At 62.8% G+C, this 54,554-nt stretch carries 57 protein-coding genes (2 of these 57 cut by a window edge); 25 read left to right on the forward strand and 32 right to left on the reverse strand.

Annotation, left to right across the window (positions count from 1 at the left end; translation table 11 throughout):
* The 3 genes in view from leuS to holA are tightly spaced (at most 4 nt apart) and all read left to right on the forward strand, a layout consistent with a single transcriptional unit that may run on beyond the window.
* Window positions 1-1,213: the 3' portion of a leucine--tRNA ligase gene (leuS, locus tag ACN0YL_RS04805; RefSeq protein ID WP_417497218.1), read on the forward strand. The gene continues 1,385 nt to the left of window position 1, outside the view; 1,213 of the gene's 2,598 nt are visible here — the last part of the coding sequence; its start codon lies off the left edge, out of view; its stop codon occupies window positions 1,211-1,213.
* A 4-nt stretch (window positions 1,214-1,217) separates the two neighbouring features.
* Window positions 1,218-1,718: an LPS assembly lipoprotein LptE gene (gene lptE / locus ACN0YL_RS04810; RefSeq protein ID WP_417497219.1), complete on the forward strand. Its 501-nt coding sequence runs from the start codon at window positions 1,218-1,220 to the stop codon at window positions 1,716-1,718.
* The gene (holA, locus tag ACN0YL_RS04815) at window positions 1,712-2,767 is read left to right on the forward strand and encodes a DNA polymerase III subunit delta (RefSeq protein ID WP_417497220.1); all 1,056 of its coding nucleotides are present in this window, start codon (window positions 1,712-1,714) and stop codon (window positions 2,765-2,767) included. The genes lptE and holA overlap by 7 nt, the downstream gene beginning before the upstream one ends.
* A 5-nt stretch (window positions 2,768-2,772) precedes the next feature.
* Here holA and ACN0YL_RS04820 read toward each other — a convergent pair whose 3' ends face one another.
* The 6 genes from ACN0YL_RS04820 to ACN0YL_RS04845 all read right to left on the reverse strand — a co-directional run bounded on the left by ACN0YL_RS04820 (window position 2,773) and on the right by ACN0YL_RS04845 (window position 8,690).
* On the reverse strand, window positions 2,773-3,693 hold the full coding sequence (locus ACN0YL_RS04820; protein WP_417490184.1) for a ParB/RepB/Spo0J family partition protein: 921 nt from the start codon (window positions 3,691-3,693) through the stop codon (window positions 2,773-2,775).
* Window positions 3,690-4,520, reverse strand: a complete 831-nt coding sequence (locus tag ACN0YL_RS04825) for a ParA family protein (protein WP_417497456.1) — start codon at window positions 4,518-4,520, stop codon at window positions 3,690-3,692. The genes ACN0YL_RS04820 and ACN0YL_RS04825 overlap by 4 nt, the downstream gene beginning before the upstream one ends.
* A 4-nt stretch (window positions 4,521-4,524) precedes the next feature.
* Window positions 4,525-5,148 carry a 16S rRNA (guanine(527)-N(7))-methyltransferase RsmG gene (gene rsmG / locus ACN0YL_RS04830; RefSeq protein ID WP_417497221.1) on the reverse strand — a complete coding sequence of 208 codons (624 nt, stop codon included), beginning with the start codon at window positions 5,146-5,148 and terminating at the stop codon, window positions 4,525-4,527.
* Window positions 5,149-7,008 carry a tRNA uridine-5-carboxymethylaminomethyl(34) synthesis enzyme MnmG gene (gene mnmG / locus ACN0YL_RS04835; RefSeq protein ID WP_417497222.1) on the reverse strand — a complete coding sequence of 620 codons (1,860 nt, stop codon included), beginning with the start codon at window positions 7,006-7,008 and terminating at the stop codon, window positions 5,149-5,151.
* A gap of 112 nt (window positions 7,009-7,120) precedes the next feature.
* Window positions 7,121-8,437 (reverse strand): tRNA uridine-5-carboxymethylaminomethyl(34) synthesis GTPase MnmE, encoded by a 1,317-nt coding sequence (gene mnmE / locus ACN0YL_RS04840; RefSeq protein ID WP_417497223.1) that lies wholly within the window; start codon window positions 8,435-8,437, stop codon window positions 7,121-7,123.
* A 4-nt stretch (window positions 8,438-8,441) separates the two neighbouring features.
* Window positions 8,442-8,690: a DUF6489 family protein gene (locus ACN0YL_RS04845; protein ID WP_417490188.1), complete on the reverse strand. Its 249-nt coding sequence runs from the start codon at window positions 8,688-8,690 to the stop codon at window positions 8,442-8,444.
* Window positions 8,691-8,743: 53 nt separating this feature from the next.
* Between ACN0YL_RS04845 and ACN0YL_RS04850 the strand changes: the two genes are divergently transcribed.
* A complete protein-coding gene (locus ACN0YL_RS04850) occupies window positions 8,744-9,442 on the forward strand; it encodes a dienelactone hydrolase family protein (protein WP_417497224.1) in 699 nt (232 codons plus the stop codon).
* Window positions 9,443-9,462: 20 nt separating this feature from the next.
* Here the strand turns inward: ACN0YL_RS04850 and ACN0YL_RS04855 are convergent, their stop codons facing one another.
* The 5 genes from ACN0YL_RS04855 to hemE form a co-directional block, all read right to left on the reverse strand.
* Window positions 9,463-10,095, reverse strand: a complete 633-nt coding sequence (locus ACN0YL_RS04855) for a glutathione S-transferase family protein (RefSeq protein WP_417497225.1) — start codon at window positions 10,093-10,095, stop codon at window positions 9,463-9,465.
* A 171-nt stretch (window positions 10,096-10,266) separates the two neighbouring features.
* A complete protein-coding gene (gene rho / locus ACN0YL_RS04860) occupies window positions 10,267-11,571 on the reverse strand; it encodes a transcription termination factor Rho (RefSeq protein WP_417469290.1) in 1,305 nt (434 codons plus the stop codon).
* A 223-nt stretch (window positions 11,572-11,794) separates the two neighbouring features.
* Window positions 11,795-12,250, reverse strand: a complete 456-nt coding sequence (locus ACN0YL_RS04865; RefSeq protein ID WP_417490511.1) for a CopD family protein — start codon at window positions 12,248-12,250, stop codon at window positions 11,795-11,797.
* A 6-nt stretch (window positions 12,251-12,256) separates the two neighbouring features.
* Window positions 12,257-13,300, reverse strand: coding sequence for a ferrochelatase (gene hemH / locus ACN0YL_RS04870; RefSeq protein WP_417497226.1), 1,044 nt, complete (start codon window positions 13,298-13,300; stop codon window positions 12,257-12,259).
* A gap of 14 nt (window positions 13,301-13,314) precedes the next feature.
* Window positions 13,315-14,352, reverse strand: coding sequence for a uroporphyrinogen decarboxylase (hemE, locus tag ACN0YL_RS04875; protein WP_417497227.1), 1,038 nt, complete (start codon window positions 14,350-14,352; stop codon window positions 13,315-13,317).
* Window positions 14,353-14,792: 440 nt separating this feature from the next.
* Between hemE and ACN0YL_RS04880 the strand changes: the two genes are divergently transcribed.
* The 5 genes from ACN0YL_RS04880 to dnaQ are packed head-to-tail and all read left to right on the forward strand — an operon-like array spanning window position 14,793 to window position 18,364.
* Complete coding sequence (locus ACN0YL_RS04880) at window positions 14,793-15,632, forward strand: pyruvate, water dikinase regulatory protein (protein ID WP_417469285.1); 840 nt, start codon at window positions 14,793-14,795, stop codon at window positions 15,630-15,632.
* The gene (locus tag ACN0YL_RS04885; protein WP_417490193.1) at window positions 15,629-16,219 is read left to right on the forward strand and encodes a Maf family protein; all 591 of its coding nucleotides are present in this window, start codon (window positions 15,629-15,631) and stop codon (window positions 16,217-16,219) included. Before ACN0YL_RS04880 ends, ACN0YL_RS04885 begins: the two co-directional genes overlap by 4 nt.
* A complete protein-coding gene (gene aroE, locus ACN0YL_RS04890; protein ID WP_417490194.1) occupies window positions 16,216-17,061 on the forward strand; it encodes a shikimate dehydrogenase in 846 nt (281 codons plus the stop codon). The genes ACN0YL_RS04885 and aroE overlap by 4 nt, the downstream gene beginning before the upstream one ends.
* Window positions 17,058-17,666 carry a dephospho-CoA kinase gene (coaE, locus tag ACN0YL_RS04895; RefSeq protein WP_417490195.1) on the forward strand — a complete coding sequence of 203 codons (609 nt, stop codon included), beginning with the start codon at window positions 17,058-17,060 and terminating at the stop codon, window positions 17,664-17,666. The genes aroE and coaE overlap by 4 nt, the downstream gene beginning before the upstream one ends.
* Window positions 17,663-18,364 (forward strand): DNA polymerase III subunit epsilon, encoded by a 702-nt coding sequence (gene dnaQ, locus ACN0YL_RS04900; protein ID WP_417497228.1) that lies wholly within the window; start codon window positions 17,663-17,665, stop codon window positions 18,362-18,364. The genes coaE and dnaQ overlap by 4 nt, the downstream gene beginning before the upstream one ends.
* 10 nt (window positions 18,365-18,374) lie before the next feature.
* On the opposite strand, the gene secB is transcribed toward dnaQ, so the two are convergent.
* Window positions 18,375-18,893, reverse strand: a complete 519-nt coding sequence (secB, locus tag ACN0YL_RS04905) for a protein-export chaperone SecB (RefSeq protein WP_417490197.1) — start codon at window positions 18,891-18,893, stop codon at window positions 18,375-18,377.
* A 194-nt stretch (window positions 18,894-19,087) separates the two neighbouring features.
* On the opposite strand from secB, the gene ACN0YL_RS04910 reads away from it, so the two are divergent.
* From ACN0YL_RS04910 to ACN0YL_RS04920, 3 genes are all read left to right on the forward strand, one after another.
* A complete protein-coding gene (locus tag ACN0YL_RS04910; protein WP_417497229.1) occupies window positions 19,088-19,717 on the forward strand; it encodes a Tim44/TimA family putative adaptor protein in 630 nt (209 codons plus the stop codon).
* Between the two features lie 139 nt (window positions 19,718-19,856).
* Window positions 19,857-20,948: a murein transglycosylase A gene (locus tag ACN0YL_RS04915; RefSeq protein WP_417497230.1), complete on the forward strand. Its 1,092-nt coding sequence runs from the start codon at window positions 19,857-19,859 to the stop codon at window positions 20,946-20,948.
* A gap of 3 nt (window positions 20,949-20,951) precedes the next feature.
* Window positions 20,952-21,530 carry a Smr/MutS family protein gene (locus ACN0YL_RS04920; RefSeq protein WP_417497231.1) on the forward strand — a complete coding sequence of 193 codons (579 nt, stop codon included), beginning with the start codon at window positions 20,952-20,954 and terminating at the stop codon, window positions 21,528-21,530.
* A 104-nt stretch (window positions 21,531-21,634) separates the two neighbouring features.
* Here ACN0YL_RS04920 and hslU read toward each other — a convergent pair whose 3' ends face one another.
* Window positions 21,635-22,939 carry an ATP-dependent protease ATPase subunit HslU gene (gene hslU, locus ACN0YL_RS04925; protein ID WP_417497232.1) on the reverse strand — a complete coding sequence of 435 codons (1,305 nt, stop codon included), beginning with the start codon at window positions 22,937-22,939 and terminating at the stop codon, window positions 21,635-21,637.
* Between the two features lie 101 nt (window positions 22,940-23,040).
* On the opposite strand from hslU, the gene ACN0YL_RS04930 reads away from it, so the two are divergent.
* Window positions 23,041-23,484 (forward strand): VOC family protein, encoded by a 444-nt coding sequence (locus tag ACN0YL_RS04930; RefSeq protein WP_417497233.1) that lies wholly within the window; start codon window positions 23,041-23,043, stop codon window positions 23,482-23,484.
* Window positions 23,485-23,544: 60 nt separating this feature from the next.
* Here ACN0YL_RS04930 and ACN0YL_RS04935 read toward each other — a convergent pair whose 3' ends face one another.
* The 5 genes from ACN0YL_RS04935 to ACN0YL_RS04955 form a co-directional block, all read right to left on the reverse strand.
* Window positions 23,545-24,948 carry a UvrD-helicase domain-containing protein gene (locus ACN0YL_RS04935; RefSeq protein WP_417497234.1) on the reverse strand — a complete coding sequence of 468 codons (1,404 nt, stop codon included), beginning with the start codon at window positions 24,946-24,948 and terminating at the stop codon, window positions 23,545-23,547.
* Window positions 24,941-26,659, reverse strand: coding sequence for an ATP-dependent nuclease (locus ACN0YL_RS04940; RefSeq protein ID WP_417497235.1), 1,719 nt, complete (start codon window positions 26,657-26,659; stop codon window positions 24,941-24,943). The genes ACN0YL_RS04935 and ACN0YL_RS04940 overlap by 8 nt, the downstream gene beginning before the upstream one ends.
* A gap of 337 nt (window positions 26,660-26,996) precedes the next feature.
* Window positions 26,997-27,422 carry a hypothetical protein gene (locus ACN0YL_RS04945; protein ID WP_417469266.1) on the reverse strand — a complete coding sequence of 142 codons (426 nt, stop codon included), beginning with the start codon at window positions 27,420-27,422 and terminating at the stop codon, window positions 26,997-26,999.
* 225 nt (window positions 27,423-27,647) lie between these two features.
* Entirely contained in the window at window positions 27,648-28,247 is a 600-nt protein-coding gene (locus ACN0YL_RS04950; RefSeq protein WP_417497236.1) for an SRPBCC family protein, read from the reverse strand.
* 105 nt (window positions 28,248-28,352) lie between these two features.
* A complete protein-coding gene (locus ACN0YL_RS04955; protein ID WP_417497237.1) occupies window positions 28,353-28,946 on the reverse strand; it encodes a TetR/AcrR family transcriptional regulator in 594 nt (197 codons plus the stop codon).
* A 104-nt stretch (window positions 28,947-29,050) separates the two neighbouring features.
* On the opposite strand from ACN0YL_RS04955, the gene ACN0YL_RS04960 reads away from it, so the two are divergent.
* Together ACN0YL_RS04960 and ACN0YL_RS04965 are read left to right on the forward strand one after the other, a co-directional pair.
* Window positions 29,051-29,929 (forward strand): NAD(P)H-binding protein, encoded by an 879-nt coding sequence (locus ACN0YL_RS04960; protein ID WP_417497238.1) that lies wholly within the window; start codon window positions 29,051-29,053, stop codon window positions 29,927-29,929.
* Between the two features lie 28 nt (window positions 29,930-29,957).
* Window positions 29,958-30,446, forward strand: a complete 489-nt coding sequence (locus tag ACN0YL_RS04965; RefSeq protein ID WP_339741591.1) for a DUF1772 domain-containing protein — start codon at window positions 29,958-29,960, stop codon at window positions 30,444-30,446.
* 7 nt (window positions 30,447-30,453) lie between these two features.
* Here ACN0YL_RS04965 and hslV read toward each other — a convergent pair whose 3' ends face one another.
* From hslV to ACN0YL_RS04980, 3 genes are all read right to left on the reverse strand, one after another.
* Entirely contained in the window at window positions 30,454-31,017 is a 564-nt protein-coding gene (gene hslV, locus ACN0YL_RS04970) for an ATP-dependent protease subunit HslV (RefSeq protein WP_417497239.1), read from the reverse strand.
* A 74-nt stretch (window positions 31,018-31,091) separates the two neighbouring features.
* Window positions 31,092-33,137, reverse strand: coding sequence for a putative bifunctional diguanylate cyclase/phosphodiesterase (locus ACN0YL_RS04975; protein WP_417497240.1), 2,046 nt, complete (start codon window positions 33,135-33,137; stop codon window positions 31,092-31,094).
* A 216-nt stretch (window positions 33,138-33,353) separates the two neighbouring features.
* Window positions 33,354-34,361 carry an adenosine kinase gene (locus tag ACN0YL_RS04980; protein ID WP_417497241.1) on the reverse strand — a complete coding sequence of 336 codons (1,008 nt, stop codon included), beginning with the start codon at window positions 34,359-34,361 and terminating at the stop codon, window positions 33,354-33,356.
* Window positions 34,362-34,545: 184 nt separating this feature from the next.
* Between ACN0YL_RS04980 and ACN0YL_RS04985 the strand changes: the two genes are divergently transcribed.
* Both ACN0YL_RS04985 and ACN0YL_RS04990 read left to right on the forward strand, forming a co-directional pair.
* A complete protein-coding gene (locus ACN0YL_RS04985; protein WP_417497242.1) occupies window positions 34,546-35,427 on the forward strand; it encodes an ATP-grasp domain-containing protein in 882 nt (293 codons plus the stop codon).
* Between the two features lie 68 nt (window positions 35,428-35,495).
* Window positions 35,496-35,996: a DUF6438 domain-containing protein gene (locus ACN0YL_RS04990; protein WP_417497243.1), complete on the forward strand. Its 501-nt coding sequence runs from the start codon at window positions 35,496-35,498 to the stop codon at window positions 35,994-35,996.
* Here ACN0YL_RS04990 and nth read toward each other — a convergent pair.
* Together nth and ACN0YL_RS05000 are read right to left on the reverse strand one after the other, a co-directional pair.
* Entirely contained in the window at window positions 35,993-36,700 is a 708-nt protein-coding gene (gene nth, locus ACN0YL_RS04995) for an endonuclease III (RefSeq protein ID WP_417497244.1), read from the reverse strand. The genes ACN0YL_RS04990 and nth overlap by 4 nt on opposite strands.
* Window positions 36,701-36,749: 49 nt before the next feature.
* Window positions 36,750-37,367, reverse strand: coding sequence for a LysE family translocator (locus ACN0YL_RS05000; protein ID WP_417497245.1), 618 nt, complete (start codon window positions 37,365-37,367; stop codon window positions 36,750-36,752).
* 258 nt (window positions 37,368-37,625) lie between these two features.
* On the opposite strand from ACN0YL_RS05000, the gene katG reads away from it, so the two are divergent.
* The 5 genes from katG (at window position 37,626) to ACN0YL_RS05025 (ending at window position 42,423) form a co-directional block, all read left to right on the forward strand.
* On the forward strand, window positions 37,626-39,806 hold the full coding sequence (gene katG / locus ACN0YL_RS05005; RefSeq protein WP_417497246.1) for a catalase/peroxidase HPI: 2,181 nt from the start codon (window positions 37,626-37,628) through the stop codon (window positions 39,804-39,806).
* 139 nt (window positions 39,807-39,945) lie between these two features.
* Window positions 39,946-40,527, forward strand: coding sequence for a DUF2244 domain-containing protein (locus tag ACN0YL_RS05010; protein WP_417497247.1), 582 nt, complete (start codon window positions 39,946-39,948; stop codon window positions 40,525-40,527).
* A 9-nt stretch (window positions 40,528-40,536) separates the two neighbouring features.
* Window positions 40,537-41,385, forward strand: coding sequence for a methylated-DNA--[protein]-cysteine S-methyltransferase (locus ACN0YL_RS05015; protein WP_417497248.1), 849 nt, complete (start codon window positions 40,537-40,539; stop codon window positions 41,383-41,385).
* 9 nt (window positions 41,386-41,394) lie between these two features.
* A complete protein-coding gene (locus ACN0YL_RS05020) occupies window positions 41,395-41,964 on the forward strand; it encodes a hypothetical protein (protein ID WP_417490220.1) in 570 nt (189 codons plus the stop codon).
* Window positions 41,965-42,423: a VOC family protein gene (locus tag ACN0YL_RS05025; RefSeq protein WP_417497249.1), complete on the forward strand. Its 459-nt coding sequence runs from the start codon at window positions 41,965-41,967 to the stop codon at window positions 42,421-42,423.
* On the opposite strand, the gene ACN0YL_RS05030 is transcribed toward ACN0YL_RS05025, so the two are convergent.
* Window positions 42,424-43,104, reverse strand: a complete 681-nt coding sequence (locus ACN0YL_RS05030) for a helix-turn-helix transcriptional regulator (RefSeq protein ID WP_417497250.1) — start codon at window positions 43,102-43,104, stop codon at window positions 42,424-42,426.
* 168 nt (window positions 43,105-43,272) lie between these two features.
* Here ACN0YL_RS05030 and ACN0YL_RS05035 point away from each other — a divergent pair, with 168 nt between their 5' ends.
* Complete coding sequence (locus ACN0YL_RS05035) at window positions 43,273-43,557, forward strand: hypothetical protein (protein WP_417497251.1); 285 nt, start codon at window positions 43,273-43,275, stop codon at window positions 43,555-43,557.
* Here ACN0YL_RS05035 and dapB read toward each other — a convergent pair.
* From dapB to dnaK, 5 genes are all read right to left on the reverse strand, one after another.
* A complete protein-coding gene (gene dapB / locus ACN0YL_RS05040; protein ID WP_417490224.1) occupies window positions 43,554-44,363 on the reverse strand; it encodes a 4-hydroxy-tetrahydrodipicolinate reductase in 810 nt (269 codons plus the stop codon). The genes ACN0YL_RS05035 and dapB overlap by 4 nt on opposite strands.
* 14 nt (window positions 44,364-44,377) lie before the next feature.
* Window positions 44,378-45,463, reverse strand: coding sequence for a hypothetical protein (locus tag ACN0YL_RS05045; RefSeq protein WP_417497252.1), 1,086 nt, complete (start codon window positions 45,461-45,463; stop codon window positions 44,378-44,380).
* Between the two features lie 60 nt (window positions 45,464-45,523).
* Entirely contained in the window at window positions 45,524-46,699 is a 1,176-nt protein-coding gene (gene dnaJ, locus ACN0YL_RS05050; RefSeq protein WP_417497253.1) for a molecular chaperone DnaJ, read from the reverse strand.
* The gene (locus ACN0YL_RS05055; RefSeq protein WP_417497254.1) at window positions 46,699-47,562 is read right to left on the reverse strand and encodes an FkbM family methyltransferase; all 864 of its coding nucleotides are present in this window, start codon (window positions 47,560-47,562) and stop codon (window positions 46,699-46,701) included. The genes dnaJ and ACN0YL_RS05055 overlap by 1 nt, the downstream gene beginning before the upstream one ends.
* A gap of 68 nt (window positions 47,563-47,630) precedes the next feature.
* Window positions 47,631-49,577 (reverse strand): molecular chaperone DnaK, encoded by a 1,947-nt coding sequence (gene dnaK, locus ACN0YL_RS05060; RefSeq protein ID WP_417490228.1) that lies wholly within the window; start codon window positions 49,575-49,577, stop codon window positions 47,631-47,633.
* 627 nt (window positions 49,578-50,204) lie between these two features.
* Between dnaK and ACN0YL_RS05065 the strand changes: the two genes are divergently transcribed.
* On the forward strand, window positions 50,205-50,843 hold the full coding sequence (locus ACN0YL_RS05065; RefSeq protein ID WP_417490229.1) for an alpha-ketoglutarate-dependent dioxygenase AlkB: 639 nt from the start codon (window positions 50,205-50,207) through the stop codon (window positions 50,841-50,843).
* A 184-nt stretch (window positions 50,844-51,027) separates the two neighbouring features.
* Window positions 51,028-51,375, forward strand: a complete 348-nt coding sequence (locus ACN0YL_RS05070) for a hypothetical protein (protein WP_417490230.1) — start codon at window positions 51,028-51,030, stop codon at window positions 51,373-51,375.
* 97 nt (window positions 51,376-51,472) lie between these two features.
* Here the strand turns inward: ACN0YL_RS05070 and ACN0YL_RS05075 are convergent, their stop codons facing one another.
* The 3 genes from ACN0YL_RS05075 to grpE all read right to left on the reverse strand — a co-directional run.
* The gene (locus ACN0YL_RS05075) at window positions 51,473-52,999 is read right to left on the reverse strand and encodes an FMN-binding glutamate synthase family protein (protein ID WP_417490231.1); all 1,527 of its coding nucleotides are present in this window, start codon (window positions 52,997-52,999) and stop codon (window positions 51,473-51,475) included.
* Window positions 53,000-53,105: 106 nt separating this feature from the next.
* Window positions 53,106-54,404 (reverse strand): M48 family metallopeptidase, encoded by a 1,299-nt coding sequence (locus ACN0YL_RS05080; protein WP_417497255.1) that lies wholly within the window; start codon window positions 54,402-54,404, stop codon window positions 53,106-53,108.
* A gap of 100 nt (window positions 54,405-54,504) precedes the next feature.
* Window positions 54,505-54,554: the final stretch of a nucleotide exchange factor GrpE gene (gene grpE / locus ACN0YL_RS05085; RefSeq protein WP_417490233.1), read on the reverse strand. Its footprint extends 586 nt past the window's final position; the window shows 50 of its 636 coding nt (coding positions 587-636); its start codon lies beyond the right edge, outside the window — the gene reads right to left on this strand; the stop codon is at window positions 54,505-54,507.

Genomic DNA, 54,554 nt, shown 5'->3' on the forward strand with positions numbered 1-54,554 from the left:
GGTCGAATTGCCCGAAGACGTCACCTTCGACGAACCGAGCAACCCGCTCGAGCGCCATCCGACCTGGAAGCACACAACCTGCCCGTCCTGCGGCAAGCCGGCGCGCCGGGAGACCGACACACTCGACACCTTTGTCTGCTCGTCCTGGTATTTCCTGCGCTTCACCTCGCCCTGGAGCGAGAACAAGCCGTTTGATGCCGCCGAAGCGGCCCACTGGATGCCGGTCGACCAGTATGTCGGCGGGATCGAGCACGCGATTCTCCACCTGCTCTATGCGCGCTTCTTCACCCGGGCCCTCAATGATACCGATCTGCTGAACATGGACAGCGGCGAGCCCTTCGCCGGCCTGTTTACCCAGGGCATGGTCACGCATGAAACCTTCAAATCCGGTGATGGCCGCTGGCTCTCGCCCGAAGAAGTCGATCGCAAGCATGACAGCGCCACGGAAATCGCCACCGGCAAGCCGGTCACGATTGGCGGTATCGAGAAGATGTCGAAGTCCAAGAAGAATGTCGTCGATCTCGACGCCTTCGTGGAGGATTTTGGCGCCGATGCGGTGCGCTGGTTCGTCCTGTCCGACTCGCCGCCTGAACGCGATGTCGAATACACCGATAGCGGTGTCGAGGGCGTCTGGCGCTTTATCCAGCGTCTGTGGACGGTCATGACCTCATTGCCCGAAGGCGCACCGGGGCCGCTAGCTGTGGCATCCGGCGCTGAAGGCGATGCCCTGGCGCTGCGCAAAAGCGCTCACAAGACCCTGAAGGGCGTTACCGAGGCGATCGAAGGTTTCCGCTTCAATTCCGCGGTCGCGCAGATCCACGACCTCGTCAATGCGCTGCGCAAGGCCGAAGACGGCGGGGACGGCATGGTCGCGGCGCGCGCCGAAAGCCTTGGTATCCTTGCCCGACTGATTTCGCCCTTCATTCCGCATCTGGCGGAAGAATGCTGGCAAGGCCTGGGTGGCGAAGGTCTGATCATCGACGCACCATGGCCGGTGGCCGACCTTACCCTGCTGGTGGAAAACGAGCTGGTGCTGCCGGTCCAGGTCAATGGCAAGCGCCGCGGCGAGATCCGTGTGAGCAAGGGCCTCGATCAGGAGAAGGTCAGGGAAATCGCGATTTCCGAAGAAGGGGTGGCGCGCTCGCTGGAAGGGCTTACGATACGCAAAGTCATCGTGGTGCCTGATCGCATCGTGAACATCGTCGCTGGATAGAGATATGCGCCCTTTGCGTCTTGCTGCCACTGCCCTCGCCTTCCTGCTGACCGCCGGGCTCTCAGCCTGCGGCTTCACACCGATGTATGCCACGGGTGGTGTTGCCGCCGGCCTTGCGGACATCCGGGTCGAGACAGGACGCGAACGCGTTGACTATTATCTCCAGGAAGCGCTGCTCGACGGCATGGGCGCGCGCGCGGCCGACGGCCCATATACGCTGCGCGCCACCACCACCGTGAGGTCTACCCCGTTTGGCGTCGGCGCCGACGCGATTGCAAGCCGTTATGCAGTGAGCGTCCGCGTCAACTGGCAATTATACCGCGAAGGCGGAATTGACCCGGTCGCGACAGGCCGGGCCAGCAGCAGCGCCTCCTATGATGTACCAGCGGGAGTTTACGGCGCGCTGTCGTCGGAGACCGATGCCGAGGACCGGGCGCTTGATCTGGCAGCGGACCGCATCATCACCCAGCTCGCCCGCGCGATGCAGGACAGGGACACGTGGTAAAACCATCGCCACGCGATGTGGATGCGCGACTTGCGCGTCCTGACCCGGCTCTCAAGGCCTATCTGATCTTCGGCCCCGATCGCGGCCTGGTGCATGAACGCGCCGATACGCTGGCCGCTGCCCTGGTTCCCGATCCCGACGACCCCTTCGCGGTTACCCAGTTAACCGAGGAAGATCTCCGGGCCGACCCGGCGTCACTCGCCGATGCAATGGCCGCGATGTCCCTGACCGGAGGCGCCCGTCTGGTGCGGGTTCGTCTGAGCGGCGAAACCGGCAGTGGGCCGATTCTGGAACTGGTGACAGCGCTGGAGAAGGGTCAGGCCCAGGCCGAAGCCTGCCTGATGGTTGAATCCGGCGATCTCACGCCGCGTGGCAAGCTTCGAAAGCTGTTTGAGCCCGCCAAAACCGCAATGGCCGTAGCCTGTTACGCCGATTCAGCTCAGTCACTCGCCGATCTTGCAGCCAAAATGCTCGCCGATGAGGGGCTGAGCCTGACGGCCGCAGCGAGAATGGCCTGGCTGCCTCGGCTGGAAGGGGATCGCGCCTTTGCCCGCAGCGAAATTGAAAAGCTCATCCTGTTCAAAGGCTTGAAGTCGCAGCGGCCCGAGGGCGATGATGTCGTCGATATCGGTGATGTCGAAATGATCGCGGCGGATCAGGGCGATGCCGCGCTCGACGCGATTATCGGGCCGGTGCTCGACGGCAATATGGCTGTCGCCGACAGCGCCTATGTCCGCGCCCTAGCTGGCGGCACCAGCGCCGTCGGTGTCCTGCGCGCCTTGCAGCGCCGGCTCGACCAGCTTGGATCGGTGGCCGCGGCGGGCGGCGACGACTTGGCCATTACCCGCAGCGGTGCGCCGCGCTACGGTCCACAGGCGGCCCAGTTCCGCGGGCAGATGAAGATGTGGCGCGGACGCCGGCTCGATGCGGCGCGGCAATTGGCGTTTGATGCCGAACGCGCGGTCAAACGTGCCGCCAGCCCGGTCGATACCTTGGTCGGTGATCTCCTGCTGCGCCTGGCGCGGGGCGCGGCGCGAATGCGGGCCTGATGGCGTTAGTGCTCGGCGGAGCTGAGCCGCCGGCAGACATCGTCGAGCTGTTCCAGCGTTTTATAGTGCACGCGGATCTCCCCGCCATCACTGCCATGCCGGATATCAACATCCAGACCCAGACGCGCCGAGATGTCAGCTTCAAGCGACCGTGTGTCAGCATCTTTGTCAGCGGTTGCCGAAGCTGGAGCGGGACGGCGCCCACCGGGCTCATGCTCCGGTTTGGGGCGTGCCAAACGCTCGGCATCGCGCACAGAAAGCCCTTGATCAACAATCAGTTGGGCCAGTTTTTCCGGCTCTGGTGCAGCAGCAATGGCGCGGGCATGGCCGGCCGATATCCGGCCATCAGCCAAAAATGTCAGGACCGTGGCGGGAAGCGAGAGCAGGCGCACCGTATTGGCAACATGGCTGCGGCTCTTGGAGACGGCGCGTGCTACATCTTCCTGGGTGTGACCATAGCGATCAATCAATTGGCGGTAGGCTTGGGCCTCTTCGACCGGATTGAGATCGGCACGCTGCACGTTTTCGACGATGCCGATTTCCAGCGTTTCCTGGTCCGAAAGCTCACGGACGAGCGCCGGGACCTCATGCAGACGCGCCCGTTGCGCCGCGCGCCAGCGCCGCTCTCCGGCAACAATCTCATAGCTTTCAGACGCGCCCGCGACCGGCCGCACCAGGATGGGTTGAACAATGCCCTTCTCGGCGATAGAGGCGGAAAGCGCTTCTAGCTCTGCCTCACCCATTGCCTTGCGGGGCTGGTCGGGATTGGCACGGATCAGTTCGATCGGCAGCATGCGAACGCCATCGCGCGATGGCCGCGCCTGGTCGGCCGCGGCTGGCGCGGCTTCATAGGCCTCACCTTCGGTCTCGCCGAGCAGGGCTGAAAGCCCGCGGCCGAGACGGCGATTCTTGTCGGGTCCACTCATGCGACTTCACCCTGTTTCTGGCGGCTGCGACTGCGTTCCTGCCGGACGATTTCACGGGCAAGCCCGAGATAGGCCTGCGAGCCGGAACAGGCGAGATCATAGAGCAGGACAGGCTTGCCTACGGAGGGGGCTTCCGAAACCCGCACATTGCGGGGAATGACCGTTTTGTAGACCTTGTCGCCAAAATGCCCGCGGACATCGGCCGCCACCTCGGCAGAGAGATTATTCCGGGAATCATACATTGTCAGGACAATGCCCTGGATCTCGAGCTTGGCATTGAGATGGCCGCGAACACGCTCCACCGTACGAATAAGCTGGGTCAGCCCTTCAAGCGCGAAGAATTCACATTGCAGTGGCACCAAGATGGAATCAGCCGCCGTCATGGCATTGACTGTCAGGACGTTCAGCGAGGGCGGGCAATCGATCAGGATATAGTCGAAGCCGTCTGAATCATGCCGCAAGGCCTGAAAATACTGGTCGACAGCTCGTTTGAGCCGGTAGGAGCGGCCCTGGTCCGTTGCGAGCTCCAGCTCTGCTCCTGACAGGAGGACATCCGACGGCAGAATCGACAATCCGGGCACCAGGGTCGACACCAAGGCATCGCGTAAGGGCACATTTCCGACCAGAACATCGAAGGAGGTGGTGGTGCGGCGCGCCGGCGGCACGCCCAGTCCGGTGGAAGCATTGCCCTGGGGATCGAGATCGATGATCAGGACCTTCTGCTTCACTGCTGCGAGTGCCGTGCCCAGATTGATAGCGGTTGTCGTCTTGCCGACTCCGCCCTTCTGATTGGCGATCGCGACTACCCGGGGCGCGCCTTGGCGCAGGACATCATCGGACACGTTGTACCTCACTGATGCGCAGGATCACACCATCGCCGGTCTGACTGGGTATGACTTCGCATTCGAATGTCCAGTGTTTACGCGCTTCGGTCAATTCATCACGGTAGTGCCGACCCTTGAAAAACAGGCCGACAACCCCGTTTTTCAACAAGGGGGCAGCAAAACCCAATAATTTATTCAGCGGTGCGAACGCGCGCGCCGTGACGACCTGGAACCCCTCAGCGGGATCCATCTTCTCGACCCGGGTTGCGCGCGCCTCGGCGTCAACGCCGAGTTCGGCGATGACGCGGTTGAGGAAAGCCGTCTTCTTGGCGACCGAATCGATCATCACCACGTGGACACCCATACCCCGGTCGCGGAAGGCCAGGGCCAGGGCCAGACCGGGAAAGCCGGCGCCGGCGCCCAGATCGGCAATCCGCTTCGTATCGGACGGGATCAGCTGCAGCAATTGCAGGCTATCGAGGGCATGGCGTTCCCAGAAATCCTCCAGCGTCGAGCGCCCGACGAGATTGGTATGGGAATTGGCCTCGACCAACAGCTCACGCCAGCGGTCGAACCCCTCGGCTGTTTCACGTGAAACACCGGTGGCAGTCTCAAACTCGTCGCGGGTCAATCAACTGGCCTCTTTGTTCTGGCGTTTGACATGGGCAAGCACCGCCGTCAGGGCGCCCGGCGTGACACCTTCGAGCCGCGCGGCCTGGCCCAGCGTGTCAGGACGCGAGGCGTTGAGGCGTTCGCGCGCTTCATTGGACAAACCACCAACCGCTGCATAATCGAGATCGGCAGGAATGCGCACAGCCTCATCGCGGCGGAAGGCCAGGATGTCGGCCTGTTGCCGGTCAAGATAACCGGCATAGACCGCGTCAATTTCCATTTGCTCGGCGACGGCGCCATCGTATTGCGCCAACTCAGGCCAAACCCGCGTAACGTCAGCCCAATTGATGTCGGGATAGGCGAGCAGGTCAGCGGCATTGCGGCGGCGCCCGTCGGAATTGACTGACAAGCCATGGCGCTGAGCTTCGTTTGGCGTGATGTCGAGCGTGGCGATCTGCGCCCGCGCCTGATCGAGCCGTTGCTGTTTCACGTGAAACATATCGCGGCGCATGGCCGAAGCGGCGCCAAGCTCGATCGCCTTCGGGGTCAGGCGTTGATCGGCATTATCGGCGCGCAGAATCAGCCGGTATTCGGCCCGCGACGTGAACATGCGATAGGGCTCGCTAACGCCGCGCGTGATCAGATCATCAATCATCACCCCGATATAGGCCTCGGAGCGACTAAGGATAAACGGCGCGCTGCCACCTGCTGACAACGCGGCATTAAAGCCGGCCACCAGCCCCTGGGCCGCCGCCTCTTCATAGCCCGTCGTGCCATTGATCTGACCGGCCAGCCACAGGCCGGGCACGACGCGGGCCTGCAGGGTCGCGTCGAGCTCACGAGGATCGACGTAGTCATATTCAATTGCATAGCCGAAGCGCTTGACCTCAACCTGTTCCAGACCCGGAATGGTGCGCAGGAACGCATCCTGTACAGTGTCCGGCATCGAGGTCGAAATCCCGTTGGGATAAACCGTGTCATCATCCAGTCCTTCCGGCTCCAGGAAGATCTGGTGCTCGGAGCGATCGGCAAAACGCACCACCTTGTCCTCGATGGACGGGCAATAGCGCGGGCCGCGGCCGGCGATGGAGCCGCTATAGACCGCCGACTGCTCAAGATTATCGGCAATGATACGGTGCGTCGCCTCGGTGGTGTGGGTGATGGCGCAACTGATCTGCGGCACGGTGATCCGGTCAGTCAGAAACGAAAATGGCACCGGCACATCATCAGCCGCCTGCTGGTCGAGACTGTCCCAGGCGATCGAGGATTTGCGCAGGCGCGCCGGCGTCCCGGTCTTCAGGCGCCCCATCCGCAGGCCCAGCCCATACAAGGTCTCGGCCAGGCCAATTGATGGTTTCTCATCGACGCGGCCGGCGGGAATTCGCTCCTGGCCACGGTGGATCATGCCGCGCAGAAAGGTGCCGGTGGTCAACACAACACTGCCGGCCCGATAGTTCTGGCCAGCCGCATCGACAACGCCGACACAGCGCCCCTCATCAAGGATCAGGTCCTCAACCGGCGCGGCCCGGATTTCCAAATTCGGTGCCTGGCCGAGAACCGCCTGCATCGCCTCGCGATAGAGCTTGCGATCCGATTGCGTGCGAGGGCCCCGCACGGCCGGACCCTTGGAGCGATTGAGCAGGCGGAACTGAATCCCGGACGCATCCGCCACCCGCGCCATCACCCCGTCCAGGGCGTCCACTTCCCGGACCAGATGCCCTTTCCCGAGACCGCCGATCGCGGGGTTACACGACATTTCGCCAATCGTCTCGAGCTTGTGGGTCAGCAGGAGTGTGCGGGCGCCAAGGCGCGCCGAGGCTGACGCCGCTTCGCAGCCGGCATGACCGCCGCCGATAATGATGACATCCCAGGAATTCATGATCGCTTACCCATCCGCGGACCCGTGTCCGTCGAAGCCGGCTACATAAGGCTCCCGGCCCCATGAGTCGAGACGCAGCCGCCAGTGTTTCACGTGAAACATCGACCGGTAGTTATTTTCCGATGCAGAACTGACTGAACACCCGATCGAGAATATCCTCGACATCGACCCGTCCCGTCAGCGATTCCAGCGCCCGGACCGCGAGGCGGGCATCCTCGCCCGCCAATTCCGATGCGTCCGCCAGACGCTCACGGCAACGCATCAGCGCCGCCTGGGCCGCTTCCACCGCACGCCGATGCCGTGCCCGGCTCAGGGCCGGCATTTCGCGCGCACTCAGGCGTTCGCGCACGATCGACTCGATCCGGGCCTCCAGGGCGTCAACGCCGGCCCCCGTGGTCGCACTGATGCGAAAACCACTTCCATCCTTGCGATCCGGCATCAGATCGAGCTTGTTCAGCACCAGCAGATCACTGTCCTGCAACCGCCCCTGCAAGTCTTGCAGCTCGGCCTGCGAACGCGCATCGGCAACACCGATCCGCAGATCCGCGTGCTCGGCCCGGTCCAGCGCCCGCCGAACCCCCTCAGCCTCGATCGCATCGACAGCCTCACGCAGCCCGGCCGTGTCGCTGATTACTACCGGGAAACCGGCCATGATGAGACGAACCTCAACAATATCGCGGGTTGTGCCCGGAATATCCGTCACAATCGCCGCATCACGTCCTGCCAGTCGATTCAGTAGGCTCGACTTGCCCGCATTCGGCGCCCCGATCAGCGCGATGGAAAACCCGTTGCGGACCCGCTCTCCGCGTCGCCCGTCGGCCAGATGCGCCGCCATCGACTCCAGCAGCCCGCTGAGCGGCTGATAGGCCCGGTGCGACAAGGCATCAGGGACGTCTGCCTCGTCCGGAAAATCAATCTCGCCCTCTATCGAGGCCAGCACCGAGATCAGCGCCTCGCGCCAGCCTTCATAGAGATGTTTCAGCGAACCCGACATCTGCGCCAGCGCCTGCGTGCGCTGACCTTCAGTCTCGGCCTCGATCAGATCGGCAAGGCCCTCGGCCTCGGTCAAATCGAGCTTGTCATTCTCGAACGCGCGCCGCGTAAACTCACCCGCCTGCGCCAACACCCCGCCCGCAGCCTCGATCGCGGCGATCGCGCCATCAATGACCGCCGCACCGCCATGCAGATGCAGCTCGACACAATCCTCGCCGCTGAAACTGGCCGGCGCCGGGAACCAGAGCACCAGCGCCTGGTCAAACACATCGCCCTGCACCGTATACAGCTTGCGAAGACTGGCCTGGCGCGGCGCTGGCAGACCTCCAGACAGCATGGCGCCAAGAATATCCCCCGCGCCAGGGCCGGACAGGCGCACAACCGCAACCCCGGAACGTCCGGGCGGGGTAGCGAGGGCATAAATCGTTGTTGTCACGTGATTATTTCTTGCCACCGGCCGCCGGCGTCACGGCCGCCTGGCGCATCAGATTCATGAAGGTATCGGTCATCTGGCCCCCATAGGCGTTCCATTGCCGCATCAGCGCATCGGGCTCGAGGGAGCTCATATTCTCTTCCATGCGGCGGATCATCTCATTGGAAAGACGCTCATTGAGCGCCGTGACATCGGGAAGCCCTAAAAAGGCCCGCGCCTCGGCCGGCGTACAATCGACTTCAACATTGACCTTCATCTCGATCTCCCAAAATGTTCAAATAGTCTTATCGCACAGAATGGAGGCGCACCATGAGCGGGCAGGACATAGAGATCGAATCCGAAGATGGCAATTTTTCCGGCTATCTTTCCGTCCCGGCCTCGGGATCCGGCCCGGGCGTGCTGGTCCTGCAGGAGATTTTCGGGGTCAATCCGGCGATGCGCTCGATCGCGGACTGGCTCGCCGCCGCAGGCTTCACCGCCCTGTGTCCAGATCTGTTCTGGCGGATCGAGCCGGGCATACAGCTTTCCAGCGAAGACGATGCCGGCCTCAAGCGCGCCTTCGAACTGTTCGGACTGTTCAATCACAACACCGGACTTCGCGATATCCAGACCAGTCTCGCCACACTGCGCCAGCTTGACGCCTGCACCGGCAAGGCCGGGGCCATCGGCTACTGCCTCGGCGGCCTGCTCGCCTATCGCACCGCCTGCCATACCGACAGCGATGCCAGTGTCGGCTATTACGGCGTCAGCATCGCGGACCGGATCGGTGAAGCCGCCGGCCTCTCCCGGCCCCTGATCCTTCATATCGCCGGCGATGATGAATTCGTGCCGCCCGAGGCCCAGAACCGGATGCATGCCGGCCTCGGAAGCAACCCCCTGGTCACCCTGTATGACTACCCCGGTCAGCATCACGCCTTCGCACGCCCCGATGGTGACCATTACGATGCGGCCAGCGCCGGCCTGGCCAATCAGCGTACACTGGTGTTTCTGCGCCAGCATCTAGCCTGAGACCGGGCCCTGCAGGCCCCTCAGTCGGCCGAACTGGCAATCGCCCAACCCGGCCGGCTGGTCATGCGGCTGAAATAGGTTTTCAGGTTCTCCGGGGCATCGCCAAACTGACGGATCAGTTTCAGCAGATAGAACATATAGGTGATCGAGATATCGGCGGCCGTGATGCGCTCGCCAGCGATGAACTCGCGATCACCGACCCCGTGTTCCGAGGCAAATCGGAGCAATTTATCGGTCTCGTATTTCGCCCATTGCGCCAGGTTGGCGTCGCGCTTGTCCTCCGGCAGTAATTGCGTGTGCGCCAACAACAGCGATACCGGCATGGTCATCCCGCTTTCGCCAAAATGCAGCCAGTGCAGGAAGCGGCCGTAATCCGCCTCATCAGGCGTCACATCAAGCGGGCTCGGTCCATAGCGGCCGAGCAGATATTGCATGATCGCGATCGAATCGAGCACGATCTCATCGCCATCCTTCAGCGCCGGTACCTTGCGCAGGGGGTGGATCAGGGCATAGCTCTCATCGCCGGCCGGCCGCGCTGCAAACTGCACCGTGTGGAGCGTGTAGGGCAGGCCCATTTCCTCAAGCAGCCAGCGCACCCGGATCGAGCGGGTTTGCGGGGCATGATAGAGTGTCAGATCAGGCGTCGGTGCCATCGGGTCATCCTCCGGATAAATTCGCCCAATCCAACCGCCAATCACGCCACGTGAAAAGTGATCTCTTCCGGATCGCTGCCATACACGCCTATCCTCCTGAGGGAAGAAATACAAAAAGCCCGCCAAAACAACGTTCTGGCGGGCTTTTGTCAGTAACAGTCAGGATTCGGATCAGGTATTCATCGAATCGAAGAATTCGTCATTTGTCTTGGTCTGACGCAATTTATCGAGCAGGAATTCGATTGCATCCTGGGCGCCCATCGGATTGAGGATACGGCGCAGCACATACATTTTCTGCAATTGCGCCTTGTCGACCAGGAGTTCCTCTTTCCGCGTACCGGATTTGAGGATGTCGATCGCCGGGAAGACGCGCTTGTCGGCGACCTTGCGGTCCAGCACGATTTCCGAATTGCCGGTACCCTTGAACTCTTCGAAGATGACTTCGTCCATCCGGCTGCCGGTATCGATCAGCGCCGTTGCAATGATCGTCAGCGAACCGCCATGTTCGATATTGCGGGCGGCACCGAAGAAACGTTTCGGCCGCTGCAGCGCATTGGCGTCCACACCGCCCGTCAGCACCTTGCCAGAGCTCGGAACGACCGTGTTATAGGCCCGGCCAAGGCGGGTGATGGAATCGAGCAGGATGACAACGTCACGGCCGTGTTCGACCAGGCGCTTGGCTTTCTCGATCACCATCTCGGCAACCTGGACGTGGCGCGTCGCCGGTTCGTCGAAGGTCGAGGAGATCACCTCGCCCTTCACCGTGCGCTGCATGTCGGTGACCTCTTCCGGTCGCTCATCGATCAGCAGGACCATCAGATAACAATCGGGGTGATTGGTCTCGATCGCGTGGGCAATGTTTTGCAGCAGAACGGTTTTACCGGTCCGCGGCGGCGCGACGATCAGGCCGCGCTGGCCCTTGCCGAGCGGCGCCACGATATCGATCACACGGCCGGACCGATCCTTGACCGTCGGGTCAGCCAGCTCGATCACGAAGCGGGATTCGGGATAGAGCGGCGTGAGATTGTCGAAATGCACCTTGTGGCGGGCGCTTTCCGGTTCCTGGAAATTTATCGTGCTGATCTTCAGCAACGCGAAATAGCGTTCGCCATCGCGCGGACTGCGGATCTCACCCTCAACCGTATCGCCCGTCCGCAGACCGAATTTACGGATCTGGGTCGGCGAAACGTAGATATCATCGGGACCGGCCAGGTAATTGGCCTCCGGCGAGCGCAGGAAACCGAACCCGTCCTGCAGCACTTCCAGAACACCGCCGCCATGGATCTCGACGCCGCGTTCGGCGAAGGCCTTCAGGATGGCAAACATCATCGCCTGCTTGCGCAATGAGGATGCATTTTCGATTTCAAGCGCTTCGGCGAATTCGAGCAATTCTGTCGGCTTTTTGAGTTTCAGGTCCTGCAACGTCATGCGCTGCAGGCCTTCGAGCAATGCCGGCGTGGTTGTTTGGTCGGTCATGATCAATCTGTTTTTTCAGGCAGGGAAAACCGATTCCCGGACGGGAACAGGCTGGTACAAGCAAACCGGGTGCCAAGGTTCAAGCATGGTCCCGAAGCGTGAGGATTGGGCAAGCGCCTGTTGCAGAGGCTGGCTTGACCGAAAAGGAGAGGATCCACGTGTGGAGTCGTGCAAGGCTTGCCATGCAGAACTGCGACCGTCAAGCGCCCAGTGGCTCCGGCCCCTAGCGCAGGGCCACGACAGCGATGAACACAATCAGGATAGCGGCGAGGAAAGGCATTTCATTGAGAATGCGATAGGAGCGATCCGGCCAGTCATTGCTGCCGTCCTGGAAGCGCTTGTAGCGCAGCGCCAGAACATGGTGCAGCCCGGTCATCACGGAAACCAGCGCGAATTTCCCGAACCAGGCGAAGCTGACAAACACTGCCCAGCTCCCGGCGCGCTCGGCATTCGCCCATACCAGCAACAAACCGAATATCCACGCGGCAATCATCGCCGGGTTCATAATGATTTTGAGCAGACGCTGTTCCTGAAGCTTCAGCGTTGAATCCAGCTCCCCGCCGGGAATGGCGCTGCAGTGATAGACAAACAGGCGCGGCAGATAGAGCAAGCCCGCCATCCAGGCGATGACAGCAAGGATATGCAGGGCCCGAAGCCAGTCATAGGCGGCGAGGATCATCATGATTCAAACCTCGTTCGGAGCGTTCGGGCAAGCCGGACAGGAGGCCGGGCAAAGCCGGGTCCCGCCTGCAGGCGCCAGGCCCTCCGGAGAAGCTAGCGCCTGCTCGATCATGGCGACAAGCGCTTCGATGAAGCCTGGCGTCGTTCCCAGCGCGGGCACGCGCGAATAGCCGGCAACCCCGCTGGCCTCCGCCAATTCGGCATATTCCTCATCGAGCTCGACCAGGGTCTCGATATGCTCGGACACGAAGGCAATCGGTGTCAGCACGACATGCCGGGCCTCGGCGCCTGCCTGGCGCACCGCATCATCGGTTGAGGGCCCGATCCATTTCATCGGCCCCACCCGGCTCTGGTAACAGACCTGCCAGTCCGGCAATTCCGGCAGCAGGGCAGCTACCGCCGCCGCAGTCTGTTCGATCTGCCATTGATAGGGGTCCCCGGCCGCAATCACCTTTTCCGGCAAGCCGTGGGCCGAGAACAGCAAGCGGGCATTCTGCGGAGCGCCGGCAGCCTGCCAGCTTTCCCGGATGGCATCGGCATGGGCTTTCACAAAGCCCGACTCGACCGGATAACAGCACACAGTATGAGTTTCCGGCCCGCCCGCCTTGCGCCAGGCCCCCAGGGAAGAGCCGGTCGTCGTGGTGGAAAAATGCGGATAGAGCGGCAAAAGCACGGTCTCGTCCGGCTGCCAGTCCGTAACCTCGCGGGCCACATCTTCCGTAAAAGGGTGCCAGTACCGCATCGCCGGCCAGATCCGCACGTCACGGTCCGGAAAACGTTCGGCCAGATATGGCTCGAGCGCCGCGATCTGGGCCCTGGTTTCCGGCAGAAGCGGGGAGCCGCCGCCCATCTTGGCATAATTGGCGCGCGCCGGTTTGGCCCGCAGTGTCGAAATCAACCAGGCCAGCCCCTCACGAACCGGTGTCGGAGCACCAATGATCGCAGGATCGCGGAACAGGTTGCGCAAAAACGGCTTTACGGCTTCCGGCCCATCCGGTCCGCCCAGATTGAACAGGACAATGGCGAGTTTTCCGCCTGGTCTGGTCATGGTCTGCTCCGTTGTCACGATGACCGGCGAATGCGCGCCAGCAATTGCTCGACATGAGCGATGGGCACATCGGGCGTGATGCCATGACCCAAATTGAAGATATGCGGTCGCCCTTCCCAGGCAGCCAACAAGCGATCAATCTCGGAGTCGAGCGCAGACCCACCTGCCCGCAAAACCGATGGATCGAGATGGCCTTGAACCGGGAGGCTGTCCGGCAATACCGAGCGGGCCCACTCAGGTTGGACGGCGGTGTCGAGTGCCAAGGCCGTCACCCCGGTTTCCTTGGCGTAGCGCGGATAAAGCGTTCCGGCGCCGCGTGGAAAGCCGATGATCGGCACCATCACGCCAGCCGCGCGTACCTGGTCTACAATCCGCTTGGTCGGCCGGATGATAACGCGCTCGAACAGGGGCTCTGGCAGGCCTTCAGCCCAGCTGTCGAACAGCTTGAGAACCTCGGCGCCGGCATGGGCCTGCATGATGAGGTATTCGGCCGTCGCGTCCGCGATACGGTCGAGCATGCCGTCGAATGCGACCGGATTGCTCCAGGCCGCGACACGGGTCGCATAGCGATCCTTCGATCCGCCTCCCTCGACCATATAGGTCGCGACCGTCCAGGGCGATCCCGCAAAGCCGATCAGCGTCGTATTCGCCGGCAATTGCGGCTTCACCAGCCGCAGCGTCTCGCCAATCGGTGCGAGAACTTCAGCGACACGACCCTGATCGAGGCCTTCGAATTCAGCCGGATCGAACGGATCGAGTTTCGGACCTTCGCCGGTCACGAACCAGACCTTGCGTCCCAGTGCGATCGGGATGAGCAGAATATCGGCGAACATGATGGCGGCATCGAACCCGAACCGCCGGATCGGCTGCAATGTAACCTCCGCTGCAAGTTCCGGCGTGAAGCAGAAATCGATGAAATTGGCAGCCTTTGCCCTGACCTCACGATATTCCGGCAGATAGCGTCCTGCCTGCCGCATCAGCCAGACTGGAGGTGGGGATTGGGTCTCGCCGGCGAGGACGGCGAGAAGCGGTTTTTCGGAAGTGCGTGTCATTGGGCCTGATTAGTCTGGTCTGACCGATCATTCAATGCGGCCCTTTCACTCATATAGATATATGTTTTTTTAGAGTCGTAATTGTAGGGCCGTGAAAACCGGGGAGGTCCGGATTTATCCAGTCATACCAAAAACTATATCCACCCTTTGCCGGATTGCGATGTACGAGCAGCGCAGGCGCTATAAATACGGGCAGGCGCTAAAAAACAAAAACTTACAGACGATAGATTTGTTGAAATCTCAGGGGAATATTGTTGAAATAAGACCCCAAATCACCAATTCCCAACCGGTTTTGCACACGGCAGCAGATGTGGATAGACGTGTGGGTAGTACCGGGTCATACCCGGTGAAACCCACAATCCCGGACGTCCGGGTCCGTCCCTGGGGACAATTGCCCTAGTTATTAACAAAACGTAAACGCTCTTGAGGCCGCTATCATCATGTCCACCACATCGAGGCCACGGCTGAACACATCATTCCATATCCACATGGTTTCCGATTCGACCGGCGAAACCCTGATGGAAGTGATGCGCGCCTCGGTCGCTCAGTTTGAACACACCAATCCGCTGGAGCATCTCTATGCGCTGGTGCGTTCCTCGCGGCAGCTTGATCGTGTCCTCGAGGAAATCGAAGGCTATCCCGGTGTTGTCATGTACACGATCGTCAATCCGGATCTGCGCCGCGAGCTGGAATCGCGCTGCGCTGATCTCGGCGTGCCGGCCATTGCAATCCTCGATCCGATGCTGGCGACACTGAGCACCTATCTCGGTCGAGCGATGGCCAGTCGCGCCGGGGCGCAGCGAGCGCTTGACGCTGACTATTATCACCGGATGGATGCCCTCAACTTCGCCATGGCTCATGATGACGGCCAGGGCGATAATTTCGAGAATGCGGATATTATCCTGCTCGGCGTCAGCCGGACGTCCAAGACCCCGACCAGCATCTATCTGGCCCACCGCGGCTATCGTGCGGCCAATATTCCACTCGTTCGCGGCGTGCCGGCACCGGAATTCCTGTTTGAGCTTCGCCATCCCCTGATTGTCGGCCTGACGGCGTCGCCAGAGCGGATTGTCCAGATCCGGCGGAACCGGCTTTTGACCCTCAATGAGGACCGCTCGACCGACTATATCGATGATTTCGCGGTGCGTGATGAAATCGTCGAAGCCAAGCGCCTCTATGCCAAGCATGGCTGGCCCAATATCGATGTTACCCGACGTTCGGTGGAAGAGACTGCGGCCAAGATCATCAACATGCTCAACGAAAAGCGAGGCCGCCAATGAGCCGTCTGATCCTGGCCTCGGGCAGTCAGATCCGCCGTCAGATACTCCAGGATGCCGGGATCGCCTTCGAGACGATCAAGTCGGATGTTGATGAGGATGCGCTCAAGTCGCAGCATGCCGGCCTGTCGCCCGCCGAAATGGCGGTTCTGCTTGCCCATGCCAAGGCCAGCCAGGTGTCGCGGCAAAATCCGGATGCTTATGTGCTCGGTGCTGATCAGACCATGGAGCTTGATGGGCAGTTACTCGACAAATTGCCCAATCGTGATCTTGCCCGGCAGCGCCTTCTGGCCATGCGAGGCCAGGCGCACCAGCTGCATGCCGGTCTCGCCCTGGTGCGTGGCGGCGAGCCGGTCTGGCAACACCAGCAGAGCTCGACCCTGTGGGTGCGGCCTTTTACAGACGAATTCCTCGGTCACTATCTCGACCGGGCCGGCGATGAATTGACCGCCAGCGTCGGCGCCTATGCATTTGAGGGTCTGGGCGCACAATTGTTCGAGCGTGTTGATGGCGAGTTTCACGCCGTGCTTGGCCTGCCGCTCGTGCCCTTGCTGGGTGCCTTGCGCGAACACGGGGTATTGTTGAAATGAGGCCGACCGGTGCCGCCCGGATAGCAGGTGTGGTCGGTGATCCGATTGCGCATTCGCTGTCGCCGAGCCTGATGTCGGCCTGGATCGAGGCGGCTGGTCTCAATGCTGTCTATACGCCCTACCGGGTTGCCGGCGAGCAGGCGGCGGAGTTTTTTCGGGCGCTTGCCGCAAGCCAATGCGCCGGCCTCAATGTTACGCTGCCACACAAGCAGACGGCCCTGGCGGTCAGCGATGAAGCCAGCGCCGCTGCGCGCGCCATCGGTGCTGCCAATCTCCTGACATTCCGCGATGGCCGAATTCACGCCGACAATACGGACGCAGCCGGATTTCTCAATGCCCTGAAGGTCAGCCAGGTTGAGCCTTCGCGTGGCCCTGTACTGATCCTGGGCGCCGGCGGCGCGGCGCGCGCGATCCTTTATGCGCTGGTCGAGGCCGGTGCGCCCGAGATCCGGCTCAGCAATCGCAGCCGCGCCAATGCCCGGGCCATGGCCGATGACCTTGCACCGGGCGCGCAAATTCACGATTGGGACCGGCGGGACGACGCCCTGGCCGGCGCCTCGCTGGTCGTCAATGCCACATCGCTGGGCCTGTCCGGCGGCGAGGATCTTGTGTTTGACTGGAGCCGGGCACCGGGCGATGCCGTGGTGGCTGACAGCGTCTACAAACCGCTCGAGACCGGTTTTCTGCGAGATGCTGCGGCGCGTGGGCTGAAAACCATCCATGGCCTTGGCATGCTGATTGGTCAGGCCCGGCCTAGCTTTGCAGCCTTTTACGGCGCGTCGCCGCCTGAAACGGTGGAGGCCGAGGCGCTGCTGGTCTCCTTGCTGGAGGCAGCCGAATGATCACCATTGGCCTGACTGGCTCCATCGGAATGGGCAAGTCGGCGACTGCCGACCTGATGGCCGAGGCCGGTATCCCGGTTTTCGATTCCGATGCCAGTGTCCACGAATTGTATGCCAAGGGTGGCAAAGCCGTCGCGCTGATTGATGCAGCCTTTCCCGGCGTCGTGGTTGACGGCGTGGTCGACCGCTCGCTTCTCTCGGCAGCCCTGCACGAGGACCCGTCCGGTTTCGCGCGCCTGGAGGCCATCGTCCACCCGTTGGTGCTGGAACAACGCGAGGCCTTTCTGCATCAGGCGCATCTTGCCGGCGCGGACCTGGTTGTTTTCGACATTCCGCTTCTGTTTGAAACCGGTGGCCATGAGCATGTCGATCATGTGCTGGTGGTCCACGCGCCGGAAGCTGAACGCCGTGCCCGGGTCTTGCGGCGTCCGGGCATGACGGAAGCCAAGCTCGACGCCATAATCGCCCGCCAGCTCGATGATTCGAGCAAACTGGCGCGTGCGGATTACCGGGTCGAGACCTCGGGCGGCCTTGAGGATGCCCGGCGTCAAATCGATGTCATCCTGGCGTCCATCCGCGGGCAGATCGAGGAGCAGGACCAATGATCCGCGAAATCGTTTTCGATACCGAGACGACCGGTCTCTATGCCACCTCCGGCGATCGTGTCACCGAACTGGGCTGCGTCGAGGTGATCGATTTCATCCCAACCGGCAAGACCTGGCACACCTATGTCAATCCACAGCGCAGCACGCCCAAGGAAGTGGTCGAGATCACCGGCCTGACCGATGCCTTCCTGGCCGACAAGCCGCTGTTTGCCGATGTTGCGGCAGAGTTCATGGAGTTCGTCGGCGATGCCGGCTTGGTCGCGCATAATGCGCCCTTTGACCGTGGCTTCATCAATATGGAGCTCGAGCGGCTTGGCCATGCCGGCTACCCCGAGGCCCGCTTCAAGGATACGGCCCGCATTGCGCGTGCCAAATTCCCGGGTTCCTATGTGTCGCTCGACGCCTTGTGCAAACGCTTCGGCATCTCGCTGGAAAGCCGCGACAAGCACGGCGCCCTGATCGATGCCCTGCTGCTGGCGGAGGTCTATCTGGAATTGTCCGGTGGCCGGACGCGGGCGCTGGACCTGAGTGGCCAGGGCGAAACAGGTCCGGGTGAGGTGGTGTTTCCGGCACGTCAGCCGCGGCCGCAGGCGCTGGCCCAGCTGCTGACAGAAACAGAGCGCGCCGCCCATGCTGCCTTCATTGAGGAGCTGGGCGAAAACGCGCTCTGGAACAAGTTGAAGATCGGCCGTAGCTGATCAATTCTGGCTAGTTGCTGGCTTCAGGAGCACCATTGCCATTGGTGTCGGCACCGGGAGCCGCGGCAGCCCGCTTCATCATTTGCTGGCGATAGAGGCCGGCGAAATCTACCGGATCCAGCATCAGCGGCGGGAAGCCGCCATCGCGGGTGGCATCGGCCAGGATGCGGCGTGCGAACGGGAAGAGCAGGCGCGGACACTCGATCAGCAGGAAGGGTTCGCGATCGACATCAGCGATATTGGCCAGCTGGAACAGGCCGCCATAGGCGAGCTCGGAGATGAAAACGACATCATTGTTCTCGCGCGAGGCCTTGGCATTGATATTGAGCACGACCTCGAAGGCACCATCGGAAAGCGAGCGTGCCTGCACATCGATCGCAAGATCAATCGCCGGAGCCTGGGCATTGCGCAGGGTCTCGGGCGCGCCGGGGTTCTCGAACGACAAATCCTTCACATATTGCGCGAGGATACGCAGTTGTGGCGGCTGTGGCGGTGTGTTTTCGGCAGGCGTGGCAGGAGCGTCGGTCATGAAAATCCCCAAAGGACGGGCGTCGGTGATAGGGTAGCGGCCAATATGGCCACACGAAACGAGGCGCGCCGGTTAACATGCGGGCCGGGCCGGAGCAAGCATGCTGGGTTTCAGCGAGAAGGCTGACGTCCGGACAAATAGCGGCTATATCTGATCAACATTCCCTACCGGCCCAGTCGAGCGGCGAAAATCACATGATTGAAGTTATACCCACCGTCATTTTCGCAGGCATCGCGATCTTCATCGCGATCCGCCTCTATTCGACCCTCGGGCGCCGCGAGGGCCATATGGAAGAGCCCCCGGTGATCGACCCGAACGGGCGTCCATCCCTGTCCGATGTGCCGCAGACGCATTTGCGTCCGGCCTTCGAGGGACGGGCGGCGGCCGGGCTTGAGGCAATTGCCGCGGTCGATTCGCGCTTTGATCCCGAGGCTTTCCTGTCGGGTGCCCGCACGGCCTATCAGATGATCGTCGAGGCCTTTGCCAAGGGCGATCTGGCTGCCTTGCGGCCGCTGCTGGCCGACAAGGTCTACCAGCGCTATGCCGACGCGATCCAGGCGCGCAGCGAGCGCAGGGAGAGCGTTCGCACCGAGATCGACCGGATCAAGTCGGCCGAGATCATCGAGGCCTCGCACGACGGCGCGACGGCGCGGGTCAAGGTTGCCTTTGTCGCTGAAATCGCAACGGAAACCCTGAGCGAGGCCGGTGAGCGTGTCTCCGGTGATATCGGCACGCTGAACACGGTGCATGAAAACTGGCTGTTCGAACGGCGCACCGACACCAATAATCCGAACTGGGTGCTGACCGGTGTGGCGGCGGTATAGCCCGGCCGCCCTGATTGCCCTGCTGCTGGTTGCAGCATGTCAGCCAGCACCGGCACCAGAACCCGGGCCGCCGGAAGAACCGCCGGTAGAACAACCGCTTCCAACTGGACTACAATTGCTCCCGGCGGGCTGGGACGCGATGGCCGGCTGGTCCGGTGCCGATCTGCGACCGGCGCTCGGCGCTTTCCTGCGTTCCTGCGCCCAACTCGATAACCGCAATGATTCCGATCCGTTGAGCCCGCGGGCACCGTGGGCGGGACAGGTGGGCGATTGGCGTGCCGCGTGTACGGCTGCGGCGATGACGGGACTTTCACCCGAAGCGGCGCAGGCGACGTTTGAGGCCTTCTTTGCCCCGGTGCGGGTGATAGCGCTGGATGAATCCGGCGCGGTGGCGGGCGAAACCGGCCTGCTGACCGGCTATTACGAACCCTATGTCGAAGTGCGCGATACGGCGGACAATGAGTTCAGCCAGCCCCTGCGGCGGCGGCCCGGTGATATGGTCTCGGTGGATCTGGGTCTGTTTGACTCCGGTCTGGCGGGGCGGCGCATCGTTGGCCGGGTGAATGACGGGTCTCTGGTGCAGTATTATAATCGCGCCGAGATCGAAGCGGATAACCGCGGCGAGATTTTCGCCTGGGGCCGGCCGATTGACGTGTTCTTCCTGCAGATCCAGGGCTCCGGCCGCCTGGTCGATGCCGCGGGTAACCAGAGCCGTGCCGCGTTTGCGGCCCATAACGGCCTGCCCTATCGCTCGATCGGGCGCGAACTGATCGAGCGCGGTGAGCTGGAGGCGCATGCGGCCTCGAAAGCGGGTATCGAAGCCTGGCTGATGACGCACGGGGCCGAGGCGACGGCCGAGCTGTTTGCGGTCAATCCGCGCTATGTTTTCTTTGAAACACAAGCACTTGACGATCCCTCGCTCGGGCCGCGCGGTTCGTCTGGCGTTGCCCTGACACCGATGGCCTCGATCGCGGTCGATCCGGCCTTTCATGCCTGGGGCGTGCCGGTCTGGCTCAGCGCGGATCTGCCCGATTTGCCTGCCTGGACAGGGCTGGTCATCACCCAGGATGGCGGCGGTGCGATCAATGGCCCGTTGCGCGGGGATTTCTTCTGGGGCTGGGGCGGAGTTGAGGAGCGGCGCGCCGGAACGACGCGGGCCCAGGCGCAATGGACTGTTTTGCTTCCGGTTTCTGTCGCCCAGCGCATCGTTGATGCGACGCCGCCGGCCTGATCGATGGCGCGCAAACGATCCCTGCGGCCGGAGGAAAAGGCGATCTGGCGCAAGGTGGCCGGCTCGGTGAAGCCGATTTCGCCCGACCGGATCGAGCGGCTGGATGATCCGGAAGCTATTGAACCCACACAGGAAAAACCGGCTCCTGACAGCAAGATGTCACTGCGGCATGGCCATTTCCCCCATCCCCACACCCGGCCGAAACATCCGCCTCTGCCGGTTGATCGCGGCAATGAGAAACGGGTACGGCGGGGCCGGATGGAGATTGACGGACGGCTCGACTTGCATGGTCTGACACAGGATATCGCCCTGAGAACGCTGAGAAATTTTCTCTCGATGGCCTATCGCGATGGCTATCGGACGGTGCTGGTGATCACCGGCAAGGGGTTCAAGGCGCGTGAGCGCGAGAGCGAGCCCTGGGAGTATCATGACGAGCCGGGGATTCTGCGGCGCAAGCTGCCGGAATGGCTGGGTAATCCGGAGTTTCGTCAGTGGGTGTCAGGGTATGCGGCGGCGCATTTGCGCCATGGCGGCGGCGGCGCGTTTTACGTCACCATGCGCCGGGTGAAGCCGGTGAAATAGACGGCGCCCGGGTGTCGCCCGGATCATCCCCTGTGTGCACCGGGTTCGGACCGGATCTGCACCGCATCATCCGCTCATGATACCCGGCGCGCAGCCCGCCGACATTACAAGATGAATTTCGACAGATCGGTATTCTTCGCCAGATTGCCGACATGCTCGGCGACGTAATCGGCGTCGATCTGAATCGTCTCGCCATCGCGGTCCGACGCGGTGAAGGAAATTTCCTCGACCAGTTTTTCCATCACCGTCTGCAAACGCCGGGCGCCGATATTCTCGACCGAGGCATTGACCTCGTGCGCCAGCGAAGCCAGCGCGTCGATCGCCTCATCGGTGAAATCGAGCGTCACCCCCTCCGTCCCCATCAGCGCGACATATTGCGTGATCAGACTGGCTTCCGGTTCGGTCAATATCCGTTTGAGGTCGGCTTCGCTCAGCGCCTGCAGCTCGACGCGGATCGGCAGCCGGCCCTGCAGCTCGGGCAGCATGTCGGACGGCTTGGCCAGGTGGAAGGCACCCGAGGCGATGAAGAGGATATGGTCGGTCTTGATGATGCCATGCTTGGTGGTCACCGATGTGCCCTCGATCAGCGGCAGCAGATCGCGCTGCACACCCTCGCGCGAGACGTCGGCGCCGCGGGCATCGGAACGGCCGACAATCTTGTCGATCTCGTCGAGGAAGACGATGCCGTCCTCCTCGGCCAGCTTGATCGCATCGGCGGTGATGGCGGCATCATCGAGCAGTTTGTCGGCCTCCTCGGCCAGCAGCGGCTCATAGGCCTCTTTCACCTTCATGCGCACGGTTTTCTTCTTGTTGCCGAAACCCTTGCCCAATATCTCGCCGAGATTGATCACGCCGGCACCGCCACCGGGCATGCCGGGAATATCCATCATCGGCATGCCGCCGGCATCATTGAGTTCGATCTCGACATCCCTGTCGTCGAGCTCGCCGGCGCGCAGCCGCTTGCGGAAGCTCTCGCGGGTCGCCGGACTGGCGCCCGGACCCACCAGCGCATCGACGACGCGGTCCTCCGCCTGGCTTTCGGCCTGGGCCTTGACCGCCTCGCGGCGGGTTTCGCGCACCAGGGTGATGGCGACCTCGACCAGGTCGCGGGCGATCTGGTCGACATCGCGGCCGACATAGCCGACCTCGGTAAACTTGGTCGCCTCGACCTTGATGAAGGGCGCCCCGGCCAGCTTGGCCAGCCGGCGCGAGATCTCGGTCTTGCCGACGCCGGTGGGCCCGATCATCAATATATTCTTCGGCATCACCTCTTCGCGCAGCCCGGCGGCGAGCTGACGCCGGCGCCAGCGATTGCGCAGCGCGATCGCGACCGCCTTCTTGGCATCGCCCTGGCCGACAATATGCCGGTCGAGCTCGGAGACGATTTCGCGGGGGGTGAATTCGGTCATGATCGGGTTCACAATGCTGAAGGCCGGGCGGTGATGCGGTGACTGGCTCCGTGTTATGTAGTCAGGCCGGTGCGATGAAACCAGTGCTGAAAGGCATCAAGATGACGCAGCCCCGCCCCGCGAGCCAGACCCGCCCGCGTTTCCACCTCGCCTTCCCCGTCGACAGCCTCGAGCGGGCCCGCGCCTTCTACGGCGATCTGATGGGCTGCCCCGAGGGCCGCTCGTCCGAGAGCTGGGTTGATTTCGACTTCTACGGCCACCAGATCGTCGCCCACCTCGCCCCCGAAGAATGCCAGGCGGTCGCCACAGGCGGCGTGGACGGCAAGGCCGTCCCCGTCCGCCATTTCGGCCTGCTGATGGCCTGGGACGACTGGGAGACCCTCGCCGAGCGCTTCCGCGCCGCCGGCGTCGATTTCGTGATCGAGCCCTATGTGCGCTTTGCCGGCGAACCGGGCGAGCAGGGGACCTTCTTCCTGCGCGATCCGGCGGGGAATGCGCTGGAGTTCAAGTGTTTTCGGGATGAGGGGGGGATATTTGCGACGTAGGGGGGAAATTCAAATGGGCGCCATATCAAATGAAGCGGAAATTAAAGCCAACAATCAATATTATGGTATTAAGGGAGAATGAGAACACACTACTAGTTTCTTGGACCCCCTAGTTAAAGCGACATATATATCAAATAGATCCATATCTTTTAATTCCAGTATTATAGAAACTTCCGCCTCAAGTCCCTTGAATAAGAGCGTGCTACCGACCGCTTTCTTTGGGACGTAACGGCCGGTCATGCGCGTTCGTTCTCTTATTTTTATGACCAAATCTGCTAGCGCAGTCTGGCCGCTACGCTCTGAAGCTTTAAGCGCCTCAATGGCTGGGCTAAGTAGTTCGCCCCGAAAAGTCCGAGAACCGGCTTGCTTCGAGAATTCTGACAACAATTTTGCGGCGAGCGAATAGGTTCGATGAGACCAAAAGTCGAGCGCACATTGTTCCAAGTCTGTCGGCGGTTTCTTGTTTGTTCCATCAACAATGGATCGAAGTCGGCGGTAGAGACCTGTTCGATCAACGCCAGTGATTACAGATGACGCAAAATCAACTAGTTGATCGAGGGCACCTTTTCCTTTTATCTCAAAGGTTTCCGCAAAAGCTAGGAGGTCAGTCAAATCGGCTGTCTCTACTTTGGTTGCGCCGGGGATGATCCGCGCGTATCGGTTTTGGTCCTTCGGCCACTTAGTCATGATTAATGTGCCGCCATTGCGTGAGGCGGGCGGGGTGTTAGCGGCCTTCAGGCGAGCAGCCATGTCATCATTGCCATTAAGCGCTACCCATTCAACGCATGGCGGCGCAGCTCTCAGATCGATTTGCTGTCCCGCCATCAGGGGTTTGCGGATGGACAACAGCCAGGCGCCCAGGGCATCATTGTTTGCTAACTTCCAACGCCAGGGTGTTACTAGTTCTCCAGCGGGTGGAAAGCTCGCTTCCACATCAGTGAGCCAGTTCACGGTGCCGAGCCAGCCAAATACCGCTTGTAGCGGGTCGCCAAGTACACATGTCGGCACCACTCTTGATAGGGCGACGACAAGTGCGTGTTGCTCGGGTTGGCAGTCTTGATATTCGTCAACGAGCAGGTGACCGAAGTTAGCCTTTATTACGTCGTCGAGGTGACGTCCGCCGATCAGTCTAAGTATGCCGGTTCTTAGCGCAGGATAGTCGGTCTTAGGATTGTTTAATTTAAGGTGTTCTGGGTTGATCTGAGCTCGGAGTGGGAATGCTGCCAACATTCGGAGCGTCCAACCATCAAGTGTAGCAAGTTTGAAAGCGCGCGGGGACGCACCCAGTTCATCGAGCCGCCTTCTTAGTGCCGCCACACCCGCATTTGTATGAGTGAGTACAAGTGTCGGCAGGCCCCCTTTTTGCTGAGTTACGGCCTCGGCGATGAGATGGGTTTTTCCGCAACCTGCCGGAGCAGTCACGGACCCCGCCTTGATCGACAACAAGTCAATTTGATCAGGCATCTTCAGCCCAATTGAAAATGGATTGAACGAAATTCTTGAATTCTGGGGAACAAGTTTCGAAATGTGGTCCGACTACATCCCGTGCCAGTCGCTCCATGTCATGCAGAGATTTGAACCAAGCCCTTTTCTGAGTACAGGCATCGGTCAGTATTTGACGTAGATCGGGCGGGAGACCCAATAAGGGTTCAACGCCTTGGATATCCTGCAGCTTGGCGGTTCCAGCGGTCGCGCTTTCAATGTGCGCGCTGATCAGCTCGACCCCGTGCAACTCGATGGCGAGCTCCAGAGCAGCAATAACCCCGTCGTCGGGTAAGGCCCTAAATATCGCCTGCTCGATTTTCTCGGCCGGTTCCCATTTGTAGAGCGTACCACCCGCTACCAAGAATCCAGCTTCTGCGGCGCCATTTGGTGGAGCATCGTCATCACGAAAGCTGCCTACGCGATAGCCTAAGGACTGAAGCGTAGGTGCGTGCTGGTATAAGTTTGTTACCCCGCCTGCATCGAGCAGACCCAACCCGGCCGCAAAGACCGATTGGCGCCCTGTTGAACTTCGATACTGGTCAAGCCCCCGGACAAACCCGATTTCCGAAGCGCCCTCACAAAGAAGGACGGACTTTGCGAAAAAGGCTTCCGCGTGTCGTCTTAGGGTGCCCTGAGAGTTAGCATCAATTTTGGCCAGTTTGGCGGTGTGCTCCTGTTCGCTCTCTCGCAATACGAAGAGTTGTGTTTCGTCCAGTTCACGCAAAACTACAGGTGAGTGAGAAGTGATGAAAACCTGGATTGGTTCGTCTCGTTGTTTGGCGCCGAGCGCTCCGAGAAAGCGGATGATTCGGTGCGGCTCGAGCCCATGCTCCAGTTCATCAACCAGAACGAGATTTGACCCGGTTATCGCTTGGTTGAGCAAGCCCGCGACCAATAATCTACCCGATCCTAAGCCGAGTGACGAAAGTGGAACGCCTCTACCGTCGTGAAGAGCGATGGTGCCGCCACTCAGCGAGATTGAGTGCGCGTTCAAAAGGGCCTGAAGATCGCCCTCAAGCCGAACACCTAGCTCCCCTGCTGTCGATGTTACTGCGGCAAGAGTGTCCTCAAGATTGTGATCAGCCTTCTCACCAAAGGCTGCCCTCGCGGCCCGGGTGGCCTCTGCTAGGGCGATTGAAGTGTCGGGCCTTTCGTCGGCCAGCCTGTTCAACACTGCCCCCTTTCGCCAACTTAGATGATAGTCGCTAACACCACCAATTCGAGTTCCTGCAAGCAGGATGCGGTCGCCCCACGTTAGATTCTTCTCCCTTCCGGCCAGCTCGGCTCGTTCGGAATACAGGGACCAGATTGGATCGAGGTCTGCGCCGACCTTGAGCCTGACAGTCAAGACGGTTTCAAATCCGTTTTGCGGTTCATCGACCACAGAACCGTCGCTCGCCCGATAGCCGCGCAAATATTGGTCATATTTGTCTAACTGCTTAAGTTCGTCGTCTAGTTTTCCGACCGTAACGTCAACTATCAGCGGAGATGCGGTATCCAAGTTGTAGAAGTCGCTGTCCGAAACCGCTTTGGATTGCCTTGGCCCAAGGCACAAATCAATGGCATCCAGTACCGTCGATTTTCCGCTGTCGCCAGGACCGATAAGGCAATTCAGTCCGGCGTGAGGGTACCAGCTGAGCTTCTTGATGCATCGAAAGTTCTCGATGCATATGTGTCGGATTTTAGCCATGCCGTTGTCGCTCGCTTCCGATGCCTTCTGGTTGGGTCAGATATCCTGCCCAAACGTAACCTTGATGCCACAACTATGAGTAATTGTGCGTAGTTGTACACTATGACAAGTGAGATAATGGTAACGAGGGAATTCCCCCCAAATCCCTTGCCAGCCAGTGGGCCACCGGGGTTCAGCGCCGTCAAGGCCGCCTTTGGCGCCGCTTCGCGGGTCTACGCCTTGACGGCGCTGAACCCCGGTGGCGGGATCTCGGCATGGGTTTTGGGGTGGAGTGTGGGTGCGTCAGTTCCCCATAAAATCACGACAGATCATTCCCCTGCACCCGCCTGTCGTGGCGTCAGCGGTGGCGGGCCAGCGCAACCTTGTCCCGCAGACCACGAGGGTAGATTTCGGTGCGTTCGAAGAAATGGCCTTCGGGCCAGAGCACACCCGAAGCAACGGCCGCTTGATGCAGAGCATCGAGGTCTTCGACTCGGGTGTAGGCCCACAACCGCCAGCGTGGCACATTCACTGACCACCACAGCCAGGCCAGACACCAGGTGCCAACCGCGACAAGCACCAGCAGGGCAATGCCGAAGGGTGTTGTGGCAAATGAACCGAGGATCCCCCCGACCAGCAAGGGCAGGGTGAAGGCTGAGATCAACAGGACCAATACGGGCCCGTTGATACTGAGCAGCCCCCAGAGGACGGCCCAGCCCGGCGAGGTGGTTCGTTTGCGCAGGGGGTTCATGTCGGGTGTTCGCTTTGCCGTTCGTGCGATCATTTTTCCCCCGAATTTGTTTCGGGGTCTACCGGGATTGGTTGAGCCTCGCCACCCGGCACCAAAGCCAACCAATCCTTGTCATCCCGGACGGATGCCCGGACGCGAAGCGATCCGGGCGTAGATCCGGGACCTACCCGCTCTTCCAGCTGGTTTCACGGGTAGGTCCCGGCTCTGCGCCCCGCTTGTGCGGGGCATCCGGCCGGGATGACACGGGAATTGGGAGCGTTACTGCGCCAGGCTGGCCGAAATCCCCGCAAAACCCGCTTCGTAAATCCCCGTCAGGGCTGCGGCGGCGGCTTCGTCCTGGCTGTCGAGGGCGGTGTAATGGCTCGACCAGGTGATGGTTGAGCTGCCCGGAGCGGTTTCGCTGACGGCGATGGTCGCGACATAATTGGCGATGGGCAGCGGGCTGGAGATAATGGCGTAGGAATAGGTGTGGGCGGCGTCATCGCGGGCGGTTTCGCGCTCGACGAAGGTCGCCGAACCGTCAGCGGTGACGATGGTGCGGTTGCCGTCATCGCCGATCGTGCAGCTGCCGACGGCGGGATGCCACTCGCCCAGCGAGCAGAGCGGGCCGATCAGGGCCCAGACGGTGGCGGCGTCGGCATTGACCGTGACGCTGCGCGACAGGGTCGGCGCGGCCGCTTCCGCTGCCAGTGCCGGAGCTGGCATGGCCTCGGGCGCGGCTTGCGCCGGTGCGGTTTCCGGTGCGGTTTCCGGTGCGGCTTCCGGTGTGGCCGGAGCGCTGGCGTCGGGCGCATTGCAGCCGGCCAGAAGGAGTGCGGCGCCAAGGCCGAGCAATGATGTTTTTAGCGGATACGTCATGACAATATCGGCGACCGGAACGGCGCCCCCCAGTTTTTGTGAAATCCAAAGTCGGGGCGGACGCTATCACTTCACCGGCGCCCGTGGGAAAAATCTTCAAACTTTTCAGGCCGTGGCCGCCACCAGCGCTGCGCGCGCGACGCGCTGTATCCCGGCGACATAATCGGCCTGGCTCCAGCCGCAATCGCTGACGAGATGCTCCCAGTTGCGCACCGAGAGCAGGGTCCAGACCAGATCCGTGGCGCGGGTCTGGTCGAGATCGGGGCGCAGCAGGCCGTCGCGGATGATGGCCTCGACGGCGGCGGCGCAGCCATGGCGCATGGCGGCCATGCGATCGTCCCAGGCGGCGCGGGCGGCCTCGTCGCTCTCGGCCATCGCCATCAGGGCGCGGCCGACGCCATGGATCACCGGGATGTAATCGCCCCAGGCCTGGATATAGGCGTCGAGCCGGGCGGTGCCGCTGGTGGCGGCGCGGCTGGCGACAAGGCGTCCGTCAACGCCGGAGGCCTCGTCGATGAAGCGGGTGGCGGCGATCAGAAGTTCGGCGCGATTGGGGAAGTGGAGATAGACCGCCTGGCGGCTGACCCCGGCCGCGCGGGCGATATCGCTCATCCTTGCCTGCGCGTCGGGACCCTGCTGCAGCAAGTCACTGCAGGCCTTGAGGATGCGGGCGCGGGTCTCGTCACCGGTCTTGCTCATTGTTCGATCCGTCGTTTCTGGCTTGACACGGTGTCAAGTTAACGCATATAGCGGCGATGTAAACTTTACACCGTGTCAAGAAAACAGCGAAACAGGAGAGCATCATGTTCGATCGCAAGACCGCCAAACCCGCCGCCAGCCGGCATCCCGTCAATCAGAACGGCCTCATCCTGGTGGTCGGCGCCACGGGCAAGACCGGGCGCCGCGTTGCCGAGGGGCTGATGCGTCTGGGCCATGCCGTGCGTCTGGCATCGCGCGATGCCGCCGCGTCCTTCGACTGGGACAAGCCGGCCGGCTGGGCCGCCGTGCTGACCGGGGTGAGCGCCGTCTATCTCACCTTTGCGCCCGATCTTGCCGTGCCCGGCGCGACCGAGGCGATCACCGCCTTTGTCGGCATGGCCAAGACCGCCGGTGTCGGCCGGATCGTCCTGCTGTCGGGGCGCGGCGAGGACGAGGCCCAGGCCGCCGAGCGCATCGTGCAGGCGTCGGGCATGGACTGGACCATCGTGCGCGCCAGCTGGTTCAACCAGAATTTCACCGAGGGCGAATTTGCCGGCATGGTGCAGGCCAGCGAGATCGCCCTGCCGGCCGGCGATGCGCTCGAACCCTTCGTCGACGCCAATGATATTGCCGAGGTCGCGATTGCGGCCTTGACCCAGGCGGGTCATGCCGGCGAGGTCTATGACGTGACCGGGCCGCGACTGATGAGTTTCGCCGCCGCTGCCGCCGAGATCAGCGCCGCGACAGGCCGCGCCGTGCGCTTTGTCGACATCCCGCACGAGGCCTTCATCGACGCCCTGGTGCAGTCCGGCGCACCTGAAGGCATGGTCTGGTTGCTGGACTATCTCTTTGCCACCGTGCTCGACGGCCGCAATGCCCGGCTGGGTGACGGAGTCGAACGGGCGCTGGGGCGCAAGCCGGTCGATTTCCTCGACTTTGCCCATGACGCCGCCGGCAGTGGCGCCTGGTCGCTGGCCGCCTGAAGCGGCTCATCCGCCCAGGGAGGGCATCATGATCACCAATCTTCTCGTTCTCGCCTGTCTTTCGATCGCGCTGGTCAGCGCGGTCGTCGGCGGCGTATTCCTTTCATTCTCCGATTTCATCATGCGCGGTCTGGCACTGGCCCGCCCTGCTGGCGGGATCGAAGCGATGCAGCAGATCAATCGCACCGTCCTGCGCTCGATCTTCCTGACGGCTTTCGTCCTGTTGCTGCCAGCCGTTTATGGCCTCGCCGCCTATGCTCTGATCCGGCTGAGTGGTCCGGGCCAGTCGCTGATCTATCTCGGTGCCGGGCTCTATCTGGTGACGGTCTTTCTCGTTACGGCGTTCGGCAATGTGCCGATGAACAAGCGCCTGGACGCATTCGACCCGGGCGATGAGGCGGCGGAGCTCTACTGGTCGGATTATGTCCGGCGCTGGACCGGCCTCAATCACTGGCGTACGGCCGGATCGCTGGCGACCTCCATCTGCTTTCTGGCCGCGGCGCGGGAGCTGGTCTGAGCCCGCCCTATTTCGCCGTCAGCGTCTCGATGGTGAGATTGTCATTGGTGTAGATGCAGACCTCGGCCGCGATCGCCATCGCCTTGCGGGTGATGATTTCCGGGTCGGGCTCGTAGTCGAGCAGGGCGCGGGCCGCCGAGCTGGCGTAATTGCCGCCGGAGCCGACGGCGACGACGCCGTGTTCCGGTTCCAGCACATCGCCGGCGCCGGTCAGAACGAAGGTGGCGGTGGTGTCGGCGACGATCAGCATGGCGTCGAGCTTGCGCAGATAGCGGTCGGTGCGCCAGTCCTTGGCCAGTTCGACGCAGGCGCGGGCGAGTTGCGACGGGTATTGCTCGAGCTTGGCCTCGAGGCGTTCGAACAGGGCGAAGGCGTCGGCGGTGGAGCCGGCGAAACCGGCGACAACCTGGCCATCGGCGAGACGGCGGACCTTCTTGGCATTGCCCTTCATCACCGTCGGCCCGAAGGAGACCTGGCCATCACCGGCGACCACGACCGTCTTGCCCTTGCGCACGGCGAGAATTGTGGTGCCGCGCCATTGGGTCGCGTCGGTGGATGAGGGTCTGGACATGGCGGTCTCCGTCAAACTGGAGACACAGATGTGGCGGTCGCGGCCGCTGCGATCAAGCCCTCAGACCATCACGGCTATTCAGCGACGGCGCGTTTGGCCGAACCTTCCAGGGTATAGTCGACGAAATCGCTGCCGGGCATCGGGCGGGCAAACAGGAAACCCTGGGCCAGGGTCGCACCCTCGGCCCGCAGCATCTCGAACTGTTCGCGGGTCTCGACGCCCTCGGCGACGGTTTCCAGCTTCAGCGCCTTGGCCATGGCGAGAATGGTCTCGACCACGATGCAGGCGTGCGGATCGGTGGTCATGTCGCGCACGAAGCTCTGGTCGATCTTGAAGACGTCGAACGGCATCCGCGTCAGATAGGAGAGCGAGGAATGGCCGGTGCCGAAATCATCAATGGCGAAATTGACGCCGCGATCCCGCAATGGCTGCACCTGGAGGATGACCCGTTCCGGGTTTTCCATCGCGATGGATTCGGTCAGTTCCAGCTCGAGCAGATGCGGCGGCAGGTCGGCGTCGGCCAGGGCGGAGAGTACCGATACCGAGAAACCCTCACGCTCGAACTGCATCGCCGAGACATTGACCGCGACGGGGATCTCGATCCCCAGCGTGCGCCAGCGTGCCGCTTCCTTGCAGGCCGCGCGCAGCACCCAGTCGCCGATCTCGCCGATCAGGCCGCATTCCTCGGCCGCCTCGATAAAGGCGCCCGGTGACAGCAGTCCGGCGGTCGGGTGCTGCCAGCGCACCAGCGCTTCGGCACCGGCGACGCTGCCGTCAGCCATATTGATCTTGGGCTGGTAGAAGACGACCAGCTGGTCCTGGTGCACGGCATCACGCAGTTCGTTTTCCAGCACCAGGCGCTCAAAGGCCGACTGGTTCATCGCCGGCTCGAAGAAGCGGGCCGAGGAGCCGCCATCGCGCTTGGCATGGGCCATGGCGAGGTCGGCGTGACGCATAAGGGTTTCCGGATCGGCACCATCCTGCGGGAAGACGGCAATCCCGATCGAGACGCCGAGGAAGACCTGGTGGCCGGAGATCTCGAAGGGCAGGCGAATGGCGTCGACCAGCTTGTTGGCGATGCGCGCCGCGTGGGCCGGATCCTCGATCGAGGGCAGCAGGACGGTGAATTCATCACCGCCAAGACGCGCGACCAGGCTCGGTTCGAAATCGCCGCCGGCGGCGAGATCACAGCCACGGGTCACTTCCGACAGGCGCCGCGCCACCATTTCCAGCATGCGGTCGCCCTCGCCTATGCCGAGGCTGTCATTGACGCGCTTGAAGCGATCGAGATCGAGGAAGAGCACGGCACCGGTATCGCCATCTTCCAGCGCCTTGCGCGAGACCCGTTCGGTCTCCTTGCGGAAGCGCTCGCGATTGGGCAATTCGGTCACGAGGTCGACATAGGCCAGCCGGTGGATGCGTTTGAGATTGCCGTCGAGGCGCGCAAACATGCGGTTGAAGGCATTGGCCAGCACTTCCAGCTCGTCGCCGGTATGCACGTCAATGCGCATGTCGAGGGTTTTCGACGAGGCCAGGCGTGCGGCATCGGTCAGGGTCTGCACCGGTTTCAGTGCGCGTCCGACAATCAATGCAGCCAGTGGCAGGAAGATTCCCAGCGCGAACAGGGCGATGAGCGTCTGGCGCCGGATGGCGGCATTGCGTGAACGGGTGAGCTCGACCAGTTCCTGGCGGGCAAAGACGACGCCGACGAGGCGGCGCGTTTCGGTATAGACCGGCACAGCAACCTCGAGCGTCGTTGCGCCGAGGGCGGCCCGGCGATCACCGGCACCCAGCGCCATGACGGCGAGGTCAGAGGTGCTGAAGCGTTCCGATGCCTCGTCTTCGTCGACGGCCCGGCCCAGCAATTCCCGGCGATTATTGATCGCATAGACCTCGGAGAGATTGAGCGAGGCCTTCATCTCGGTGAGATAGAGCTGGACATAGTCGACATCGCTGCTGGAAACCGGGGTGGCCAGGCGATCGGCCATGGCCTGCAAACGCGCGACCGAGCTTTCGGCCAGCAGATTGCGGGTCTCACGTTGCGCCGAGATGTTCTCCAGCGTCATCAACATCAATGTCGTGGCAAAAATCAGCATACCGGTGAGAAGCGTGAACTTCATCACCAGGGATCGCATTACTCGCGAAATCGCCTTGCGGATGGGCGCCATGTCTACCCCTGATTACGACCGTTTCGGGCCGCACCTACACCGTCAAACACTCTGGCAAGACTCGAAACCTGCCAGTTCTCAGGATGCAGAATGGGGGCAACCACTTGAATTGTGGTTAAAATGCCGGACTTCTTTCATTAAGATTTGAATCGAATTCACGCGCGGCCCTTATTCAAAAGGGATTCCGGCATCCTCGGCGAGTGATTTCAGACTGCATTCAGGGCGTGCGCCGAAGTGGGAAATCACTTCGGCGGCACAAATCGCCCCCATTTGACCGGCTTCTTCCAGGCTGCGCTGCTGGGCGAGACCGAGCAGGAAGCCGGCGGCGAACAGGTCGCCCGCGCCTGTGGTGTCGACCAGATCAGCGACCGGGGCGGCGGCAATGGTCACAGTTTCCTCGCCACGCAACAGGATGGCGCCGCGTTCACCACGCGTCACCGCGGCGACGGCGACATCCTTGCGGCACATTTCGATCGCGGCGTCGAAATCCTCGGTCTCGTAGAGCGCAGTGATTTCCGCCTCATTGGCGAGCAGGATGTCGATGTGATGCGCGACGAGATGCCGGAAGGCGGCGCGGTGACGGGCGACGCAGAACGTGTCCGACAGGGTCAGCGCCGTCTTGCGGCCCGAGGCGGCGGCGAGTTCGGCGGCGCTGACATAGGCGCGCTTGGCCTCTTCGCGATCAAACAGATAGCCTTCCAGATAGACGATGCTCGAAGACTTCAGCGCCTCGGCGCCGGCTTCGACATCTTCCTCGGTCACCAGGGCTGCGGCGCCGAGAAAGGTCGACATTGAGCGGCCGGCATCGGGGGTGACATTGATCAGACAGCGCGCCGTCGCCGGACCGCCGACCAGGGGCTTGGAGGCGAACTCGACGCCGATGGCGCGGATGTCATGGCTGAAAATCGCCCCAAGCTGGTCATCGGCGACCTTGCCGATATAGGCGGCGCGGCCGCCCAGCGAGGCAATACCGGCGACGGTATTGGCGGCGGACCCGCCCGAGGCTTCCTTGCCGGCCTGCATGCGCTCATAGAGGGTGCGCGCCCGCTCCTCGTCGATCAGCGTCATTGCATCCTTGGCGATGCCTTCGGCCGCGAGAAAGGCGTCGGTGGCCGGTGACAGAACGTCAACAATGGCGTTTCCGACGGCAAGGACATCAAAGCGGGTCGCGGTCATGGCGTATCTCTCGATCATTAGGGTTAAGCCGGCGAAGTGCGGTCGATCCCGGGTCTGGCTGCTGCCGGGTTAACCCTGCAGCGCCGGGACAGCAAGACCTGGCGGCATCAGTGCCGGTCCGGTGGCGCGGCCGCACCGCAAACGCGGCTCCCGTTCCGGCGGCAAATGCGCTAGGAGCGCCCCCATGAAACACGTCGCCTTTCTCTCCGCCGCCTGCATGCTCAAGGACAGTCCGGAAGCCCGCAAGGACTATTGGGAATATGATCTCGAGATCTCCGCCCTCACGCCCGCCTGCCTGGCTGAGGGCATCGAGCTGACGACCCATATCTGGGACGATCCGGATTTCGACCCCTCGCGCTTCGATGCCGCCGTGATCGGCACCTGCTGGGACTATATGCAGAAGCCCGAGGCCTTCGAGGCGGCGCTGGAAGCCATTGCCGGCAAGACCCGCCTGCTCAATCCGTTCGAGACCTTTCGCTGGAACCAGCGCAAGACCTATCTCAAGGATCTGGCCGCGCGCGGCGCCCCGATGATCCCGACCCTGTGGGCCGATCGCGCCGATGCGGCGACAATCGCCGGTGCTTTCGATGCGCTGGGGAGTGATGACATCGTCGTCAAGCCTGTGCTCGGCGGCGGCGCCTGGCGCCAGGCGCGGATCCGGCGCGGCGAAGCCCTGCCAGCCCCGGAAATGCTGCCAATCGCCGAATGCATGGTCCAGCCTTTTCTGCCAGCCGTGTCGCAGGAGGGCGAATACGCCTTTCTCTTCTTCGGCCGCGAGTTTTCCCATTGCGCCCGCAAGCTTCCGGCGGCGGGCGATTATCGCGTTCAGTCGGAATATGGCGGCCGCGAGGAAATCCACTACCCAACGGCGGATGAGCTGGCGCTGGCCCGTTCGGTGCTGGAATGCATCGATGGCGATCTGCTCTATGCCCGCGTCGACATGCTGCGAGGGCTCGATGGCCGGCTGGCCCTGATCGAGCTGGAACTGATCGAACCCTATCTCTATCCCGAACAGGGCCCGGACATGGGCGCTGCCTTTGCGCGGGCGCTCAAGGCGCTGATTTAGCCGCGAAGCGCCATAATCTGGCCGTCAGAGCCGGCTTGGATGCGGGCTGGTTCTGAACGGGGTTGATGATGCGTGCTCTTCTTCTGGCTTTGACAGCGCTGGCCCTTTCAGCTTGCGCCACCACCACGCCCAGCATGGCGAGCGAGTCGCGCTGGACGGCAATCGAGATCGCCGAGGGCGCCTGTTTCGGCGTCTGCCCGATCTACACCATCACCATCACGCCCGATGACCGTTATCAGCTGAATGGTGTGCGCTTCACCCGCCATGATGGCGCGAGCAGCGGGATGCTGGAGGCCGGCAGTTTCGCGCGCATCGCCGAAATCCTGCAGGCCTATGACGCCGCGGTCCTGCCCGCCGATATAACGCGGAACAATCCCGCCGCCTGTGGCCGCAGCATCATGACGGACATGCCAGACTTCCGGCTCGGTCTGACCGGCCCGGATGGTCGCCAGAATATCGTCTGGTATCCCGGTTGTGCGGAGTCGCCGTATCGGGAGGCCCTGTCGCAGATTCGTGAACAAGTGCGCCTGGCCTATGACTACGAAACGCTGGTCGCGTCGAAACGCTAGGCGCCCTTCGGCGCCGGCGTCTTGTCCTTGAAGCGGCACAGATCGGCAATCGGGCAGCGCCAGCATTCCGGTTTTCTCGCCTTGCAGATATAGCGCCCGTGCAGGATCAGCCAGTGATGTGCGCCCTTCATGTATTCGGCGGGCACGATCTTCATCAGCCGGGCTTCGACCTCATCCGGCGTCTTGCCCGGTGCCAGTCCGGTGCGGTTGCCGACGCGGAAAATATGGGTGTCGACCGCAATGGTTTCCTCGCCGAAGGCCTCGTTGAGCACGACATTGGCGGTCTTGCGCCCGACCCCGGCCAGGGCCTCGAGTGAGGCGCGGTCATGGGGCACCTGGCCGCCATGACGCTCGACCAGCTGCTGCGACATGATGATGACATTCCTGGCCTTGTTGCGGAACAGGCCGATCGTCTTGATACGCTCGCGGACATGATCCTCGCCCAAGGCCAGCATTTTCTCCGGCGTATCGGCCTCCTGGAACAAGAGCTTCGTCGCCTTGTTGACGCCGACATCGGTCGCCTGCGCCGACAGGGCGACGGCGACGAGCAGGGTGAAGGGGTTCACATAATCCAGCTCGGTCTTCGGTTCGGGACGGTCCTGGGCCAGGCGGGCGAAGATATCATGCGCCTGCTCGCGGGTCAGGCCGCGCGGGGCGCGCTTTTTTGGTTTCCGGGCGGGCGTTCTGGTCGGGGTCTTGCTCATGGCCTTCTGTCTAGCGCGGTCCGACCGCCGCCGTCATGCCGTTTCTGCCTCAGCGCGCGGTCGCCATCAGCAGCCAGATGGCGACGCCGATCAGCAAGAGCGACAGGGTGCGCTGGAAAATACGGTGACGCTTGGGGTCCTCCAGGAAGCGCCTTGCGCTGCCGGCCAGTGCGACGATGCCGAGATGGATCAGGGTGGCGATCGAGACCGAGATCACGGCCAGCATGGCCGCCTGCGGCGCCACGGGAGCGTCGGGCCGGATGAATTGCGGGAAGACGGAGACGTAGAATAGCGCGGCCTTGGGGTTGAGGGCGTTGATCAGGAAACCGTGAGCGAAATAGCGCAGATTGCTCTGATGCTCCGGCGTCTCCTGCCGGGCATTGGCCTTGAGCCAGCCTTCAAGGCCGAGATAGACCAGGAAGGCGACACCGGCCCAGCGCAGCGTCTCGTATAGCCAGTCGACCTGTTCGAGCAGGGCGCCGAGCCCCAATGCGGCTGCGGCCGCAACCACGGTCAGGCCCAGGGCAATACCCGCTACGGCCGCGAAGCCGGCACGGCGTCCTTCGCTGACACTGAGCACGGCCAGCCAGGCCATATTCGGGCCGGGCGTCAGCTCGATGACGAGGACGGTGAAGGCGAAGGTGGCAAGGGCGGCGAGCTCGATCATGGCACCTGATTACGCAAGCCGTACCGATCCGTCACCTGTTCGAGCGGGCGATCCGGATGTTGAGTACAGCATTGCCCGGTTTGGCCGGGCCGCTGGTTTCGGGCTCCCGGCAGCAGCGTACCGCCGCGTGCAAAGATTTTCTCTATAGCTTGTTCGGATACTTTCGATTGGAGTTATGGCCCGCAATCCGGCATCGTTAGATCATAGCGTTACAGCGTTCGCGTAGACCCTTCACCTCGAACCACGATCGGAAAGACCATGGACGGCGAGAGCAAATGCCCGGTAATGGGCGCATCCCAGCGACACACAGCGGCCGGAGCGGCCAATAATGGCGACTGGTGGCCAGAACAGCTGAATCTTCAAATCCTCCGCCAGAATTCCAGCCTGGCCAATCCACTCGACCCGGATTTCGACTATGCCCGGGCCTTCAAGAGCCTCGATCTCAAGGCGGTCAAGAAAGACCTCTATGCCCTGATGACCGACAGCCAGGACTGGTGGCCGGCCGATTATGGCCATTATGGCCCCTTCTTCATCCGCATGGCCTGGCACAGCGCCGGCACCTATCGCATCAGTGATGGTCGCGGCGGCGCCGGTTCCGGCTCGCAGCGCTTTGCGCCACTCAACAGCTGGCCCGACAATGTCAATCTCGACAAGGCGCGCCGCCTGCTCTGGCCGATCAAGCAGAAATACGGCCAGAAGATCTCATGGGCCGACCTGATGGTGCTGGCCGGCAATTGCGCCCTGGAATCGATGGGCTGTCCGACCTTCGGCTTCGCCGGTGGCCGCGTCGATATCTGGGAACCGGAACAGGACATCTATTGGGGTCCCGAGAGCACCTGGCTCGGCGATGAGCGCTATAGCGGCGATCGCGATCTGGAAGACCCGCTCGCGGCTGTGCAGATGGGCCTGATCTACGTCAATCCGGAAGGCCCGAACGGCAATCCCGACCCGGTCGCTTCCGGCCGCGATGTGCGCGAGACCTTTGCCCGCATGGCGATGGATGATGCAGAGACCGTGGCGCTGGTCGCCGGCGGTCACACCTTCGGCAAATGCCATGGGGCCGGCGATGCCGCCCTGGTCGGTCCGGAGCCGGAAGCGGCGCCGATCGAGCAGATGGGGCTGGGCTGGAAGAGCTCATATGGCAGTGGCAAGGCCGGCGATGCGATCGGCAGCGGTATTGAAGGTGCCTGGAAAACCAATCCGACCCAATGGGATATGGGCTATCTCAATATCCTGTTCAAATACGAGTGGGAATTGTGCAAGAGCCCGGCCGGTGCCCACCAATGGCATCCCAAGGATTGTGAAGAGTCCGACATGATCGTCGACGCCTTCGACCCGTCAAAGAAACACCGTCCGATGATGACCACGGCGGACCTCTCTTTGCGCTTCGACCCGATCTATGAGCCGATCGCGCGCCGCTATCAGCAAGACCCGCAGGCCTTCGCCGATGCCTTTGCCCGCGCCTGGTTCAAGCTGACCCACCGCGATATGGGCCCGGTCTCGCGCTATCTCGGACCGGAAGTGCCCTCCGAGGAACTGATCTGGCAGGATCCGGTGCCGGCAGCGCCGAAGAAGACGCTGAAGGACCGGGAGATTGCCCGGCTGAAGTCGGAAATTCTCGCTTCGGATCTGAGCGTGTCCGAACTGGTGCGCACGGCCTGGGCCTCGGCCTCGACCTTCCGCGGTTCCGATATGCGCGGCGGCGCCAATGGCGCGCGTATCCGCCTCGCACCGCAAAAGGACTGGACCGTCAACCAGCCGGCGGAACTGGCCCGCGTGCTGCACATTCTCGAGGGTATCCAGGCGAATTTCGGGGCCGACAAGGTCTCGATCGCTGATCTGATCGTTCTTGGCGGTTGTGCCGGCGTCGAGGCGGCGGCCGCCAAGGCCGGGCATAAGGTCTCCGTGCCCTTCACCCCGGGCCGGACCGATGCCAGCCAGGCGCAGACGGACGTGGAGTCCTTCGAGCCGCTTGAGCCGAAATCGGATGGGTTCCGGAACTACCTGGCGCAGCGTTATGACCGGCCAGCCGAGGAGTTGCTGGTCGACCGGGCGCAATTGCTCACCCTGACCGCGCCGGAAATGACAATCCTGGTCGGCGGGCTGCGTGTGCTCGGGGCCAATGTCGGCGACAGCCAGCACGGCGTCTTTACCGACAGGCCGGGCACGCTGAGCAATGACTTTTTCGTCAATCTGCTCGACATGGACACCCAGTGGGTGCCGGTCGCCGGCTCCGAGGACACCTTCGAAGGCCGCGAACGCGCGACCGGCAAGGTGAAATGGAGCGCCAGCCGCGTTGATCTCGTGTTCGGCTCCAACTCCCAATTGCGGGCGCTGTCCGAGGTCTATGCCGCATCCGATGCCAGCGAGACCTTTGCCAAGGCCTTCGTGAAGGTCTGGGACAAGGTGATGAATCTGGATCGTTTCGATCTGCATTGATCCTGGCAGCCGCCTGGCGTGACCGCATGAAAGGAGCGGGCCCTTCCGGGTCCGCTCTTTTTGCATCCGGCCGCCGGCATGGGGCCCTGCGCCGAAAGGTCGCCTTCCCAGTGACGGCAAAACCCGGTCATCTGGAGCGATGAGAACCGTCGTCGAAACTTGGCCCGCTGCGAGCGGCGGCATCCCTGACCCGGCCGGACCCTTCACCATGGATGCCGAGCTGGCGCCCAATCGCTCCCTGCCCAATCCTGCCTTCACCGTGCTGATGTTGACGCTGGCGGGTGTCTCCTTCTTCTCGGGCATCCTGTTCGTTTCAATGGGGGCCTGGCCGGTGATGCCGTTCTTCGGGCTCGACGCGCTGCTGGTCTGGTTTGCCTTTCGCACCTCCTATCGTGATGGCCGGGCGCGGGAATGGGTGCGGGTCGGCGCGCGCGAGATCGCGGTGACGCGCCAGCATCCCACCGGCCATCTGCGCCAATACCGTCTGCCGACGGCCTGGGCGAAGCTGCGCCATCTCAACAAGGGTGAGCACCACAGCCAGGTCGTGCTGGTGCAACAGGGCCGTGTCCTGGTGCTTGGCGCCTTTCTGAGCCCGAAAGAGCGCGACGCGTTCGCGGCGGCGCTGGGGGCGGCGATCGAGAAGGCGCGCACCTCGCCCTTCCTGCAGCATGTCCGCGACCAGGCGCAAGAATCGGGTGGCGAGCGATCCAACCCGGCCTAAACTCGCCCCATGACCGCTGAAATCTACACTCTCGACGCTGCCGCCCGCGATTTTGATCGCGTCTCGGATGCGCTCGCCTTTCTTGGCGACCATTGGCAGAACCATCCCGATCTCGACGCCGCCGCTGCCGCCGCCGGCCTGTCGCCGCACCACTTCCAGCGCATCTTCACGCGCTGGGTCGGGGTCAGTCCGAAGAAATATGTCGGCGCGCTGGCCCATGGCGCGGCCCGCGCGGCTCTCGATGGTGGTGCGTGTGTGCTTGATGCCACATTCGAGGCCGGCCTGTCCGGGCCCGGGCGGTTGCACGACCTTTTCATCGCCCACGAGGCGGTGACGCCCGGCGAGGCGCGGCGCCGCGGGGCGGGGCTGGACTTTGTCTGGGGCGCGGCGCCGACGCCGTTTGGCGAGGCGGTCTTCCTGATCGCGCAGCGCGGGCTTTCCGCGCTGGCCTTCGCAGATCCGGACCCCGAAGGCGGTTTCGCCGATCTCGAGGCGCGTTATCCGGCCGCCAATTACCGCCGTGATGATGATCTCGCGCGGCAATGGGCGGAGCGCATTTTCGCTGCGGCGCCGGGCGAGCCGATCCCGCTGGCGCTCTACGGCACGCCCTGGCAGCGCCAGGTCTGGCGCGCCCTGCTCAATATCCCGGCGGGCGCGACGACGACCTATAAATCCATCGCCGACGCCGTCGGTTCGGCCAAGGCCTCGCGCGCGGTCGGTGCGGCCGTTGGCGCCAATCCGGTTTCCTGGCTGATTCCCTGCCACCGCGTCCTCGCCAGCAACGGGCTTTTGACCGGCTACCATTGGGGTGTCGATCGCAAGCGCGCCATGCTCGCCTATGAGGCCGCGAGGGGGTAAAAGGGGGGCATGGACTGGACCCTCTATATCGTCGCCCTGATCATCTTCACCATCTGCGCCTCGCTGCTGTCGCGCTGGCTGGCGGCGCGGATCAACCTGACCGCTGACGCGCGCGCCGAATATACCGAACGCCTCGAGACCAAGCCCGGCACGATCAAGGGCGTCGACGAGGCGGTGTTCGTGAAACTCTATGTCGGCGCGCACGAGCCGCGCTGGGCGCTGTATATCCCGATCGCGCTGCTGGCTGCGACCGTGTCGACCCCGGTCGTGGCGATCGCGCTGACGGCCTTCTGGCCGGTCTTCACCGCGATGCTCGATGGCGGACCTTGGTATGATGTCGGCTATTATCCGTGGATGTTCTACATGTTCTTCGGCTTTTGCGGCCTGTGGGCGCTGTGCGCTGCCGTGGTGGCGCGCATTCACCATGCCCGCGCCCCGGAAGCCTTCCAGCCCGCCCTGGCCCGCGCCCGCGGCGAGCCGCTCGATGATGTCGTCATCAAGCGCGGCCGCCCGAAATGGGCAGTTCGTGCGCGGCCCGACCCGACCCCCGAATCCAAATCGGCAGCAAAGAGCGAATAGATGGAATTCCTGCACACCATGGTCCGCGTTTCCGACGTCGATGCCAGCCTGCGCTTTTACTGCGACGGGCTTGGCCTCAAGGAAATCAGCCGTTTCGACAGCGAGCCGGGCCGCTTCACCCTGATTTACCTCGCCACACCCGAGGATATCGCCCGCGCCGGCTATAGCGGCGGACCGCTCCCGGCCGGCCTGCCCTGCGTCGAGCTGACCCATAACTGGGATCCGGAAACCTATGAGGGCGGACGCAATTTCGGGCATCTCGCCTATCGCGTTGCCGATATCTACGCCACCTGCGCCCATCTCGATGCCATGGGCTATCTCATCTCCCGCCCGCCACGCGACGGCCATATGGCCTTCGTGCGCTCACCGGATCTGATCTCGGTCGAACTGTTGCAAAAGGGCAAAAGCCTGCCGCCGCAGGAGCCGTGGGCGTCGATGGAGAATACCGGGAGCTGGTAGCTACCCGTCCCGCTGCATGTCCTCGAACCGCTTGCCGGGCTCGTCTTCGAAGCTTTCGGCGAGAACGGTGAGGCGTTCGATTCTGTCAGTGCGGAAATGGCGGAAATCATTGCGCAGTTCGCACCAGGCTGTCAGCAGCCAGACGCGGCCGAAACAGGTCAGCGCCAGCGGGCGGATGATGCGTGTTGTCGCCTCGTCATTGAGCGAGTTGTAGCGCACCCGCAATTTGCGGCGGCCGGCGATGGCATTGCGCACCGGGCCGAAGGCGTCCGGGCGCACGGTCTCGTCGAGGAAGGCGGCAAACAGCGGCGCCGATTTCAACCGCTCGCGATGGGTATCGGGCAGGGCGTGCTCGATCTTCGACAACGCTTCGGACGCTGCCGTCGCGAGATCCCGATCAGCGGTGGCGCGCACGAAGCGGGCCCCCAGCGCGAGGGCGTCGAGCTGTTCATAGCTGAAGGTGATCGGCGGCAGATCAAAGCCGGGCCGCAAGACATAGCCGACGCCGGCCTCGCCATCGATTGGCGCGCCGGAGCCGATCAGATGCGCGATGTCGCGATAGATGGTGCGTTCGGAGACCTCGAACCGGCGCCCCATATCCTGGGCCGTAACCGCGCCGGGCGCAGCCTGGCGCAGGGCCTGGATGATGCGGATTAATCGTTCGGCACGACGCACTGACATCCCCTGACGCCATTTCTGTACGGCCGTAGACTGTCAGTATTCTCGGTCACGTGCAAGCCAAGTTTTGCGTGCGCCCGTAGACTTGAAGCCCATCGAATGTCTCCTGACGTCAAGCTGTCAGTCGAGGTGCGTTAAGGTCCTGCATGTCGAAACACAGGAGCCCGGAGCATGACCGTATTCGAAATCGTGACATATACTGTCAAAAACACACAAGCTGCTGAAATATCCCGTGAAACGGCCCAGTCGGCGCTCGCGGCCTATCCAGGCTTCATTGGCTGGACCCGCTACGCAACGGCTGAGGACAACCGGCATTTCGTCGATCAGGTTGAGTGGGCCACGCTCGCCGATGCGAAATCGGCGCAAATTGCCTTCATGAGTGACCCGGAAATGGCGGACTTCATCGCGGCGATCGACACCGTATTGGCAATGTCGCACGTGAAACAGCTTACCTAGGCCTTAACAACATCTTGCATCGAATACCGGCCCGGTTCGCGGCCCACGCCCTCCTGGCACATCCAGCGTACGGCCGCGATGGCGCCGCGGGCGAAGATGCGGCGGTCGTGGGCGCGGTGGCTGATGCTGATCTCTTCCATGTCGGCGAGAAAGCGGACCTGGTGTTCGCCGATAATGCTGCCGCCGCGGCTGGCGGCATAACCAATCGAGCCGGGCCGACGCGGGCCGGTCACGCCTTCGCGGGCGGTCACGGCGAGGGCTTCATGATTGACCCCGCGCCCCTTGGCGGCGGCGTGCCCGAGCAGCAGGGCTGTTCCGGAGGGCGCATCGGCCTTGAGCCGGTGGTGGGTTTCGGAAATCTCGATATCCCAGTCCTTTGCCGGCAGGGCTGCAGCCTGTTCGACCAGGGCTTCAACAACCGCGATGCCGAGCGAGAAATTACCGGCCATCAGAATCGGCACGCGATTGGACGCGGTGTTCAGCCGCTTCAGCTGGGCTGCCGTGAAGCCGGTCACGCCGGTCACCAGGCCACAGCTACGCCCCTGCACCGCCATGCGCTCGGCGACCGAGACGGTCATCGCCGGCATGCTGGCATCGATCACGACATCGCTGAGCTCAAGCGCATCCTCGAACGAGACGGTTGTCTCGCAGCCGGCGGGTTCGCGGTCGAGCATGACGCCGATATCCTCGCCGAGATAGGAGGACTGGCTGCGTACGATGGCGGCAACCAGTTTCATGTCGGGTGCGTCGAGGACAGCCGCGCAGATCGCGCGTCCCAGCCGGCCGGTGGATCCCAGAACAGTCACTTTGATGGACGGCTTCAAAATGGGCCTCCGTAAATGATGCGATCAGCAAATGTTTCAAACAGATAGGAGCCGAGAATCGGCAAGGTCGGGATCAGGATATAGAGGCTGAAGCGCAGCGTCACCGAGGTCGAAATCGGCCATTCGGGACGGCGCTCGACCCAGACTTCATAATCGGTCAGCCCGGCCAGCGCTGTGGCGGCGAGGTCATCGCCCTCGAAGGCGCGCTGCCTGGCCGCGGCCATATGGCGATGCACCTCGGCCAGCTCTGCAGCCTTGGCCGCGTGGACTTTGCGCTGGATCGGGCGGACCGCATTGGTCAGCGCTACCGCGCCGCCCAGCACCGCGAGGCCAATACCGGGTATGGCAATCCAGGCCTGGCGTGGATCGGCGACGAACAGGAGCAGGACGGCGGCCATCACCAGCCAGGAACCGGCGGCGGAGAGCCCGATGCGTCCGAAAATATCCAGCCGTTCGAGATGGTAGAGGTCGATCATGACATGGCGGTCGATCAGCTTTCGCATTTCCCGGCCTTCGCGCGCCAGGCTGAGCCCGGCGCGCAAGCCGACGGCATAGAGCCAGGGCGAGAACAACAGGAACCACAGTCCGATCGACTGGACGTATTGCAGCGGGGTGACGGCCTCGGCCTTCGTCATGACAACGTTGAACGCCAGACCGCCGGCGAGGCCGAACGCAGTCAGGAGCCAGTAGTGGCGCCGCCAGGACAGCGGTACCCCGTCGCACAAGGCGTTCGCGGATGCACTCCCCTGCGGATCGATCGTGCGGATAAGGGCCGCGCGCTCCGTTTCCCAGCGGCGGCGGCCGACCTGGGTGAGGGCAATCCCGGTTGTCAGGATCATCGAAAGCACAAAGCCGATCCAGCTGACCGTATTCAGCTGCCAGGCCCCGGCGGCATTGATATAGCCAAGATGTGGCCGCCCCGTCAGCTCGGCAATCAGGGCAAAACTGCCGAAAGCGACCACGAAAATCGCGAGTGTGGTGCCCCAGAAGCCCAGCGGCGACCAACGGTAAAGGGCGGTCTCGGCCGGGATGAAGCGGTCCAGATCCAGCGCGTGTTCAGGTGTGGCGTCGCTTTCCGTCATGCCGGGCAGATTAGGCTGCGCCGGGCGCGCGTGTCACGCGTGCTTTTGCTCTGGCCTGCCTCAGGCGTTGGGGCGCCCGTCATCGGTGGTGACGTCGTTCCAGAACTGTTTCACCTTGTGGAAGAAGCCGTCGCTATCAGGGTTGCAGCCCTCACCGGACAGGGAGCAGAACTCCTTCAGGAGCTCCTTCTGGCGATCACACAGATTGCGCGGGGTCTCGACGAAGAGTTCGATCACCATATCGCCGCGCGGACCGCCACGCAGACGCGGCATGCCCTTGCCACGCAGGCGCATGCGGCGGCCGGTCTGGGCGCCGGCCGGGATTTTCAGCTCGGCCTTGCCGCCATCAATGGTCGGCACTTCGATCGTCGCACCCAGTGCGGCGGAGACCATCGAGGCGGGCGTGCGGCAATAGAGATTGGGTCCGTCGCGCTCGAATAATTCGTGCGGCTTGGCCGAGAGGAAGAGATAGAGATCGCCGCGCGGACCACCGCGGGCCCCGGCCTCGCCTTCGCCGGCGAGACGGATACGGGTGCCGTCTTCGACGCCGGCCGGGATATTGACGGTCAGGGTACGGTTCTTGCGCACGCGGCCGACACCATCGCAGTCCTGACACGGGGTTTTGACGTATTGGCCGCGGCCGCCACACTGCGGGCAGGTCTGTTCCATCGTGAACAGGCCCTGGGAACGGCGGATGCGGCCGGCACCATGACAGGTCGGGCAGGTTTCCAGCTCGGTGCCCGGCTCATTGCCCTGGCCGTCGCAGCGCTCGCAATTCATCGCCGTCGGCACGGTGATGGTGGTTTCCTTGCCGGTGAAGGCATCTTCCAGCGACACTTCGAGATCGAAGCGCAGATCATTGCCGCGCGCCGGCCCGGTATGGCTGCCACCGCGGCGTCCGCCGCCCCGTCCGAAGGCATCGCCGAACACCTGTTCGAAAATATCGGCAAATTCAGCCGCACCGCCGGCCCCGAACGGGCCCTGGCCGCCATAGCCGCCATTGCCACCCTGCTCGAAAGCAGCATGGCCCATGCGATCATAGGCGGCGCGCTTGTCAGCATCTGACAGGATGGCATAGGCCTCGCCAACTTCCTTGAACTTGGCCTCGGCGGCGTCGTCGCCCGGATTGCGGTCCGGGTGAAATTCCATCGCCAGCTTGCGATAAGCGACCTTCAGGGTCTTCTCATCGGCCGACTTGGTCACACCAAGGATTTCGTAGAAGTCACGCTTGCTCATTACATTTCACCTGGTTTCAGCACCAGCACTGCGTTCTGACGCATCTGCCGGGCCAATTCATATCCATTTCGCAGACACAGACCGGCCGCGCCCGTTGTGATCCCGGCTTCGTGCCGGGTCTCGAGCAGGATCATGCGGGGCCATATGGTGCGGGGCGCATCCCCGAAAAAGGCTTCGAGAACAGTTTCCTCAAAGCCTTCGATATCCATTTTCATAATGTCGACATGGTCGACACCGGCTTCATGCAGCGCCGCCCGCAGGGGGCGCAGACGGATCGTCGTGCCCTGGCCATCGGCCTCGATATGCACTTCGCCGCGATTATGGCCGGACTGGACCAGTACGGCCTCGCCCTCCTCGGCGCCCAGGGCATAGGGCAGCACGGTGACGCAGCCGGCGTTCGAGGCGGCGATATTGAATTCGAGCCGCCGGCGGTTTTCCTGATCCGGCTCGATCGCCACGGCCTTGATCGGCTGACCGCAGGCGCCGGCATCGGAGACGGCCGACAGGGTGTAGAAACCGGCATTGGCGCCGGCATCGACGAAGACGAAATCCTGATCGGCAGGTTTGGCGGCAATGGCATCGCGGATCGCGCTGCGCTCGGCGCTGTCCCAGGTTTTCGAGCCGGCAAAGACGCGCTTTTCGCAGCGATTGTCGCGCATGTGCAGGCGCGCGAACTGGCCGGGAAAGACCTCGACATCGGCGATCTCGCGACCGCCGGACATCAGGATGCGGCGCACCACCGATTCAGCGCCGCGGCGCAGGCCATCCGTCGGCAGTGTCATCGCCAGTCGGCGCAGCCACTCCTCGCTGGAAGACAAGGCAAAGGCGCCATAGGGCGCAGTCATCGGATCGGGATTTGACATGGTCACGCTCTCAAGGCCGGGCCGGGATGGTGCCGCGTGCGCGGAACCATCCCGGATACCGGTTAACCTTAGGCGTCTTTCTTGGCGTCGTCGTCAACCTCGGAGAACTCGGCGTCGACGACATCGTCATCGGCCTGCTCCTCGGTTGCGCCTTCGCTGTCACCGCCTTCAGCCTGCTGTGCGGCATAGACGGCTTCGCCGAGCTTCATCGAAGCCTGGACCAGCGCCTGGGTCTTCTGCTGGATGGCTTCGAGATCCTCGCCATCCTTGACCTCTTTCAGCTCGCCAAGGGCAGCTTCGATCGCTTCCTTGTCGGCGGTCGGCACCTTGTCGCCGAACTCCTCGAGCTGTTTCTCGGTCTGGTGCACCATGGCCTCGGCGCCATTCTTGGCTTCGACCAGGGCACGGGCGGCCTTGTCGCTTTCGGCATTGGCTTCGGCGTCCTTGACCATCTGTTCGATGTCGGCGTCGGAGAGACCACCGGAGGCCTGGATGCGGATCTGCTGCTCCTTGCCGGTCGCCTTGTCCTTGGCCGAGACATTGACGATGCCGTTGGCATCAATGTCGAAGGTGACCTCGATCTGCGGCAGGCCGCGTGGTGCCGGCGGCAGGCCAACCAGGTCGAACTGACCCAGCAGCTTGTTGTCGGCGGCCATTTCACGCTCGCCCTGCGAGACGCGGATGGTGACAGCGGTCTGGTTGTCGTCGGCGGTCGAGAAGACCTGGGACTTCTTGGTCGGGATCGTCGTATTGCGCTCGATCAGGCGGGTGAAGACACCGCCCAGCGTTTCGATGCCCAGCGAGAGCGGGGTGACGTCGAGCAGGAGCACGTCCTTGACATCGCCCTGCAGCACGCCGGCCTGGATCGCGGCGCCCATGGCGACGACTTCATCCGGGTTCACACCCTTGTGCGGATCCTTGCCGAAGAAGCCTTTGACGACTTCCTGGACCTTGGGCATGCGCGTCATGCCGCCAACCAGAACGACATCATCGATATCGGCGGCGGTCAGGCCGGCATCCTTCAGCGCCTTCTTGCAGGGCTCGAGGGTGCGCTTGACGAGGTCCTCGACCAGGGCTTCCAGCTTGGCGCGGGACAGCTTGATATTCAGGTGTTTCGGACCGGAGGCGTCAGCGGTGATGAAGGGCAGGTTGACCTCATAGCTGGTGGCCGAGGACAGTTCCTTCTTCGCCTTTTCGGCTTCTTCCTTCAGGCGCTGCAGGGCCAGCTTGTCCTGGCGCAGGTCGATCGCGTGCTCTTTTTTGAACTCGTCGGCGAGATAGCCCACGATACGCATGTCGAAGTCTTCACCGCCGAGGAAGGTGTCGCCATTGGTGGCCTTTACTTCAAACACGCCATCGCCGATTTCCAGCACTGAGACGTCAAACGTACCGCCGCCGAGGTCGAACACGGCAATCGTCTTACCTTCATTCTTGTCGAGGCCGTAGGCGAGCGCCGCTGCGGTCGGCTCATTGATGATGCGCAGGACTTCAAGCCCGGCAATCTTGCCGGCATCCTTGGTCGCCTGGCGCTGGGCATCGTCGAAATAGGCGGGCACGGTGATGACGGCCTGGTCGACCTTCTCGCCGAGATGCGCTTCGGCGGTCTCTTTCATCTTCTGCAGGATGAAGGCGGAGATTTCCGACGGCGAATATTTCTTGTCGCGGCCCTGGACCCAGGCGGCGTTGTTTTCGGACGGGACGATCTTGTAGGGCACCATGTCGATGTCCTTCTTGACCGTCGGGTCATCCATCGTGCGGCCGATCAGGCGCTTGATGGCGAAGAAGGTGTAGTCGGGATTGGTGACAGCCTGGCGGCGGGCGGGCTGGCCGATCAGACGTTCGTTTTCAGCGGTGAACGCGACAACGGACGGGGTGGTACGGGCGCCCTCGGAGTTTTCAATGACCTTTGCCTGGCCGCCATCCATGACGGATACGCAGGAATTGGTGGTTCCGAGGTCGATGCCGATGACCTTGCTCATAGGTATATTCTCCGTTTTTTTTAGCGGGGCCGCCACGCGGACAGGGACCTTGAAATCAAGCGTCCACTACCCGGGTTGACTGCCCCCTTCGGGATCGTCGTTGAATATCCGGCGGAGCCGCCACCGGACGTGGTTCGTGTTCAGCGGGAATAACCCCGCTCTTGGTAGGCGATTTAGGGAGCGGCGGCGACAAGTGCAAGTGCGGGTTCAGGATCAGTGCAGGCGATGACCGAATCCGTGCTAACCTTGTGGAGCAGGAAACAAGGCCATGAAAACGGGAGATCGTGATGGTCAGAACCGGAGCATACCTGATCGCGGCTCTGCTGCTGGGCACGGGGCCTGCCCTGGCGCAGGAAAGGCCTTTGCCGGAAAACACGCCCCGGCCCGCCCCGGCGACCAGTCCGGAACCCGGCCCGGCACCGCCTTCGCCCGCACCTGCGGTGCGCACAGACCGTCGGCCCGACATAAATCGGCCAGCCACCGCTCCCGCGGATCCGGTGACCGATGAAGTGGGTCATGTGCTGGAGCCTGACGCGCAGGTGACGGCGCCGGACCGGCCGGACGGGGAAACCGGGCCCGAGCCGGAGATGCGGGGCGGGCGCTGACAGGCGCGTCGCAGCATTCGGGTGGCCGCCCGGCGCGGAGTGCGGCAGTTTCCGGGCCATGACCGCCTCCTACACCCTCCCCGATGGTTTTCGCTATCTGCCCGGCCATTTTGATCGCCCCGCCCAGGCGGCGCTGATCGAGGCCGTTGTGGCGGCCACCCGCAGCGCGCCCTTCTGGCGTCCGGCCATGCCGCGCACCGGGCAGCCATTATCGGTGATGATGACGAATTTCGGCCCGCTCGGCTGGGTGACCGACCAGGCGAAGGGCTATCGCTATGAGCCTTGCCACCCGCAAACCGGGCAGGCCTGGCCGGAGATCCCGCCAGCCCTGCTGCAGCTGTGGCATGAGTTCGCGGCCCACCAAGCACCGCCCGAGGCCTGTCTGGTCAACTGGTATGCGCCCGGCAGCCGCATGGGCATGCATATCGACTGGGATGAGGCGGCGACCGACGCGGCGGTGCTCTCGGTGTCGCTGGGGGACAAGGCCCGCTTTCGCATTGGCGGGCCGCAACGCGGCGGCAAGACCGGCTCGATTGTGGTATCCTCGGGCGATGTTGTCGTGCTCGGCGGCGCGGCCCGGCGCTGTTATCACGGCGTCGACCGCATCTATCCGGGCACCTCGACCCTGCTGCCGGAACAGCATTTTCCCGGTGGCGGGCGGATTAATCTGACGCTGCGGCGGGTCAATCGGCCCTGAGCCCGCTGCCACAACGAGAATTTCGTTGCCGCGGCAATTCGCGTCATCATTTCGCCATGCGTGCGGATGCATAATGAAATCGGTTATTCCGGCGATGTCATCGCCGGGATTCCGGGATCAAGTTCACCCCAGCGACCGGGTGCGGGTGCCACAAGGCGCCGGCCGGTCAGAAAGACAGGATGTCATGATCAGGAAAGCTCTTATTCTCGGCCTTGCCTCGCTGAGCCTGGCCGCATGCGGCGCGACCACCCAGGGCGCCCTCGCCGGCGGGGCCATGGGCGCGGCTGCTGGTGCCATCATCGGCAATAATACCGGCTCGGGCGATGCCCGTACCGGTGCCATTATTGGCGGCGCGATCGGTGCTGCCGGCGGCGCCTATGCCGGTTGCCGCAGCGAAGGCACCTGCGTGTGGGATCAGAACAACGCCCACCAATCGCGCCTCTATACCGACCAGCGCACCGGCGGCCAGTATTATCTCGATGACCGGGATGGATGTTCCTACTGGCGCAATGGCCAGCTGCGTGCCTGCTAGTTGGCGCTGACTGCCAGCTGCTGATTGGCTGTCGCTGAGTGACCAACAAGGGCCCGCCTCTCCGCTCAACGCAGGGGCGGGCCTTTTCTGTCTGGCGTCAGTCCTGGGCCGGCAGTTCGGCCGGGCCGTCCTCGTCGGGCGGCATGTAGTTGATCGCCGTCATCGGGATGGAGCGGCCATTGGCCTGTACCAGCCGCACATGCTTGCGCCGCAACAGCCGCGGCTCGGCGACGCCGCAGGAATGCGCGATGATCTCGACATGCTCGCGCACGGTATTGGCGTAGTGGGCGACCTTCTCCGACTTCTCCGTCACCACCAGGCCGCGCTGCAGACGTTTGTCATGGGTCGTGACACCGGTCGGGCAGGTATTCTTGTGGCATTTCATCGCCTGGATACAGCCGAGCGAGAACATGAATCCGCGGCCGCACTGGATGAAATCGGCACCGGAGGCCAGCGCCCAGGCGACGGCACCGGGGGTGAGCAGTTTGCCCGAGGCGATAATCCGTATCCGCTCGCGCAGTCCGTGCTGGCCCAGAATGGTGACGGCGATCGGCAGGCTTTCGCGGATCGGCAGGCCGACATTGTCCATCAGGGCCATCGGTGCCGCACCGGTGCCGCCATCGCCGCTATCAATGGTGAAGAAATCCGGGGCGCTGTCGACGCCGCGCTTCCTGATCTCCAGGCATAATTCCTCGAGCCAGCCATAAGCACCGATGCAGGCCTTGAAACCGACCGGCTTGCCGGTGACCTCGCGTAGATGGGCGATCATGTCGAGCAGGTCTTCGGTATTGGCGACTTCGGGATGGCGATTGGGAGAGATCGAGGCCTGGCCGGCCGGAATGCCGCGAATCGCCGCGATCTCTTCGGTGACCTTCTCGGCCGGCAGGATTCCGCCCTTGCCCGGTTTGGCGCCCTGGCTGAGCTTGAGCTCGAACATCTTCACCTGCGGGATGGCGGCGACTTCGCGCAGCTTTTCTTCAGAGAAACCGCCCAAGGCGTTGCGCACGCCGTATTTGGCGGTGCCGATCTGGAAGACGATGTCGCAGCCGCCATCCAGATGCATCTCTGTCAGCCCGCCCTCGCCGGTATTCATCCAGATCCCGGCCCTGGCCGCGCCGCGCGATAGCGCCCGCACGGCCGGTTTCGACAGGGCGCCATAACTCATGCCGGAAATATTGAAGAAAGAGGGTGCGTCATAGGGCTGGCGCGCCGTCGGCCCGATCCGCAGCGCCTGGGTATCGGCGGCATGGTCATCGAGTGGCGGAAAGGCGCAATTGGAGAAGATCGCGGTGCCGACCGGGGTCAGTGGTTTGGTCGAGCCGAAGGGTACGGTACCGCCTTCGCCGCGGGCGGATCGATAGACCCATTCGCGCTCGGCGCGGTTGAAGGGCAATTCCTCGCGATCCATCGCAAAGAAATACTGGCGGAAGAACTCGCCCAGCGTCGTGAACAGGCCGCGGAAACGCCCGACCACCGGGTAATTGCGGCGGATGGCATCGCTGGTCTGGGTGCGGTCAATGATGAAGAAGACCAGTGCGATCAGCGCCAGCACGCCCAGGGCGAGGATAAACGCCTGGGTCAGCACCGACATCGCCTGCACCGCCCAGTCAGGAAGCCCCATCATGCCGTATTCTCCCGTTTCAAAACCGCCGCCATGATGACCCAGCCCGCCATGCGAGGCGAGCGGCTATAGCGCCGGCTCCGGCCTTCGTGATCGGGCGTGAAAAGCCCTATTCCGCGTTCGCCGCTTCCAGCTCCGCGGCAATGGCCTCGGCGCGGTCGATGCGCAGGTCCGGAGTCTGGTCGGCGGCACCCAGTTCGAGCTGGCCGGCCTTCCATTGCATCGACATGAAGACCCGGGCGCGGCCGGACGGGTGGTCGAACATGAACCATTCCTCCAGCGGGCCCGGCTCGATCTTGCGATAGGAGGACAGGCGCAGCGCCGCAGTCGCGAACCCGTCTGGTTCCCGCGCGGCATTGAGACCGAAAATATCGGCTTCCGCCTCATTGGTGCGGATGATGGTGTTGAAGACCGGCGTTGCTGCAAAGAAGAAAACCGACAGACAGGCGATCAGCAGCGGCAGTCCGGCGACATCACCGATGCCGGAAATGCCCCAGCTCTGGCCCAGAACGCGATTGGCCCAGCCGAACAGGCCATTGGTGACGGCAAAGCCGATCGCCAGCAGGAGGGCGAACATCGCGAACATTTCCCAGAGGTGGTTGAGCACGTAATGGCCCATCTCATGCGCCATCACGGCCATCACCTCATCGCGGTCGGTATTCTCGATCAGCGTATCGGACAGGGCGATGCGGGTGGTGTCGAACAGGCCGGCGACATTGGCGGTGATGCGGTTGGACTGGCGCGAGACGTCGAAGACATAGACATCATCGGCCGGGATGCCATTGGCATGGGCGACCGCGAGGATGTCATCGCGCAGCTCGCCCGCTTCCATCGGCTGATAATCGTTGAACAGCGGGTCGATATAGACCGGCGACAGGAAGAGCATGAAGCCGAGGAAGGCGACCGACATCGCCGTGCCCCACATCCACCAGCTCGCCTTTGCAATCCGGATGACGGCGTAGAGCAGTGTGATGAAGACCGCGAACATCAGGGTCGAAACCGCGAGATTGATCGCCCATTCGCCCAGCCAGGCCGGCAGGCTCATGGTCGAGAGATTGAAGGCGTGCTCGCGGTAAAAGCCTTCATACAGGCTCATCGGGAAGGTCAGGATCGAGGTGACCAGCGAATAGACCGCTGCAAACAGCAAGGTCGTCAGCCAGTTGAATTTCACAACCGCGCGCAGCTTGTCGCGCAGGGTTCTGGCGAAACCGGTTTGCAGCAGGATGCCGGCCACGGTGAGGCCGATCACGAAATTGGCCAGGATCAGCCAGTAGCCGCCCTCGAAATAGCTGTCGGAGCGCGCGCGCGCGGCGCCGTCAAGCGTGGCGAGATAGGCTTGGGTGGCCGTTTCAGCATCGAAGGCGGGCGCGGCCTGCACAGCCAGGCTCGCGATATGGGTGATGAGCATCCTTGGGTCCCCGCGTCTTGGCACCGTCAGATGGCGGCGCTTTGGCGGCGATTAGAACGACGTCATCACCCGAATGGCAAGGGCGGATGAGACCTGTGGCTCACGCCTTCATGTCGACATGCCCGCCCGACGGGTCGCCCTGCGGCGCAT

The organism is Maricaulis sp., from assembly GCF_048269565.1.
GTDB lineage: Bacteria > Pseudomonadota > Alphaproteobacteria > Caulobacterales > Maricaulaceae > Maricaulis.

What these genes read in the sequence shown, in the direction of transcription:
- ACN0YL_RS04920 (WP_417497231.1), top strand. Translation starts at nt 20,952, where the DNA reads ATGGCGCGCAAACGATCCCTGCGGCCGGAGGAAAAGGCGATCTGGCGC.
- secB (WP_417490197.1), bottom strand. Translation starts at nt 18,893, where the DNA reads ATGACCGACGCTCCTGCCACGCCTGCCGAAAACACACCGCCACAGCCG.
- ACN0YL_RS04915 (WP_417497230.1), top strand. Translation starts at nt 19,857, where the DNA reads ATGGCCGGCTGGTCCGGTGCCGATCTGCGACCGGCGCTCGGCGCTTTC.
- ACN0YL_RS04850 (WP_417497224.1), top strand. Translation starts at nt 8,744, where the DNA reads ATGAGCGGGCAGGACATAGAGATCGAATCCGAAGATGGCAATTTTTCC.
- ACN0YL_RS04975 (WP_417497240.1), bottom strand. Translation starts at nt 33,137, where the DNA reads ATGAAGTTCACGCTTCTCACCGGTATGCTGATTTTTGCCACGACATTG.
- mnmG (WP_417497222.1), bottom strand. Translation starts at nt 7,008, where the DNA reads ATGAATTCCTGGGATGTCATCATTATCGGCGGCGGTCATGCCGGCTGC.
- coaE (WP_417490195.1), top strand. Translation starts at nt 17,058, where the DNA reads ATGATCACCATTGGCCTGACTGGCTCCATCGGAATGGGCAAGTCGGCG.
- dnaJ (WP_417497253.1), bottom strand. Translation starts at nt 46,699, where the DNA reads ATGAGCAAGCGTGACTTCTACGAAATCCTTGGTGTGACCAAGTCGGCC.
- ACN0YL_RS04845 (WP_417490188.1), bottom strand. Translation starts at nt 8,690, where the DNA reads ATGAAGGTCAATGTTGAAGTCGATTGTACGCCGGCCGAGGCGCGGGCC.
- ACN0YL_RS04965 (WP_339741591.1), top strand. Translation starts at nt 29,958, where the DNA reads ATGATCACCAATCTTCTCGTTCTCGCCTGTCTTTCGATCGCGCTGGTC.
- ACN0YL_RS05080 (WP_417497255.1), bottom strand. Translation starts at nt 54,404, where the DNA reads ATGCTCATCACCCATATCGCGAGCCTGGCTGTGCAGGCCGCGCCCGCC.
- ACN0YL_RS05010 (WP_417497247.1), top strand. Translation starts at nt 39,946, where the DNA reads ATGAGAACCGTCGTCGAAACTTGGCCCGCTGCGAGCGGCGGCATCCCT.
- ACN0YL_RS04930 (WP_417497233.1), top strand. Translation starts at nt 23,041, where the DNA reads ATGACGCAGCCCCGCCCCGCGAGCCAGACCCGCCCGCGTTTCCACCTC.
- hemH (WP_417497226.1), bottom strand. Translation starts at nt 13,300, where the DNA reads ATGACCAGACCAGGCGGAAAACTCGCCATTGTCCTGTTCAATCTGGGC.
- ACN0YL_RS04945 (WP_417469266.1), bottom strand. Translation starts at nt 27,422, where the DNA reads ATGATCGCACGAACGGCAAAGCGAACACCCGACATGAACCCCCTGCGC.
- ACN0YL_RS04990 (WP_417497243.1), top strand. Translation starts at nt 35,496, where the DNA reads ATGCGTGCTCTTCTTCTGGCTTTGACAGCGCTGGCCCTTTCAGCTTGC.
- ACN0YL_RS05045 (WP_417497252.1), bottom strand. Translation starts at nt 45,463, where the DNA reads ATGACGGAAAGCGACGCCACACCTGAACACGCGCTGGATCTGGACCGC.
- ACN0YL_RS04985 (WP_417497242.1), top strand. Translation starts at nt 34,546, where the DNA reads ATGAAACACGTCGCCTTTCTCTCCGCCGCCTGCATGCTCAAGGACAGT.
- aroE (WP_417490194.1), top strand. Translation starts at nt 16,216, where the DNA reads ATGAGGCCGACCGGTGCCGCCCGGATAGCAGGTGTGGTCGGTGATCCG.
- ACN0YL_RS04865 (WP_417490511.1), bottom strand. Translation starts at nt 12,250, where the DNA reads ATGATCCTCGCCGCCTATGACTGGCTTCGGGCCCTGCATATCCTTGCT.
- ACN0YL_RS05030 (WP_417497250.1), bottom strand. Translation starts at nt 43,104, where the DNA reads ATGTCAGTGCGTCGTGCCGAACGATTAATCCGCATCATCCAGGCCCTG.
- ACN0YL_RS05000 (WP_417497245.1), bottom strand. Translation starts at nt 37,367, where the DNA reads ATGATCGAGCTCGCCGCCCTTGCCACCTTCGCCTTCACCGTCCTCGTC.
- ACN0YL_RS04980 (WP_417497241.1), bottom strand. Translation starts at nt 34,361, where the DNA reads ATGACCGCGACCCGCTTTGATGTCCTTGCCGTCGGAAACGCCATTGTT.
- ACN0YL_RS05055 (WP_417497254.1), bottom strand. Translation starts at nt 47,562, where the DNA reads ATGTCAAATCCCGATCCGATGACTGCGCCCTATGGCGCCTTTGCCTTG.
- ACN0YL_RS04955 (WP_417497237.1), bottom strand. Translation starts at nt 28,946, where the DNA reads ATGAGCAAGACCGGTGACGAGACCCGCGCCCGCATCCTCAAGGCCTGC.
- ACN0YL_RS04880 (WP_417469285.1), top strand. Translation starts at nt 14,793, where the DNA reads ATGTCCACCACATCGAGGCCACGGCTGAACACATCATTCCATATCCAC.
- ACN0YL_RS05070 (WP_417490230.1), top strand. Translation starts at nt 51,028, where the DNA reads ATGATCAGGAAAGCTCTTATTCTCGGCCTTGCCTCGCTGAGCCTGGCC.
- ACN0YL_RS04820 (WP_417490184.1), bottom strand. Translation starts at nt 3,693, where the DNA reads ATGAGTGGACCCGACAAGAATCGCCGTCTCGGCCGCGGGCTTTCAGCC.
- ACN0YL_RS05035 (WP_417497251.1), top strand. Translation starts at nt 43,273, where the DNA reads ATGACCGTATTCGAAATCGTGACATATACTGTCAAAAACACACAAGCT.
- ACN0YL_RS04910 (WP_417497229.1), top strand. Translation starts at nt 19,088, where the DNA reads ATGATTGAAGTTATACCCACCGTCATTTTCGCAGGCATCGCGATCTTC.
- ACN0YL_RS04940 (WP_417497235.1), bottom strand. Translation starts at nt 26,659, where the DNA reads ATGGCTAAAATCCGACACATATGCATCGAGAACTTTCGATGCATCAAG.
- hslU (WP_417497232.1), bottom strand. Translation starts at nt 22,939, where the DNA reads ATGACCGAATTCACCCCCCGCGAAATCGTCTCCGAGCTCGACCGGCAT.
- rho (WP_417469290.1), bottom strand. Translation starts at nt 11,571, where the DNA reads ATGACCGACCAAACAACCACGCCGGCATTGCTCGAAGGCCTGCAGCGC.
- nth (WP_417497244.1), bottom strand. Translation starts at nt 36,700, where the DNA reads ATGAGCAAGACCCCGACCAGAACGCCCGCCCGGAAACCAAAAAAGCGC.
- ACN0YL_RS05020 (WP_417490220.1), top strand. Translation starts at nt 41,395, where the DNA reads ATGGACTGGACCCTCTATATCGTCGCCCTGATCATCTTCACCATCTGC.
- ACN0YL_RS04950 (WP_417497236.1), bottom strand. Translation starts at nt 28,247, where the DNA reads ATGACGTATCCGCTAAAAACATCATTGCTCGGCCTTGGCGCCGCACTC.
- ACN0YL_RS05025 (WP_417497249.1), top strand. Translation starts at nt 41,965, where the DNA reads ATGGAATTCCTGCACACCATGGTCCGCGTTTCCGACGTCGATGCCAGC.
- ACN0YL_RS04960 (WP_417497238.1), top strand. Translation starts at nt 29,051, where the DNA reads ATGTTCGATCGCAAGACCGCCAAACCCGCCGCCAGCCGGCATCCCGTC.
- ACN0YL_RS05065 (WP_417490229.1), top strand. Translation starts at nt 50,205, where the DNA reads ATGACCGCCTCCTACACCCTCCCCGATGGTTTTCGCTATCTGCCCGGC.
- hemE (WP_417497227.1), bottom strand. Translation starts at nt 14,352, where the DNA reads ATGACACGCACTTCCGAAAAACCGCTTCTCGCCGTCCTCGCCGGCGAG.
- ACN0YL_RS04885 (WP_417490193.1), top strand. Translation starts at nt 15,629, where the DNA reads ATGAGCCGTCTGATCCTGGCCTCGGGCAGTCAGATCCGCCGTCAGATA.
- lptE (WP_417497219.1), top strand. Translation starts at nt 1,218, where the DNA reads ATGCGCCCTTTGCGTCTTGCTGCCACTGCCCTCGCCTTCCTGCTGACC.
- ACN0YL_RS04935 (WP_417497234.1), bottom strand. Translation starts at nt 24,948, where the DNA reads ATGCCTGATCAAATTGACTTGTTGTCGATCAAGGCGGGGTCCGTGACT.
- dnaQ (WP_417497228.1), top strand. Translation starts at nt 17,663, where the DNA reads ATGATCCGCGAAATCGTTTTCGATACCGAGACGACCGGTCTCTATGCC.
- ACN0YL_RS05075 (WP_417490231.1), bottom strand. Translation starts at nt 52,999, where the DNA reads ATGATGGGGCTTCCTGACTGGGCGGTGCAGGCGATGTCGGTGCTGACC.
- katG (WP_417497246.1), top strand. Translation starts at nt 37,626, where the DNA reads ATGGACGGCGAGAGCAAATGCCCGGTAATGGGCGCATCCCAGCGACAC.
- ACN0YL_RS05015 (WP_417497248.1), top strand. Translation starts at nt 40,537, where the DNA reads ATGACCGCTGAAATCTACACTCTCGACGCTGCCGCCCGCGATTTTGAT.
- hslV (WP_417497239.1), bottom strand. Translation starts at nt 31,017, where the DNA reads ATGTCCAGACCCTCATCCACCGACGCGACCCAATGGCGCGGCACCACA.
- ACN0YL_RS04855 (WP_417497225.1), bottom strand. Translation starts at nt 10,095, where the DNA reads ATGGCACCGACGCCTGATCTGACACTCTATCATGCCCCGCAAACCCGC.